The organism is Rhizobium sp. BK176, from assembly GCF_024808055.1.
In genome coordinates this window covers 1,672,040-1,716,230 of record NZ_JANUBV010000001.1, presented here as the reverse complement: position 1 = coordinate 1,716,230, position 44,191 = coordinate 1,672,040, and the positions used below count along the sequence as shown (strand labels likewise).

Genomic DNA, 44,191 nt, shown 5'->3' with positions numbered 1-44,191 from the left:
TGCTACCTTCTTCTTCCTGCTTCCGACCGGCACCCCGGTTCGATCCACAGGCCAGCACCGGAAGTCCTCCGGCTCGAGCCTTGCGGCCCAGATAGAGAATGTTCTGCGACGCGTTGTCGTCGGCGCAGGCGGCGTGGCCGCAGGAAAGGCACAGGAACGTGTCTCTGTCAGGACGGTTGTCCGCCTCGGTGTGACCGCATACCGAACACCTCTGCGAGGTATAGGCCGGGTTCACATAGTAGACGCCGCCGCCCGAGCGGCGCATCTTGTATTCGATCTGCACGCGCGTCTCGCCAGGAGACACGTCGAGCATGTTGCGGTTCGATCCCGCCTTCTGCGCGACGTTGACGCCCGGCTCCTCTACGGTCCCACGCGCCGACGCCGTCAGGTTCGCGACCTTTAGGTCTTCGAGGTAGATTATGTCGCAACGGCGCGAAACATCCGTCGTCATCTTGTGCCTGGCATCCTTGCGGCGGCGTACGATCCTTGCCTTGTAGGCCCGCAGCGCACGCAACGCCTTTGCCCTATTACGGGACCCTTTCTTGCGACGGGAAATGACCCGCTGGAGATTTTCCTCCTTGCGCTTTTCCTTCTCGGTCATGCGCGGCAGGTCGTAGACCGTGCCGTCCGACAGGACGAGGCCATGGACGACGCCAAGATCGCCGCCGACGTCGATCGTGTCTCTAACCGCCGGCTCGTCGATCTCCCGTTCGATCTGGATGGAGGCGTACCAGTGATTGCCGCTGAGGGAGACGGTCACGTTCTTCACCATCCCGACGATCTCGCGATGGGCGACGATTTTCACCCACCGCGCCTTCGGCAGGAAAATTTCACCGTCGCGGAACATGATGTGTTTGGAATCCGGATATCGGAAACTTTCGTTCTGATATTTTCGTCGAGGCTTTGGGAAAGCCGCACGACCTTCGAAGAAGTTGGTGAAAGCCTTGTGGAGGTCGATGACTGCCTGTTGAAGGCAATGGTGAGGTGCCTCCTTCATCCAAGGAAGTGCTTCCTTGAGGTCGCCGAGCTGCTTGTTTTGGTCGACGGCCGTCAGGCGACGAGGTTCGGATCGATGCCGCTCTAGTCTCTTCTGCTCGAGGCAGGTATTGTAGACGACACGGCAGCATCCGATCGTACGACGGAACAGTCGGGCTTGCGCCTCGTCCGGGTAGATGCGGAATTTGTATGCCATGCGTTCTCTCATCGTGGATGACCGTACCGGGTTCCCGTTATGTTCGCAAGGGGTCGCCTATCCCGGACCTGAAGGACCGGGTTTGCGGCGACAATGGATGATCAAGTCGCTCACGGACACCCGGAGGGTGAACACCATATTCGAGCAGGACGCATACCGACACAGGTCCACGGCGCTCGAAGCGGTCCTTTCGGCCTATGAAGCGGGAGACGCTCCGCCGGAAGATGTCCTGGACGCGATGGTGGAGCTCAAGAAGGTGCTTCGATACGCATCGAACGCCTTTTTCGACATGTACAAGATCAATCTGTCGACCTATGTTCCGCCCGACTATTTCGGGGACGTGGACAGCTTCGCGGTTGATCTCGACATCTTCGCGGCCCGCTCGATCTCGAAGAGCGGGCCGCGGTAAGGTCGGTTACTTCGCTTCCGTCTTGCGGCCGGTGTCCGGGAAGCATTGCATGCCGCCCGCCTCTCCGAACTTGAAGACGACGCAACGCTGGCCGGGAATCGTGATCGGGTTGAATTCGATCACCGTCCCCTGGATGCCGTCCTTGCGGAACGGGGTGACGACAAGATCGAGTCGGGTTTCTTCGGATGTCTCCTCGCGGCTGTTGTAGCCGGCCGTCGCCGGAACTGCGGCGGCGGCGAGCGTTCCAAGAGCAAGGAGAGAGGCAATCATCTTTTTCGAGGTCATGAATTATCTGTCCAATGTTTCAGTGTGTTGAATTGTTTGCGGGCAACGACAACGTGTCAATGCGCTTCGGCATCGGGCCGATTTCAGCCCCGCCCAACGGCGGCGGAGAAACGCAGCGTGATATCCGGCTTAACGGACGGGTTGCTGGAGGCGTGGCGATCCCTGACACCGGAAAGAGCCATGGTCGGACGCCCCATGATCTCATAGGTCTTCTGTTCCAACGAGATGTCGAGTTCCCTCTCGTTCGATGCCGCGACCGCGGGATGGAACCCGTAATGACGGACCAGAAGGTCGCGGATGTCGCGCGGGGTCAGGAATTGTTCGCCCGAAACTTCGATGGCGGTGAAGCAGCAATACATCGCGGCCTCGCGCAGTCGGGCCTCGTCGTCAAAATCGCAGGCCACATAGGCCTTGGGGGCCGTTTCGTTCAGATAGTCTTCGATGCGGATCGTTTGCATTCGTTTACCCTTGGAGTTAATCGTTGTCGTTGGGAAGGTTCAGAAGATGGCCGCAGGCCTTGCAATGGACGGCGTCTACGTCGTGCCGCTGGAGGCCGCACTCCGTGCACTGGAAGGCCACCTTGAAGGGCCTGACGACAGTGTGCGCGAGACGCACGAACAGCGTGATACCGATGATCATGGTGACGATCGAGGTGAGTTTGCCGAGCGGTCCCGGCAGCGTCAGATCGCCGTAGCCCGTCGTCGTCATCGTCGTCACGGTGTAGTACAGCGCGTTGACGAACCCGTGACCACCCTCCTGATGGTAGAAGAATGTCGTGTAGACGAAGCCGGTCACCATGAAGAGGAATACCGCGAAGTTGACCGCGGCCTTCACGAGGTCTTCGTAGCGTCCGCAGCCGTAGCGCTTCAGCAGGGCCTTGGCGAGAGGGCTTCTTGAGATAGTCCAGATGCGCATGACGCGCAGGAAGGCGAAGTTCGCGAGCGTCTGGGGGACGAGGAGCGTCGCGAGGATGGCGAGGTCTATCCAGGTCATCGGCTTCCTGAGGAACTCCCGCAGCGAACCCGCGGCCAGGCCGCGCGAGATCAGTTCCAGCGCGACCCATCCAGCGATGGCGTAGTCGAGGATCATGTAGGACGATCCAGCGCGCAGGTACGGGCCGAGCAGGAAGAAGGCGAGGATCGCCAGATCGACGATGGCAAGCCCGGCCTGCCACCGCATGGACCAGCCGTCCCTGCCCCTCTCGAGGCAGCCCATCACCCTGCGCGCGTGGCGGAGGATGTTAGACGTGCCGTGGTCATGAGCATGCGCGTTCGCCATTCAGTGGTTTCCTCGAAGTGTCGATATGGGGTGCGGAGCGCGGGTCTCAGCCTGCGTCACCGAGAAGATGGCCCTCGAAGCCGAGGGCACGGGCGATCTTCACCCGTTCCTCGTCGGGATAGGGATGGTAGGTATCGTAGTCGTGGCGCAGGTTCTCGAGGTTGGTGATCCAGCGGAATGCCGTCACCTCGTCGAGGTCCTCGCCGAACAGCGCCTTGCTTGTCATGACGGTCCCCATCCGCCAGTCGGAGACCGCGCGGTTGTTGCCGTACCACTCGCCGACCACCTTGCGCAGGACGGCACCTTCGCGGAGATAGTGTGACGTCGCGTTGGACTGGGCCTTGTCGTCGCCTGAAAGCTCGAGGGCGGCCGCCCTGCCCCGCATGAAGCCGTAATGGACCGCGAGCGTGACGCCTTGGCTGAGGATCGGGTCGATGAAGAGCGCCGCGTCGCCGGCAAGAGACCAGTTCGGGCCATGGAGCGTGTCGCAGGCGAAGGAATAGTCGGGATGGCCGTAGAACTTGTCGGTCGGCTTTCCTTCGAAGGTTCGTGGGCCGCGATAGCCGTTTTCGAAGCCGAAATGTTCGAGTTCGGGAAACGCATCGGTGCAGTTTTCGAGTGTCAGCTTCGACAGGGTGTCGGGTGTCGAGACGAAGCCGAGGCTCGTCAGGTTTCCGCCGGCCTCGCCGAGATGGATCGCCCAAATCCAGCCGTTGGGTGTCGAGACGATGTTCGTGCGGTGGATGTCGAATCCTTTGGCAGCGGCGAGGTCCCAGTCGATGTCGCGGGTGTAGGCGTAACGGGCGACACGGGCAGCGCCGATCGGAGAACGCTTGGTGACGTGGCGCGCCAGCGCCAAGGAATGGCCGGAGCAGTCGATATAGCGCTTGGCCCGCACGCGACGGCCGCTGTCCGTGGTCACGGAAAGGATGCCAGTTCCTGCCGCGCTCTCGCTTGTCGCTACCGTGCGAACCTTGTCGGCGATGATGGTCACGCCACGACGCTGGACCTCGCGGCGCAAAATGGGGTCGAAGACGTTGCGGGGAACGTGGATGCTGCGCCGATACCCGGTTTCGTCCTTGAACGCCGCCGGATAGCCGTCGTTCTCCGTCCTCGGGTAGTTGACATACCAGGGTTCGCGGGTCTCGCCCCAGACGTAGGTCGCGCCGATCTTGTGATGAAAGCCTGCGGCAGCGACCACGTCGTCGAGATCGGCGTCGGCAAGCGCCATTACCGTTCCCGTCAGAAGGGCCTCGCCGATGCGGTGATGATTGTCGGAATCGGGATCGATGATCGCCACCGAAAGAGACGGGTCCGTCTTGAGGGCAGCGGCCGCCGCCAGGCTGCCTGCCGGTCCGCCGCCGACGATGAGGATGTCGAAAAAGTCCATGAGGTCAGCCTCCCGCCCCGACCGTCGTCGGTGCGATTTTGTTCGGTGATGTCTTCGTGATGCCTTCCGCCTCCTGGAGGTGGAAGAAGGATTTGATACCCGCGCATTCGGTGGTGTCTCCCCCGACGTGCTTGGGCAGGAAGAGAGAGCCGCCTTCGCAGCGGTCGAAGTATTCGCAGGACGAACACTCCAACGCACGACGCTGCTCGCGCGAATATGCGCGGAAATAACGGTCGGAGGCGAGGCACTCGTCGAGCGTCATGCTGGCGATGTTGCCGAGGAAGGTGCTCGGGATTTCGGTGAAGACGGGGTTCGTTGTCACGAAACCATCGCTGGAAAGAGATATCACACGCCCCGATCCCTTGGTGAAGAAGAAGCGGTCGTCCGGCCGTTGGTCCGCGATATCGATCTGCGGAACGACGATTTTGAAAAGCCCGCGCGCGTCGCGTCTTCTCCTGAACTCGCTGACGAAGGCCGCATACTCTGCGTAACTGAGGTCGAGCGGGAAGAGCGGCATGCCGCTCCTCTTGTCGTGTGGCATGCCCTGCGACCGGAAGGTCACGAAGTCGATGCCGTGGTCGAATTTGACGAGCAGGCGGCCGCCTTCGGGGAGGTCGAACGACGCGAAATAATCGAGCGCCGCCTCGACCCCGTAGTCGAGCGACTGTCGGTTCATGACGAAATTGATGTCGATGTTCAGATCGGCACCGCGCCTCGCCAGCTCCTCGATGTAGTGGCGGAACGAGGCGAGAAAGACGTCGCGGTCGCGATTGAGGTTCTGGCGGCCGAAATCGAACGTCGTCTCGACGACGTCTGAGTGCTTGAGGTAGAGGTCGACGAAACGGGGCTTCGAATTGAAGAAGTTGCTGACCATCGAAAACGAACAGTCGGGCCACAGCGTCTTGATGTGGGAGACGAGGTCTTCGAGATACTCGGGATCGACGATCGATAGCTCTCCGCCGAGGATGCTGACGTAGAGGTCCTTGCATTGCGAGAAAACGGAGCTTTGCGCCAGCTTCGTCACCCACTCCTTCTTGAAAAGGCGGCGGTCGCGCAGGCGGTTCTCGTAGGCCAGGAAACAGTTCTCGCAAAAGACGTTGCAGGCCTTGGAGACCTCGATCGTCAAAGTCGTCTTGGAGAAATCGTAGTTCCTGGGAAGCATAGGCCGGACCGTGGGTTTGAAACCCGATTATGGGATGGGGTCTTCTATTACGCAAGGCGGACGGAACGTCAATAGGCATGCCAACCTGTTGACGAGTTCTTGATATAGGCTTTAATTTTGATCATCACGAGCTGAGCTGGAGTTTACGATGTGCAACTGCGACGTCCCGAGGAATGCGATGGGCTGGCCGACGGTCGGGCCTGAGTTCTTCAATGAGACCCAACTCCGTAAGGAAGCCGAGAAGTGGCGTGGAGGCGGCAAGATCATGCCGAGTATCACCGCCTACCAGGAATGGGAGCGTTACGCGACCGAACTGCATCGCCGCGGTTTCGTAGAGATCGTCGACCCGCGGGTGCCGTTGCTGGCCAGCGACGAAACCTATGCCCGCAATGAGGAAGAGCGGAAGGCCAATCCGCGTCGACCGTCTGTATGGGCGGTTTTCAGCCGGAAAGCCGCATGAAAGAGATCGTATGGCGGCTCGTACCCGTCAATCCGACCGAGGATATGATCGCGGCCGCCACGGGCACGAGGCCGGGGTGCGGAAGCTATGGCGACATTTCCTCAAGGTGCGTCCGCGACTGGAACGCGATGCTGAAGGCCGCTCCGCCATCGCCATCGGCGAGCGTTCGGCTGGCCGGTCGGGCAGTGACCGTCGAGGACCTCGCGCGGCACATGTTCGAGAACGACGATCCGAGCGCGCAGGATATGTCGTGGCCGGAGCATGAAGACGACGACGGCAATCGCGGCGACGGCGGATGGGTCAGCATCGCGTCGATCGTGGTGCTGGAAGAGTATCGAGAAAAGGCAGCCGACCTGCTGCGGTTTATGGGATGCGAGGTGTAACGCATGAAGATCACCGTTGAAGTCCCGATCATCGGGGAAGTAACGTCATCAAAAATGCACGGGGCGAAGTGGACCGTCGCCTGCGAGCGTCGCGACTACGAAATCCTGGAATACCCGTCGTCGGAAGCGATGAAGGTCCTCTCCTACCGGCTAAGAGCCAACGCCTCTCCCGTCGACTTTCACCTTGTCGACAAGCAGACCGTGCGCGACACCGCGCAAGTTATGACCTCCAGAGACAGCATTTACAGGCTCGAAGTTGGGCGGAACACGAAGGCCGTCCATCCGTTCTTCGAGCGCGCGTTCAAGACAATGACACCGAAGCTTGTTGAGCTTTGCAAACTCAACAAGGCGTCATTGAAGGAAGAGGCGATGCCGACCTCCTTCGTCGATGCCATCAGCGACGCAACCGCCCCGTTGCATGTCCCTGTGGCGCTGGAGCGCGGACGGTCGTGGTGGAACGAGAAGGTCATAGAACCGCAGCGGGCGGCGTTCGACGCATGGATGAGCCGTTTCCTGATCGTCGACGACCGCCTGATGGTCCGCGAAGAGGTGCCTATGTTGATGATCGGGGGAGACTCCGATTATCCGACGGTGGAGGTCGTCGCGGGCGACGACTGTAGCGATCCTGTGGCGATGAACAACAGCATCGGGTTCATGCCCAAGACGTTCGGCTACTTCGGCATGGAGGAATTCGAGGCGGCGCTAGACTACGCGGCAGCCGTGGGCGGCGGCTGGCTTGCCGATCAGGACCTGCAGGTCGACATGGTCTCGCCGCTGATCCCCAGTCGCGACTACGCCGACATGTCGGTCGTCGACATGGCCGAAGGAATGCGCAAGCGTTTCGTGCGCCGGATCGCGTCGATCAGTCACGATCCCGTGGAAAACTTCGCTGAAATGGAGCAGGCGCTTGCTTCGATCGACGTCGGCACGTTCGCGCTCTTCAAGGAACTCGTCGACGGCATAGCCGAATGGAACATCGGCAGGTCGTCCGCGCGCATCCTTCGCGTCGTTCCATCCATTCTCGCCGACGAGAACGCGCGAAAGGTCTTCTTCGTGACGGAACGGCTGGCTCAAATCGGAGACCTCACTCTGGAACGGTGGGATGCACAAACGCTGGACATCAACGCGCTGGCTGCCTGATTGCGGCATTGACATGAGGTCTTCTTTTTCGTAATCCGCTCCATCGAATTCTTTATTTTCGGAGCGGGCGATGAACGAGGACAATCCAAAGGTAGAAGCCGTCAAGCGCTGGCTCGACCGCGAGGCCTCCGGGAACCAGTTGGTCGCGGAACTGCTATGGCTCAGTGTCGGTCGCGTTCTCTTGTCCTCCGATGCGGCAAATTCGGCCGTCGTAGCCGAAACCCTCAATCTCGCGATGGAAATGCCGGGACACCAAGATGTCCAGCACATCGCCGACTGGCTCAAGGTGGCGGTGGCCGACAACGCTCCGTGGATCACGCGGGTCGACGACCTCGGTCGTCCCAAGAAACTGGTGAAATTGAACACCATGGAGGCTATCGTCGCCGAGGCCGACAAGCAGATGCGACGAAAGCAGACGGGTCTTGGGAAGTCGTCCGCAATGGTGTCCGGCGAGGAGGAATTGCACTTTGACGTCGGCGACGGGTGGTCGCTGGTGAAGCTCCTGTCGGAATCCGCATTGGACCGTGAATCGAGAGCTATGCGGCATTGCATCGGCCACGGGTCATATGACGGGCACCTGCATCGAAGCGACGCGCTCCTGCTTTCCCTTCGAGACCCTTCTGGAAAGCCGCATGCCACCATCGAGATCGTCGACGGCAAGCTGATCCAGTTCCGAGGGAAACAGAATCTCGCCCCTGTCGAGAAATATATCTCCAAGTGCCTGCCATACTTTTCGGCCCGGAAAATCCGGTGCCAGACCGGCTATCTCGTGACGGACGTCAACGGCATCGTTTTCAGCGCTTCGAACCTGCCGGAAATCCTGGAAGTGGCTGGCGACGCCCACCTCAGGAACGAACGCGATGGAACATCCCTACGGCTTCCAAGGGAAATCCGCTGCGGCGGTCGTTTGACGATCTCGGGATATCGGTTTTCCAATGTTCCCGAGTACGTCGAGTGCGCGTCGCTTCGCTTGGCCGGCGACCCGATGCCGAACCTTCCCCCTTCGATCATTGTTGCGGGCGAAATCGATCTCGGAAGTTCGAAGATTTCTGCTTTGCCGGAGGGTCTGCACGTCAGAGGACACCTCAAACTGGTTGGAACGCGGATAACCGAAATCCCGTCGGGCCTGCGGGTCGATGGCATCCTGAGCATCCCGGACACGTCACTCACCGAACTGCCTGCCGACCTTCGTACAGGCGGCATCGACATGCGCCGCACCTCGATTGCACGGGTCGATGCCGCATGGCTTGGAGGGGGCGATGGAATGCCCAAGGACCTCGTCGCCTCCGAATCCGGTCTCGAACATATCGTCGGTACGCCCGTATTCGGTATTCTCGACATTTCCGGGTCGAAGGTCGTCAATTTGCCAGATGGTTTGCAGGTCCGCGATTTGGATATTTCACGTACCGCCATCTCAACGGTTCCCGCAGACGCCTGTATCACAGGGAAACTTACCGTTTCCGATTGCCAGGATGTATCCATCGAGGTCGTGTCCGTTGGGGGAGACGTCGACTTGGGATATTCGCGGGTCAGCATGACAGACACGTTCGAGTGTGGTGGTAAGTTTGTGGTTGGATGGGGTATGAAGGGGCGGATGCCGACACGCCTGAAAGCCAAAACGGCGAGATTCGCCTCTCCTGTCGGGCTTCCTGATGTCGTAGAGGCGGACACCATCGACATCTTCAACGCGCAGATCAAGGCCATCCATGGCACGCTGAAGGCGCGCGAACTAAGGGTATCTCCCAAATTCGAGTTCTTCGGAGACGGCGTGGAGGTTGCGGAGGTGTCCGTTGGGGACGCGCTGTGGGGATCGACCGCCTTGACCCTCGACGAGGCGAAGTGCGCAATCGCGCTACACGGGAATCTGGAAAAAGATCACAACGGAGAGCCGACGACACAACCGTTTCATTCGTTCCTTACCGGTCTCCCAAGCGGCGGGAAGACTACGATCGTCTCGCGCTTGCTCGCCATGGAGGAAGTGCATCTTGGCGGACATCGGGAATTCATGCTCGATACGGAGACCACGCCGGAAGTACCGGCGTCTCTTCTGCCGAGGTATGGTGACTTCGATACTATCGAGCGTCGCCAGCGTAGGAATGCCGCAGCGGCTCATCAGGCGCAACGCGAGCTGCACGAGGTGACGGTTCGAAGGAACTACATCTACCCGTTTCCTCTCCTGCGGCCGATTGCGAGCCGAAACGACGGCCGTGTTCCGTCGACCGCTTTCGACAATCCGCCGGATTGGTGGACAGCAATTCGTGCCGATCTCGAGCGCAACATGCAGACCTGTGTCGCCCGTCCTCTGCTTGAAGGCCGCCCGGGGCAGGGAAAGCCATGAGTGCGAAAATGGAAGAGAGCGAACAGCGCATTGCGAGAATGAAGGACTACCTCTTGGGAGTGGTCAACGGCGACAAAGTGATCGCCGAGCTTCTTTTCTACTGCGTCGGTCGGGTCGAATTGAGGTCGGGTGCAGACCTCAAGACCAGGCAGATGACCGAAGCGCTCGACATGTTGAGCGAGGTCATCCATATCGCCGACTGGCTCCGTGTCTGCGTCAACGAGAACGCGACGTGGCTAAAGAACGTAGACGAGCAGGATCGGCCAAAGAAGCTGTTGAAGTTTGGCACAATGGCGTCGATCACCGCCGAAGCAGATCGGTTTTTCCGACGTAGGCGATCATCGAATCCAAACGAGATCAAGATTTCCAAGCGTGACGAAGAGCTGCACTTCGATCTCGGGGACGGTTGGTGGTTGGTCAAGTTGCTGACGGCGACCGCGCTCGACCGGGAATCTCAGCTGATGCAGCATTGCATCGGGCAAGGCGCGTACGACAAGCGCCTTGCCGACGAACACGCTTCGTTCTTGTCCTTGCGCGATCCATTCGGTATGCCCCACGCTACTTTGGAGATTTACAAAGATGCGGTCGTTCAATTCCAAGGTAAGCAAAACGCTTCCCCGATCCCGAAATATGTGGCCAGATGCCTGCCTTATTTCCAATCAGGACAGTTTGCCGGCCTTCCAAAAAACGTAATCAAGGACGTCGACGGAGTGGTCCACACGATCTACGACCTGCCTGAGGTCTTGCGCGTCGATGGGCGGATTCATATCGACGACACCGTCGAAAATCTGAGGTTGCCAAACGTCATTGAAGCGACCGGCTCTATCCAGCTCGGCGGCAGACCCTGCGAGAATACTCCGAAAAGCGTCAAGGCAGGTGGCAACCTGATTATCGAGGGCGTCGTCCTTGATCGGCTGCCCGACGAACTATCGGTTGCAGGGGATATTTCCCTTCGCGGCTCCATCATCTCGAAGCTCCCGGAAAACCTAACCGTATCGGGAGGTCTTTATCTCGACCGCTCGGCGATCACCCAGCTACCCAGAGGCTTGACGGTGCGTGGACTTCTGGGACTGGCGCAGACGTCAGTCGATCACTTGCCGGTCGATCTGCGGTGCAGCAGCATCGACATCTCGTTTACCTCCATCGATCGGTTCGATACGGCGGTTTTTCTCGCCGACGATGGCCAGCAGAATAGTCGTAGCTTGAAGGCTTGTTCATCCGCGTTGACGGAAATCGTAGGAGAGCCGCGCTTCTGGGATATCGATTTGGCTGGATCGCAATTCACCAGACTTCCAGACAACTTGAGGGTAAATAGCCAGCTCAACATCTCAAACACGGCAATTGCAGAAATACAGGGCACGATCGAAGTATTTTCCATCACCGGCAAAGATTGCGCCGGTTTGCACATTGGCCTGTCGGAGATCGCAGGCTCCCTGGACCTCACGAATTCCCATGTCTCGATGCCGGAGACATTTTCGTGTCTATCCGCCTTCCTGAGGGGAGTTACATTCGTGGCCGCGCCTCGTATCAATGCAATGGACCGGATTGTGTTCGCCGACGGTCCGATCCCCGACCTCAACGCGACGACGGTCGACTTCAGACCACGTCAAGACACGAGGATCGAGGGCAATATCTCAGCATATTACCTCGAAGTCGCGTCAGACGTGGATTTCTTAGGGGAAAACGTCAATGCCAAATCTGTGAAGGTTGGATGGGCCGCTCCTATTTCGCTCTCCGACACCAGGGAGTTGATACTCAAAGAGGGGTCGCTCAGGTCGGCCCTGTCAGGCTTTACCACTGGTCCAACTGGCATCCTTGGGTCTGGCACCCTGCAACGTGCTATCCAGTCGATGAGTCGAACAGGCCAGGAAGGGAGGAACATAGTCACCATCGAAGACCCGCCGGAGTATTTCGTTCCGTTTGTCGACGTGGCGGGACAAGCTGATCGGAGGCGTTGACGGCGTCTTGCAATAAGCCGACGTCATGTGTTTCCTCGTGGTGGCGTATGCGCGAAATACGTTGACGCGACGTCTTGAATATCCTATCAAACTCGGACGATAAGCGGGGCCACGCGCATGAAAATCATGGACATCGACGAAGTCGTCTACGGCGTATGCCGGGAATGGTACGACAGCGAGACGACGCCGCTCATGCATGCTGTGGCCTACCGCTCGACCGGAGACAAGTCACGAGACATCGCCGTCCCTGCCCTGCGCTCGGAAATCGGCGGGTGTTTGAAGGAATGCGTCGTTCCGGAGAATGGCGAGGCTCTCGCTAAGGCCTGCGAAATCCTTGATCGTCGCGTCGAGAGGGACGACGTGCTTTTGAAGCTCGTCGAACTCGTGCTGCGCGCCAAAGATGCAGGTGTCGATAAGGAAGAATTCTGTTTGACGGCTGTGCTCTCTTGGGAGGACGCCTGATGCCAGCCGCGGCCGTTGAGCAGGCTCGCTTCTATCTCGGCGCGCACAAGCGTCACGCGCGGCAGGGTGGAATATCGGCCTTCGCCGAGCTTGTCCGTGCGAGCGTGACGAAGTTTGCCCCAGTGAGAAGAGGTGCCAACGGTAGAACGATCATCTACGACGAGTTCCACAGGAGTGCGCGATGACCGAATTGTTTCCTGCGATGCGGGCCATGCGAATGCACATGGAGACTCCGGCCGAGTTCAACAATTGGCAGGGACAATGACGACAAAGGAAGGATTCGAAGACGCAGATCATCAGACGCGCATAGGATTGCTGATCGTCAGCGAAGGCGACGAGAAAATCTTTCATCTGCTCATGTGTTGCGTCGGCCGGATTCTTGCGAAGGAACGTAGGCGCGGGGGTCACCAGGTGGTGGAGCCGTCAGGACGCGCGATCCGTCACATCGTTGACTGGATGCGGGCGGCAATCGTCCGTGACGCGGCTTGGCTCTCCAACCTGGACGAAAAGGGACGTCCGAAAAAGCTCCTGAAATACCCGACGGTCGACGCGCTGGTCGCCGAAGTGGATCGCGACATGCTGCGCGAAGCCGGCCGAAACGAAGTGTCCGACAGCTCCGTGGGGACAGCGCCGTATATGGACCTGGGTGACGGATGGTCGATGGTACGCCTTCTGACTGCCGACGCGCTGGACTACGAATCAAAAATCATGCAGCACTGTATCGGCAACGGCGCATACGACGATCAGCTGACTGATCCCACCAAGCTCTTCCTGTCGATGCGCGATCCGGCAGGCAGACCGCATGTGACAATTGCTTTGTCCAGCGGGGTCTACGAGCAGATTTCCGGCAAACAAAATGCCTTCCCCGCCCCTCGATACGTTAAAAGGCTCGCATCATTCTTCCGCGCCGTCGGCGAACTGAGCTATCTCGATGGTACGCACGGGGTCGTAGCTGACATACACGGATGCGTCCACCCGCTCGCCGATCTTCCCGAAATGCTCGAGGTGAGCGGTTCGCTTTGGCTGGATGGCGAGATGCCAAAGGAGAAATTCCGCCTTCCAAAAGTGGTCAGGGCGGGTGGCTATGTGTCGATCAACGATGACGTTTTCGATGGGAAACTAGAACGTGTCGAGGCAAAGGGTCTGGAGATGTCCGGCACCAAGGTATGGGCGGGATGCGAGTTCAAGATCGAAAACACATTGAATCTCCGTGGCTCGGAAATCGAATGCATCCCGGACAATCTGGTACTCGGAGGTAACCTCGATCTGGCGGGCGCGAAGATAAGCGAGTTGCCGAGAGGCCTGAAGGTGGGCGGCTTGCTTGAACTCGAGGGGACGCGCATCAAGGAGCTTCCAGATGATCTCGAGGTCTCATCTCTGAAAATCACAGGCACCGAAATCCAGTCGCTTGGCGGCATCAGGAAGATCGATCAGCTGCTTGCCGCTGGCTCGAAGCTGAAGTCACTGCCGGCGGACCTTTCCGTTCAGACAGTCATCGATATCTCGGAGAGCGATGTCACCGTCATCCCAGAGGGCTTCAGGATCAAAGGCCAACTGACCGCCACCGGGTGCAAGCGTACGGTCAGACTTCCCCGCAGGCTGGAGACAGGTCATGCCGATTTCACGAGGTCATCGGTTTACATGCCGCGGGAATTCGAATCGGTAAACAGCGTGGTGTTTCGGGCTTCCAGAATGGGCCTTCGGGACCGGCGTATCACGTGCGGAGATAGGATCAGCCTCGCGGCCGCCCATTTTGACGTCTTGCCGGACGTCATACGTGCGAGAGAGGTCGACCTCGACCGTATGTTGGGCGAGCCGATAAGCGTCATTGATACCGACATCGATACCGACGTCCTGCGCGTCTCGGCCCACTTCGATGTGGTCATTCCGGAACATGTCAAAGTGCGGGACACGATCGAGATATCGGAATGCATCGGAGCAAAAGTGTGGGCTTTCCCAGTCGACGCGGCGCGGCGGTATCTGGCGGATCGTAGCGCATTCGAGAGCGTCTTTCAGGCTTGCAACCACTTTGGCGGTCACTTGGTGAACGGGCCATCATGATCTAAGCTTTCAAAAACAAAGGATCGGAATATTGAAAACACTTGGCATCGAACTGGACTCCAACCGTCTCTGCTACGTCCTCGCGTCGGGGTCCTCGTCCGATGACGCGACCGTCGTTGGCAGCGGCAAACTGCAACTCGGCGAGACCCGCGAGGCGGACGACGTCAGGAAGTTCGCGGCCGAGGTCGGCGATCTGGTGCTGTCGCTAGGTCCCGACAGGATCGCCATCAAGGCGAAGCCGGAAAACGGCCAGATGCGCGCCGGTGCCGCCGCCCTGAAAATGGAAGCGATCCTCATTGCGAAAACGTCCTGCGACGTTTATTTCCTGACACCGCAGCACCTCAAGAAGATCGAAGACAACGGGGAGCTGTACACCTACCTGCAGGGTGCGTGGAAGGCCGCCGTCGGCGGATTCGACCCACCGAAAAAGAAGACGGCCTCCAAGGGGAAGGCCAAAGCGAAGTAACGGAGATGGCCTGTTGCGTCTCGAATTCGAACTCCCGGTGATTGTCAGGGCGAAGTACGGCCGAGCCACCACCGAGAAGACGGTCATTGGCTTCGTTCCGCACGTGGCCGAACTGAGCGAGTACGGATCGAGCGAAGCGCCGCTTGCCCTCGCCTTCCGGCAGGTCAACGCCGAAAACCAGGCAACTGAGCGGGTAGAATACCGCGCCGTGGACGGCCGTCTGTGGGCCGATTCAAGAATCGAAGCCATCGGCCAGGCGTTTTCTATGGACCTCGGGTCGAACGACGTCGCCCCGTTTTTCGCCGGCCGGCGGGGCATTGCCGAGAAAATCGAGGCGGTCATAGACAAGATGTCAGACCACAAGCGCCAGCCGGCCAAACGGCTAGGGCCGAATTCTCTGGTGGTCCACGTCGTCGAGAAGGGTTCCGTTTACCGTTTCGAACCGCTGATGGGAATGCGGCTCGACGGAGAGTTGGGCGCGCAGGTCATTCCCCAAATCGAGGCATTCGACGCTCTCCTTGCGGATTTCGTCGTTATCGACGGCCGCATCCACCGACAAGAAAAGGAACCGCTGATAAGGCTCTATCCCGACGGCAACGGTCTGTGGGCCTGCGTGGAACGGCACGGATATGCAGGACGGTCGGTCAGGATACACAGCACCCTGCCCCGTTCGGTCGGCTGGTTCCGCATGGACGACAGGAGGGGCATGTCCGAGGAGGCGGAGGTCATTCTTTCGGCCATGGGGCTTCCAGGATCGCTCAACGACCTCATAGAAAACATCGAGGTATATGATCGATCCGTGTTGAAGGCCGCGCCCGAGGCGATCGCCATATTCGACGTGTCGGACGCCATGCGCAGGCATTTCCAGTCGGTGATGTCGCGGGACGGGGACGGTGAAGAACACGGAGCCGCCCTCACCCGATGGCTGTCGAAGGCCGCCGGTCGCGACGTCCGATTTTTCAAGGCGATATCCGGCAAGTTCCGAGGGGACGCGGCCGACGACGAACTTCCGCCGGACCTCGAGGAGGCGTTCATGGCCATGGCCGAGGACGAAACCGGAGATTACGAGAACTTCACAGGGTCGGACCGCCTCAAGATTTTCGCAAGGGAGGTAGCGCGCCGCTGGAAGGATCGGCCGGTCAGCCTCGATTTCGTCGGAAACGCGTCGGGGGCGCTTGGTTAGAGCCGTGGTCCAGCGGGTGCCACTGCGGGCTTCGCAGACCTGTATGCGGATAGCACGGCGCTGACTGCCTCGTCGTCGTCGGTCAGGTCGTTGCCGCTCGCAAGGTCGTAGCCCTGGCTCCACGCCTGAACGAAGGTGTCGAGCGCCTCGACCGCCTTCCCGTCGCCGATCGACACGCCGCTTTCGCGGATTTCATCCAGAACGGCGAATGCCTCGGTGGAGAGAACAGTGCCGGCGTCGTCGATGACATCGTGCTTGCTCACCGTTTCCTGGCCGTTGGAGAAGCATTCCAGAAGATAGTCGGCCACCTTGTCGAAGCGTTGAACGGCGTCCATGTCATCATCCCCATTGAAAATACAAGTCGACCGTATGGTGCGCCTGCGACTACGACAAGGAGGTTTGCTCCATGCTCTGTCGATTGATAGACATAGCCATCGGTCCGAGGATAACTGCATGCGCATAACCTTCAATTTTCCCGTCGTCGTAAACGGAACGCCAGGTCGCGCCCGGGAAAAACGGCGCGTGCTCTGCTATGTGCCTGTAGAGCGCGACATTCCCGTGCTGACGGATCATGATGCACCTTTGGCCTTGAGCTACGTCGTGAGCGACGTGAACGCCTTTAAGACAAAGGAAGAGTTCCGCGGCTACCAGGGAAGTATGTTCCGCGCGCTGCCGAACAGACCCTCCGCCGAGGTGGACTACGTTCTTCGCCATCGCCTCGAAGAAGACGATCTGTTTTCGGAGACGGACGAACGGGTCAAGGCGCTTCTGGAATGGACCAAAAACATAGGCAAGTCGTATGCGAAGGGCATCCTCGGTCCGGCGGGGTTCGCCGAATTCCTTGGAACATGGGGAGATGCGGAATATCGCCCTCAGTCGTTGGTCGATCTTCAAGTCAAGGACTACGACGAGAAAGAGCTTGTCGATACCGTCGAAGCGTTCAAGAAGAAGATCAAGGACCTCGTGATCATTGAAGACAGGTTTTATCTTCCCGAACCGGAACCCGTGTTCCAGATTACCGAGCATTACGGCGACGTATTCTGCCAGGTCGTGAGGGCGAAAGACCTTGAGTTCGGCGTTCCCAAAGGAACCGGGCGAGACCTCCCCTCGCTTGGGTTTTTCAGAATGGACCAGGAGGAGGAAATGCTGGAGGAAGGACGGACCCTTGCCACGAGCGGCACCGTCTACAGCAATGCCAAGGAGGTGTTGGTCTACAACCCGTCCCTGTTGACCGCGAATACCGAAGCGATGTCGCTGTGCGAGGTAGCCGCAGGATTTGCGCAGAGGTTCCTGACGCAACTGCTTCCGGATTCCGAGTCGAAGTACGAGGAGACCGTCGCCCGCTTGTCGAAGGCGATGACCGAGGTGCCAATCGCGCAGCTCGCCCTTTATCAGAGATTGCTCGGGGGCGTGGATACCTTTAAGCGTGTCGGCGATCCGTCGGGTGTCGAGGCGGCCGTGATGGCGGTGTTGGAAAGCGACGAGCGGGCTATAGAGCGGTTTTACTTCCTGTATCATGGCAATGCAGCGCGTTTCGCCGGAGAAATCGGCCGGCGATGGAACGACCGAGAGGTCTCGCTTGACCAGGAATTCCAGCTTTCGTCGCCAGCTCCAAGAGGTTAGGCAGATGCAGATTGTCTTCGAGGTTCCGGTCGTTCTTCAGGCGAAACCGGGACGGGCTGTCAACGAACGCATCGTGGTCGGTTATGAGGCTGTCGCGATAGAGATTCCCGTCATGTCGGAGCAGGAAGCTCCCGTTGCCCTTCGCTACAGGCGCACGGACGGGGTGGAAGCGGTCGAGGAATTCAGGAGCCATGACGGGCGGCTCTACCATGACATCGAGGCGCGGCCATACCCCCGGATCGAAGCGACGTACCGAAGGCATAGGTCACCGGACGGCCTTTTCGATAGGCAGATGGAGGCTATCGCGGTCGCGATCAAGCAAGCGGAAATGCAGAGTAACAGGACCGGTTTGCCTGCTTACAAGCAGATGCACCCCGCTTTGTTTGCGGACGCCGTGAAGCGGTGCGCTTCTCAATGCAAGCTCGAGCCTGTTTGCGACATGGAATTGAGGGGTAACGGCGTCGAGCAGGCCATCGCCAGGCAAGTCGACGATTTTAGAAGAAACATCCGGGGTATGATTGTCGTGGGCGACCGCTTCCACTTGCCGGAGGCCGAGCCGCTCATGGCTATGGTGCCGGTTTGGGCAGGGCACGTGGAATGCCGCGCCATTCGAGCGGGAACTCCGCCGGACAGTCTTGCCAACCAGGGGTACGAAGTGTCGTCGCTTGGTTATTTTCGCTTCGACGAATTCGAAAGAATGGAGGCAGAAGCTCCCGTCGTGGCGACCGGCGGCATGGTGGGCATCCGTGTCGCGGATGTCGAAGTCATCGATCCAACCGTTCTCGGCGCGGACACGGACATGTTGACCCTGGCAGGGCTTGCTCAGGCATTCACCCGGTATTTCGCATCGTCGCTCGTGGTCGACGAAAACCTCGAAAACGACGACGACAAGACCAACTGGATGGTCGACGCGCTGTCCAAGGTGTCGCCGGAACAGTTCGTGATCTACAAGCGTCTGCTGCGCGGTCTCGAGGTTGCCCATACATCCGGCGAGACCGACGAACTGGAGGCGGCAGTTTTCCATATCGTCGAATCGGCTCCCGGCAGCGCCGCTCGTAGCGCTTTCGTCTACGAAAAAGGCGTCGGACAACGAATTCGGGATATCGTCCGCCGTTGGAACGACCGCGAAGTCACGCTCGACCACGGCTTCACGCCATCATGGAAGCCGTGACCATTTGAGCCTTGCCTCGCCTGGAGTCACTGTTGGCAGACAACGGGAGTCGGGAAATGCGGGTGAATGTGGAAGTTCCGATCATCGGGTGGGGACAACTGAAATCGGGACACGTCGAGAAAAACGTCTTCGCTTCGGTGCCGAGCGTCTTCGAAATACCGGAATACGACCTGTCGGAGGTTCCGGTCGTTCTCGCCTATGGGCTGGCGCACGAAAACGGCACAAACAGCCGGGTCGAATACTTCGGGATCGGCGGAAAACTGTACACCGATCGAGTGGTCGCGCCCGACGAGGATGATGCTCGTGCCTTGAGTTACCCGCGCTACGGCGGGACTGTCCACCCCTATTTCACCTCCGTCGGCGAGAGAATTTCCAGTGTCGTTCACCGCCTGAGGAAGGAGGGAGACTCTCTTCTGCCGAAGAAGACCATACCTGCCGCCTTCGGCGAATTTATCTTGAACGGGAGGAGTGGAGACGGGTTCTTGTTCCCGACCATAAAAGAGCTGGGATTGAAGTCCTACATCGAGGAGCGCGTCGAAACGCAGCTGGCGGAATTCGCCAAGCGGATGGAACGCATGATCATCGTCGGCGGCAACCTTTTCGTCGAGGAACAGGAGCCGATGGTTCGAATCGAAGGAGACATCGGTTCCTACGCCATGGGGGTCAACGGATGGGTCCAGAACAGGCCGGAGCCGACCAGGCTCGTCGACATCGACGGTTGGTACGGTACTTCTCCGATCGGGTTCGTCTCGTTGGCCGACGTCGATACCCTGCCGTCGAGGATCGCGGCGATAGAAGAGCGGACTGAAAAGAACGTACGATTCGAAACCAGGCTCTTCGACGTCGAACTCGACGACGCCCGATATTTGAGGTCCTCGAGCGAAGGCACCACATTGACGGCCGTCGGCGATCTTTTGAGACGTGCCTTCGTTGAGCGGATGCGGCCTTACAGCGACGGCGATGACAGGGGAAAGACAATCCTCCAAGGAAACCTGATGAACCTCGATCCGAAACTTCTGGAGACGATGCAGAAGTTGGTGGGCGGTTTGCGCCAGGCAACCGAGGCCGATATCCCGGGAGAACTGGAAGAGGCTGTCGCGACCCTCGTTCGAAACCGGGACACCGAAATGTGTGCGATGTTCCGCGACAAGAAGCTTCTGGCCTACGCCGCCGACGTGCTTCAGCTCTGGAACGACCGCGAGGTCGAGTTCGAAATCGGTGTCCAGCCGCTTCGTCTCATCCGATAGACGGGCCGCCGGTGTATCCGACGACGGGACCCATCTCGATCGGACGGTCTACGAAACGCTGGAGCATGTTGTCCACCGACCCGATAGAGGGAGCCTCGTGAGACGTGAAGTCGATGTCGAGGCTCTGCTTGAAGGAACGCCAGGTGTCGATGGCGATCACCAGCGTTTCCTCCGTGCCTTCGGGAGCTGCGACATTTTTACCGTCATAGGCGTCGAGCGCCTCGCGAAGGTCCAGCCAAGCGTCGTAGACCCTTCTGGGGATTCTCGTCGATTTGTGACGCTCGCGCAGGGTGTCGATGCCGTCACCCATGGTGCGCTCGAACCTCCTTGCGAAGCGGTCGAAGTCGCGCTCCTCGGCCCGCCACCGGACAAAGTCGCTGTCGAGGACTTCGATGGACCCCCTATTCGGTCGGTGGCTACCGTGCTTTTCTGGATCGACCCAAGTTGCCGCCAATGCCAGCGCCGCCTGGGATTCGTCCGCGGAAGTAGCTGCGAACGTGAGTTCCTTGTGCGGACCGATACCATTGACTGTCATTTCGTCGAGGTAGCTCACGCCGAGATAGGCGCTGTACTCACTCGCGTGAAGTTCATAGATCGGCTCCCCGCATCGCTTGAAGACCGTGCCGTCGACGACGATGAACCGATCTATGAACTGCTGGGTGCGTTGACGCCAGGACGCGATATCGGCCGTCACCTCGTCGTCCATGGCGATCTGGTCGGTCAACTGTATGGCGGCTGTGACCAAATCGGAGTCGTCTTCAAGGTTCTTATAGGTGAGCGCGTTCGTGATCCCGGGTGGCTGGAAGTGTTCGCCCTCGGTGCGACGGATGATGGACCCGGCCGCTTCTACGATCTTGGATTTGAAGCCGTTCCGCGCCAACGGTCCTGTTGTGATGGCCTCAACCAGGGAGTCGAGCGTTTCGGGCCCGTCGGACTTCGAATGCGTGCTTTCTTTGCCGACCGTCCTGTAAAGACCGTCCCTAAAGGCGCGAACATCACGGACGAAAGCGCGGTCGGCGTAGTCTAAGGTGGTGACCTTCATGACGACAGGAGCATCGCGGCCGTCGAGGACGTTGAGGTGGAAGTCACCTTCCGGGAGGATGACCGAATGCCGCGCGACACGGCCGCCCTTGAGCTTTGCCTTAACGAGGGCGAGATGGCGGAAAGTCAGCTTCATTTTCGGCTCCGGTTTTTTCGAAGCTTATCCGCGCGCCTGGCAATCCACCACGCAGAACGTCGGAGTGGCTAGTAATCCGCCCGTGCTTTTCTAGCTAAGACATCCGCGAGCGTGAAGCGGTGGTCGGCATCGAACTGGTAACGCAGGATAGACGGCACGGCGTCTCCCCTTTCCTCGACGAGTTTGCGGATCGCGTCGTAGTCGCGACAGAGAATTCGCTCCCGTTGCCCGACCAATTCAGTTCCGATGGTTGCCGAAACCAAGACACTCCCCATGTCAGTCAGGCTCCACCATCCGTTTGAAAGCCTGACGTGACGATCCAACTGGTGCAGCTTCAGCATGAGGCCAGACGCGCCATTGAACGAAACGCGATGCGCCTTGCCGGCGGAACTCGTGAGTGGCATCACATCGTTGGGAAAGCCGTCCGTAGGCCCTTGGAAAGACCAGCCGATGGCCCGACCGACCACCGTCAATTCAGGCCGTGCGCCGCGTTGCAAGGTCAGAATGCCGAGAAGACAATCCCGGTGCCTGACGAAAGCGATGCTCATCCCGAATTGGTTGGGCAGCGGGAAATCGGCAAACTGCTCAAATCCAAGGACCTCGAGCACCTTGATGAAACCGACGGAATCTATGTCAGCGTGGGTGTCGCCGAACTCACGCAATAGTTCCGCCAGGGACTTGGGAGACTTTCTCGATAAACGCGCGAGATTGGAGGCTACCCCGTGCAACGAACCAGGATCATTACAATCCTCGCGCGCGAGCACAGAGAGGCGCGTGGCCAGCGCTTCCATCTTCTCGTGGTCGCAACGCGGAGGGACGTACGAATGCGTCACGGCATCAACGCCTTGAGCGCGGCTTCCATTTCGGGGACCTCGAAATAGTGGGACCGTTGACCGTCGAGGTCGAAGATGTCCCGCCATTTGCCGTGGATTGCCTGGTGCCGTGTCTCGAGAGGCCGGCCGTTGAACTGCATGTACTCGATTTCCGAGCGGGTGAAGAGGTTGTGGTGCCAGGACAAAGCCTGCTCTGCTCCGCTGCCGGACGACCACCATCTGTGGATCGGCTTCCGTCCGTTGTCGGCCTGTTCGAGCCTCAGAGCCAGTCCGATGTATTCCATGGAGCGAATGCTTTGCTGCGACATCCGTTCCATCCGACCCAGAAAATCACGGAACTTCTTGAGTTCGAACGTCACGCCTTCTCCATCCGCCGCATCGAGCCAGCCGTGTAACTCCACCTCGACGATGAAACCGCTATCTATCGAGGCGAGCATGATCCTCGCGTCGTCGGCGCGCGCAAGTATCAGCGTATGACCGCACACGGTCGAGTCGAAGACAGTGACCGTCTCGAAGTCGAAGCGGGCGGCCGCCTTGACGAAGTCGACGGTTGGCATTCGACCGTAAAAATCGCCACGCGCCTTGAGGTGGTCACGCGTGGTATCCCATCTGCCGTGTCTGGAATTGAAGTGTCCATCGAGGAGCCCGGCATAAGTCAGTAGCGTGCTTGTGCGCTCTGATGGCGAACCAATCTCGGCGGCGGCCGCGAGCGCGTTCAGCCTGGAGCTTACCGATGCTGTCATGCCGCGTGCTTCCGGATGACGGGGATGAAGTGATGGGCGTAGCTTGCGACCTTTGCCTCCCCGACGCCCTTGATGGTGAGCATCTCGGCACCCGTCAGCGGCATGACCTCGGCCATCTCGCGAAGGGCAGTGTCGTGGATGACGAAGTAGGGTTCCCGACCTTCCTCCTTTGCCAGCTGGTCACGCATGGCGCGCAGAGCTTCGAGCAAAGGCGAGCCGAGGTTACGGCTGCGACGAGAACGGCGCGCGGGCTTTGCGGTGTACTCCCCGTAAGAAGTCTTGGACGCGCGCGGCTTGCGCGGTGCGGACCGGCGCGCGGGCGTTGCCGACCGACCGCGCGCGCCCTTGGTGAACTTGGACGTGGTCAGCTCGACCTTCTTGACGACAAGGAAGGGCTGTTCGCCATTGTAGGTCTTGCCTTCGGCCGTGAGGTGCAGGCGGCCGCAATCGGAGTGGCGGACTTCGACGAGGCCGTTGACGATCATCTGGCGGACGATGCACGACCAGCGGGCGATCGTGTGGCGACGCTCGGCGAACCGCGCACGAACGACTTCCGTCAGGCTGTGGGTGTCATCGACGCCAGAATTATCGCGGAGATAGCCGACCACATCGAGCACCTCTCCACGAACGTCGAGGCCGACGGCTTCGCGGTCGCAGTTGTCGCAGTTGCCGCAGTCTCCGGCGTATTCCTTGCCGAAGTAGTTGATGATGGCGCGGCGACGGCAGTAGACGGTCTCGGCGAGACCGACCAGCGTATCGAGCTTGTTCTTGTCGGTGCGCTTGGAGGCGGCACCGGCGGAGGACTTCTTGATCATCCGCTGGCGGATGTTGATGTCCTTGTTGCCGATGAACATGAAGGCCTCGGCAGGCAGGCCGTCACGACCGGCGCGGCCTGTCTCCTGCTGGTAGGCCTCGATGCTCGACGGCATGTCGTTGTGGATGACATAGCGAACGTCGGGCTTGTCGACGCCCATGCCGAAGGCGACGGTGCAGACGAGGATGTCGACTTCGTCGCGCAGGAACGCTTCCTGATTGTTTTCGCGGGTCGTGGTCGAATGGCCTGCATGGTAAGGAAGCGCCGAGACGCCTTCCGAGACGAGCCATGCGGCGACGTTGTCGACCGTGTTCTTGCCGACGCAGTAGACGAGACCGGACTCGCCAGGGCGCGAGCGGATGATCTCGAGCATCTTGGCCTGCTGCTGCTTCTGCGAGTCGCGCTTTTCGATGTTCAGGCTGATGTTGGTGCGGTCGAGGCTGGTCTCGAGAACGAGGGCGTCCTGAAGGTTCAGCATTTCCTTGATGTCGGCGAGCGTCTGCGGATCGGCCGTCGCGGTCACGGCGATGCGCGGCACGCCCGGGAAATGATGAGTGAGCAGACCGAGGACCTGGTAGTCCGGGCGGAAGTCGTGGCCGTAGGCGCTGGCGGCGTGGGCCTCGTCAATGCCGAAGCAGGCGATCTTCACTTCCTTGAGGAAGGCCATGAACTTGGGCTGCGCGAGCAGCTCTGGCGTCACATAGAGAAGGTCGATCTCCCCTTTGCGGATGGCGTTCATGACGTTCAGGCGGTCGTAGCCCGTCACGTCCGAGTTGATGGTATCGGCGGCGACGCCCAGAAACTGGAGCGTGTCGATCTGGTCCTTCATCAGGGCTTTGAGCGGGGAGATGACGATGCCGACACCGTCGCGGATCATCGCGGGAATCTGATAGCACACGGACTTGCCGCCACCGGTCGACGCGAGAAGGATGACATCGCGACCCGAAACGACCGCCTCGATCGCCTCTTCCTGCTTGCCGCGGAAGGCGTCGTGGCCGAAAACGTCGTTCAGGATTTCAAGCGCTTTCGACATGTGACGACCTCGTTCCAATTCGTTGAGGTCTTGTATTTTCTCCGGCCGGAATTGTCAACACTGCAAGCCATCCTTGGACGACGGAACCGCCGATTTTTTCGGGACACCGGCCCGCTATTTAATTCAAGACCTCATTGACAGGCGGCGCGACGGCCGATACAGCACGGAAAATGAAATCTTGGAGAGACCGAATGAACAAAATTCAAATCGGACGCAGCCTTTCGGGTGCTTTTGCGGCCCACTCCGTTTGGTCCGCGCTCGCAGGTGGTGCGGTTCTCTCCGCCACTCTGTGCGCGGTCGTCTTGTTTTTCGCTGTCGTGTCCCATTTCGGGTTGAGGCCGCCCAGCGCTGAACCGGCATCCTATGCATTCGTCGCCGCATCCATTCTGTGCTTTGTCGCAACTTACGGATTGGCGGCTCTTGGGTTCCGCCAGAGCGAGCAGATCGAAAAGGCAATCAGGGAAGCCTGGCTCGTCCTGTTCAAAGGGACCGAGTGGCGGACCCCCGGCGGAGAGAGCGGTGTCGTCAGCGACGTGAATATCGACGCGAACAAACTCGGGGTCACGTTCTCAGACCGCAAGACGCATTTCTTTCCGTTCCACTACCTGAAACCCGCAAACGCCCACGGGGTCGAGGCCGATTTTTCGGGCTTGGATAAGAATGGCAGCATTGCGTGGCGCTACTACTCAAGTCGCACATCGACCGTCCTGTGGACCGGGCTGGCCTGGGCGCTGACGGCGTCGTTCGGCTGGAGCATTCTCAATGCGGACATCCCTTCATGGTCCATGCTTCCTGCGGCCATTTCGCTGGTCTTCGGTGCGGCCATCCCTCTTTGGCTTTTCGCTGCCTCCGCACCGTTCTCCTCGACCGAGAACTTCGACTACCCCGTGCTGGTGTCAAAGACGACGTGGAAGGCACTCGACGGACGTGTTGGCATCGTACGGTGGGCAAAGCGCAAGTACGAGGGAGACAACGTGTATTCCGAGACGATCCTTCTGGCGTTCACCGAAGGCGACGAAGAGTGGTTCCGTCGCGGTGACCTCAAGCCGACGGCGTTCGAATGCTGAGGGCGAGTCGGAAAACGACCTCAACGTCCTGTCGCAAATCACCATCGTCTAAGTAGGAAGGAAAACTGTTATGCGGCTCTCGGAACTGAAAGAAGCCATCAACAAGATCGAGGCCGAAAATCCAGGCGTCGATCCCGAAGTTCTTATGGCCTCCCCACTTAACCTCATGCCGATGCAGGTTACCCAAGCGCAGGAATGGACCGTAAACGACAGCACCTACTTCCTCCTGCATAACAACCAAGCTGACTAGATCGCGTGCGGCGGCGACTTCCGCCGTGCAAGCTGCATCGGCGGTGACCGTCGAACGCCGTATGCCTCACTAGGCCAAGGAGTCCCAGATGACCATCGAGTATCAAGTATGTAAGCGGATATCACCGACGTCGACATCCCTTCGGCCAACAAAGTCAAAAGGCTTGAAAACGAAGGGTACGAATGCACCCTTTGCCGCCTTGGCGTTCCAGTGAGGAAGTCATAGATGACGGCAAAAACCGAAAAGCCGAAACTCAACTGGCGACACCCCGACTTCCTCAAGACATCGACCGAGTGCGATGTCTGCAAACAAGGATGGAGCGACAAGCATCCTTTGCGCTGGTGGGGACGCACCAGCTCGGTGGTCTGCTCGCGCAAGCAGTGCGTGGAGATCATGCAGGGCTGGTGGGAGGAAACCTGCCGAAGCGTCGACGAGCGGCTTAGCCGCGAACGCGAAGAAGCAGAAGACGAGACCGAATAGTTCTCTTCGCTGGTGCCTCGAATTGATCGGGCGGTTGCCTGAAACTCCGGAAGGAACGCCGTCATGGAAATCTCCGAAATCGAAGACCGTCTCAATTTGGCTCGCGCGTCCGACGACGATCTGAACGAAATGCTGTTCGCACGGGCCTTCGGCTGGACCTATCCGCTGACGGGTGCGGGATATCACCATTTCCACGGGCTGCGTCGCGAACACGGAAAGACAGATTTCACGGGCAATGCGCAGGCCGCCTTCACGCTAGCGAAGCGCGTCCTCGAAAAGGCTCAGTTCGACATCTCCATTGACGAAAGCGGGTATTCGCAGGTCAAAATGTCCGGACAGCACTACGATAGCCGCCTCTGCGGCTACTACGAGGTCGCTAAAACCGGGTCATCGCTGGCTCTAGCGGTATCTCGTTGCGCGCTCGAAGTCTTGAAACAGATGGCGGAAAAGGCAGAAACGGTGAGGATGGCAGGATGATGGATATCGTAGAACAGATCGAGGCGATCCTCGACCGAGCAACGCAGGATTACGACGGGCGCGACGAAATCATGCGGCGCGCGGCCGACGAGATCAAGGCGCTACGTGCCGCGGCTTCCGCTGGCTGGCTCTTTGACAACGAGGACACAGGCCGCGAGTTTTCCGAACAGCATCCGGTAGAGAGCGGCGAAGTGCCTGACGCGACCAACGTCGTCGCTGCGAGTGCCTCGGTCCTGCTTGCCGAACTTACGACAGCATGGAAGGAACTCGAGCAGGCGCGTGTCCGCGAGCGCGATTGCTCCGTCCACCTCGGCGAACCCGTCGGCTACCTAAAGCCGATCTCCGACTGGGCGGTGCCGCCTTTCTACATTCCGGCAAAGGAACGCACCGAGAATTGGGCGAAAAACGTCTTCACCGATCCGGTATACGCACCGTCGTCGATCCGTGGTGTCCGCTTGTGGCCGTTGCGGTTTGCCATGGCGAAGGGGCAGACCAGGGAAGAAATGCGCGCAAACATCCACAACGAGCCGCTGTACGCCATCGGCGACGCGGTTCTCATCTGGGTCAACGAGGGCGACCTGATCGAACATCGGATCGCTGGGTCCGCCAAGGAGGTTTCAGGTGGATCGACCTGACCGCGCCGACATCGTCAAAATGTCGGGCTTCCTCGACGGCACCTGCAAGTCGATCGTCGAGGCGTGCGAAGCTCTCGGGCTGGACGAAGGGTTCGATTGGGACGACGCTCTTCTCGATGTCAATGTCGAGCGGTGTTCTGGATGCGATTGGTGGCATGAGTCGTGCATGTTGACCGACGTTCCGGAGAAGAACGGATTCTTCTGCGACCAGTGTTTGGCCGATCTCGGGGTCGAAAGAGACTGAAATTGCGCGTTGTTGTGGCGTTTAGCGCTATGGAGACCCTCGCAAGAGGGGAATGAAATCCGGAAATAGCATTTTTCTGGATGCTTTTCGAATAACCTTTTGGAAGACCTGGGCGTCGACATCGAGGTCTTCAAATGTTGACACGGAATGATTGCCGTGTGATAACCCGCCTCCAACGTGAGACGGAGTAACGGCGATGATCTTCGATGACGCGCTTGCGACGAGAGATGCGAGGCAGGCTCTCACTCCGTTGATGTACAAGCACCTCAACGCCATCCGTTACAAGGTGAAACGCTACGTCTTCGACGACGACGCTTCGGCGAAGGCCGGGCGCTTCTCGACCGAATGCGCCGACCTCGTCTGCGAGCATGCCGAATTCGCGATCCCGCCTTTCACCAACACCTATATCGAAATCGACCAGCATGCGTCCCTGCGTGCGTCTTCGCGTCAGGAAATCCAGCCGGATACCGCCTCGAGGGTCGGATATCTCTTCCTCGAGAACGGTGACGTCCTCGTTTGCGCAGGCGACGAGGACAACGCCACGTTCCTTCCGTTCGTCTACCAGCGTCGCGATGGCGCTGCGGTCGTCGGAGAGGCGCAGGTCGAGCTCCGCAACTTCCTGATGGGCGAAGTATCAACGGACCTGCGTGCAGCCGTCGAGACGTTCTCTCATCGTCTCACCGACATCTGGGAATACAGGCCGCTTTTCAAAATGCCGGCCGATCTGGAGCGCTTCATGGAAGCCGAGTGCCGCGGCGACCTCAAGCGGGCGATCGCGGCGGTTCTGTTGTTGAACCAGAAACACGGGCTGTCGAGCCGCGAGGTCGGACCCAGGCGTGCAATCCGGAGCGGCCGGTCGAAGACCTATCTGGCGCACTCGGTCGTCACGATCGATCTTTCGCCGCACGGCATCCGCGGCCTGTTCACCATCGGCAACCGCGCCTCCCCTCGCCGACACCAGGTCGAAGGCCACTTTGTCCACTACAACATCGCGGACGGATGCTCGCACCAATGGTCGGCCTTCAGCACGCCGGAACTCGAGGAGCGCGACATGGAGCGCCTCGGCCGCCATGTGAAGCGCTGGCGTTGCTCGGGGTGCATGGGCCTGCGCGTCTGGCGGGAGGAATTCCATCGCGGCGACGCGCAGAAGGGCTTCGTCACCAAGGAATACAAGGTCACCGACAGCCGTCGTTAGCGACCGAGGCTCCGCGTCATGGGGATATCCAGGCTGACCTCGGCTTGGTCCGCGCGGATGACGAATTGTTCCAATTGGCTGGTGATGTCCCAAGAGGCGTCGTCCCGGGTTTCCCCCGGAACACTCAGGAACGTGTTAAAAAAATGGACACCTTGGCGCTTTCGCTGAGCAGAACACTCCCGGGCGCACGCCAGAGCGTGTTCGGTCATTGTAACGAGCTCGGCACGGATGCCGTCCACGTCGCCCTTCTGGTCCTGCCATGACAAAACAGCGTCCTTGAGAGCCTGCCCACGGGCCGTCAGTTCGGTAAGCATGGGGCCAACGAGCGTCTGGGGTTGTTCTCGCAAGTAGCTGTTGACATGGTACTGGTTCTGACCGCACTTCATGGTCGCCAACAGCAGATGCGCGTGCCGGACCGTCTCGAGGCTGTCGAAATCGTCGATTACGGCAGCCTCGTTCCTGATGCGGATGTCCGGCTTCTGGTCAGGAAGAAGACGCCATCCGATCGACTTCGCGAAAGCTTCCGCACCTTCGAAGTCGGAGGCGGCGAAGTAATGGGTATGGCGCTGCCGCGATCCGTTTCCGAGGATTTCCAAACCGTCCGCGTCCCTTTCGACAACGTGGACCTGCTTTGCGAACACTCTCTTTGAGCCGACCTTTATCTGCGGCGCGCCGTAGGCCGTGGTCAAGGAGTAGCAGGGTTCGAAGGCGCGGAGGCACGGCAACCCCTTAATCAGAACGATGTTGCCGATCTTTTCGGCGGCGATGGATCGCCAGTGTTCGATATCCTGGTCGGCATTGGGCGAGAGCCAGCTCCATTTGCGCAGCATAGGCGCGTTCAGGCAGGCCTTCGTGACCTCGTGCATCCTGATTTTGGCCTCGCGTTTCAGGAGTTGACGCCTGACGTCGACCTTGATGGCAAGCCCGCTATCGTCCTCCATCCGCGCGGCCGCCCGATGGACGGTCTCGAAAAACGGTTCGAAGTGGATGTGATGGGCGTTGCCGTTGTGAAGGCCATACGACAGTGGGCCTTCGGCCGAGAACGCACCGTAGTCGTCGCCTACGGGGAACGCCATGTAGAGTTTGCCGTCGTGAAGATGGTAATAATCGGAAAACCTCGATTTTCCGGGGGCGATAAGCGCGACAGGCGCTTCGTCCAATGTGTATTCGGGGATTTCGAATTCGCTCTCGACTCGGCAGAGTTCGGCCTTGGGACTGCCATCCCGGTCGTGTCCGCGGACGATGGTGGGGTGGGTGAACTTGATGCGCATGGTTTCCCTCGGAGCTTCGAGTGGATCATGGATGTAGGAACTCACGTAAAATGTCCCGAAGTCACGATATGTCCCAAGTCCTGAATGGGACAATGTTCCTATATAAGAACCATCGTAGCTACTCCGACGACGGTCTGGAGAGAAAACCCGAGTTGCGCAAATTAGATAGCAAACCTTGGAGTATTGGTCGATCGGAATCTGACATCTACTTGAGGCCCCAGGGAAAGATATTCGTTCTTCCAGGACTGTCGTGCTTTTGGGTACGGTGATGATCAACACGACACACATACGGCCCGCTTCCTGATATCGAAGCCGGCATTGTGAAATAGGATCGAGATCGGCGCTTTTCTTTCGCGCGCGCCAACACGATCCTAGTAGGAACGAACGATGCGGGCCTACGCCCCTGGGTGACGCGAAAAGCAAAAACCCAGACGTCACGCATCACGGTGCAGAAAGACGGCTAGATGAGACTGAACATCACGGTGGGGTACGCCCTGATAGTCTCCGAGTGGGACTACCACGTTACGCGCTTCCGAACTAATCCGTCCGGAAATATCCGCTTCGACTCGGTCGACGACGATGGCGATTATTGGTCTTTCGAGCATTACCACTCGGAGTACGATGTCTACTATTGGCATGACGGTGTCGACTTGGTCTCCTCCGTACATGTGATCGCTTGCGGCCCTTCAATTGAGGACGTGGCTTCCATCGAACTGCCGCACCCGACTTTTCCATTCGCCGGCGGCCAATTGATGGGCGTTCCCGACGTGCTGTTGGCGGAGTTGGCGGAACTGGTGGAGCGACCCGACAAACATCCTGAGTTCGCTCGCAAGCGCGAGGTCCTCTGCAGCGGTCCAATCCTGTACAGGGCATTCGTTGCGACCAAGTCTGTATCGGCCGCCCAAGAATTGATGTTGTCCGCAATGGACAAGTAGATGCACGCCTCTAAGTCAACACCGTGTCGACGTCGACCTTCTCCTATCAAACGGTCCCCGTCCACCATGCTTCGTCGTTTGCAAAACTCTGCTCGATAGTGACCGTGTCCTTGGAGAAATTCGATGCTTTCGGTCCCTCACCCCATCCGCGTAAAGTCTCAACCTCATTTCAGGTTTGACCCCGCGGGTGACATGTCCGTTGAAGATTTTCGTCGGTGGTCGGGTCGCGCTGGAATGCTTCGGAAGATTGGCGACAACCTGGGACCCGCAGATATCCTGGATTGCTCTGATTTTGCTTTCCTCGCGCTGTCTGACACGCTCGATGAAGATGAATGGCTAGAGGCGTCATTTCCCTACAATCGTACCGTTTACATCGATTTTGGCTATCAGCAGCAGCTTCTTATCGATCCTGAACTCAATGTCGCGTTCGAAGGCGTATATGTGACGCCGCACTTTCACCTCAAGAAGCGTTTCACGCTCCACTTGGTCTGCGATGATCCACATTTCGGGTCGGGGATTTTTCCGAACTTCGACAGTTCACTTTGGCGCATGGGAAACGCCGTACAGGTGCCAGTTGGGCGCGGCTGGTCTGTCGACAATTGCCTAGACGACATTGAGAAGTGGCAGATCAATTGGGCTGACCCTGCCCTACTGAAAAACCATGACGCTATCCGGACCGCAGTGGAACTTACTGCTAAGGCGATAGTGTTGATCTCGACGCATGCTCCCTATGTCACAGTCGGCAGGTACGGGACAAGGGTGGAGAGCCGCGGTCCTGACCTTTCCTCCTTATTGAGCGACGAAGAGTTGAAGAAGCTTGGGTCGGCGCTTGCTAGCCGCAGCCGCTTTTAGTGTGATCGTGTGGGTAATGGAGCAGGATGGACTTTGGGGGAAGACCTTCGTACCCAACGCAGATAGTCGCCCACACAGCTCAACGTTTTCTTCCGGACGATCATTTGAAGCAATGATATAGGTTGCCATCGTTACAGTTTCCGTGTTCGACGAGTCGGTTATGTAGATGAAGCTAACATTCCCCTTCACCTTCGAGTGCGAAATCGTTCCGGGAGAGCATTGGACAGCGACCGTGCTTGATTTCGGTTACTCGGACGTACGCCGAATATCGCCAGCAGAAGTCACCCATGTCGCCAGCTGGCTTCCCAGTCACGTATGGATGGACCCGCGTCCTTTTCAGCTCGTTTGGCATGACGGGCGTCTGTATGTTTCCTGTAAATCATCGGGAGGCCTCGAGCTTGCATCGGTTGACGAATTCCCGACAGATTCAGACCTGAGCTTCGGTATGGGTCTTTTCAGCGAGTTGTACTACGGGCTCAAAATATTGACTTGGCGGGCTGACGCGGTAGACAGGCATTTTAAAGACCCGCGTCGATGGCAGAGATCGAAACCAGGCTCTGTTCGATCTGTCGGCGACCGACACGCAGCCGTGGGTCAATTGGGGCTTGCAGTCGCCGACATCTTGGTTGTCGATGAGCTTGTCTATCGAGCGGTGGAGAACGTCCATCTGCACTTGGTGGAGGGGCCGATGTCCGTGGAAGGGCCAACACATGAAATTGACATCGGCTACGCGACGACTGGAGCCAGACTGGCAACCTTGAGCCTCAGTAGCTCGTTTGAGGTGCAACGGAGTACAGCGCTCAGATTTACGCTGACGGACTGGTCTCTCGCGAAGACCGCGCCGCTTTCGAACGTTCACTCCTTGGTGCGAAATTTGGAGGTCCACAGGCCCGATTTGATCCCATTCAGCGGACGAGATGACTTCTCGGCTCGGCTCTCGGACCGATGGGTTCGATCGACGGAAAAGTCTGTCGGCTCCATGTCCTCGATTCAAATTGAGGCCTGGCTGGATGTCAGAGATGCGGTGGATCGCTATTTCGCTATTCCCGAAAACGGCTACGATCTGGTCGATCGAGTACGAGGGCTGCCAAGAGATTGGCTATCCCATGTTGCCAGTGAGAAGTTTGCGGCGGAACTGGAATTTCTTGCTATCTACGAGCAAAACACACGCCCGTAGCACTTTCGTGCGCTCCGTGGCGGCGATGGTCACAAGGTCATCCTCTCCGGCTGTCGCCTTTGTCTCTAACCGCTAGTTAAGGCCGCGCAAAAATTGCCGGACATCGTGAGGTTGGTGTGCCTATCATCAGCTCTCATCGTGTCGACTAAAGCCCCTTCTGATCAAGGGCGAGTAAAGTCACCGAGATCGAATACTTGCAGAAAAAGGGGGCGAGAATGGAAATCAAGGATAGGGTCGAAAATGGAATCGCGGCGTATTTGGCCGGCTTCGAGAGATCACCGTTTGTAAAGAAGTCTAGCGGACTCGTGAGTGTCGAAGGCAAGTCCAAGCTTATCGGGTCCTGGAGGCCGGCCCGATAAGCTCCTTTTCGCGAATTTTGAGGTGCATCTGACAAATTAACTGGGGTTCGAACACGAAGTATTTGTACCCCGCTTCCGCGAGGACATTTTACAGCGACTTTTGGGACATCATAGGAAGACTTTCCTGTGGTTAAGTCGTTGTTTTCCCTGACTCAGTTGGGACATTTTGCGTTGTGTCCTACAATGGACCATCGGTTTGCAAGCCTGAAGGTCGCAGGTCCGAATCGTCAGGCCTACGGCCACGAAATCTCAATGGTCACGCGCAAGGAGTCGCCCCGGCGACCGGGGCGACGACGACAGGTGCCATGTCCTCGCGCACGCCGAAGGATTCCATCTGCTCCGTGATGCCGAAGGCAGGTTTCCCGAACTGACTGTCTGTCAAATGAAGAACGTGATCGAGGAGGTCTTCGAAGGGTGCTGCGAGATGGTCCGTGCCATTGCGCTCGGACTGCCACCTGAGGATTGCCACACGCAGAGCTTCCAATTGCGCGAGCATCCTATGCGTGTCGACTTGCTGCCCGTAATAGACCTCGACGCCGTCGTCGCGCTTGACGGAATTCTTCAGCATCCGTCCTGCGTGGTCATGGAGAATCCGAGCATGCCTGACGGTTTCCATCTCCAGATAGTCTATGCCGACGGCATCTGTATCATGGGTGACGATGTCGTACCGCGGGCTGTCATCCGATCCCCAGCCTGCGTCTACGCAGAACCTGCGTAGGTCCTGGAATTCCAGAGGCGAGAAGTTGTGCGCACCGATCATAAGCGCGTTCTTGCCTAGAATTTCGAACCCCGTCTTTGGATCGACAAGCGTACGGTCGACTTCCTTCGCGTAGAAACGGGCGTTTTCCACCGAGACAAGCACCCCGCTACCTGAGCCAAGCTGAGTACGGCTGACCTGATAGCATGGCTCGAACGTCCGCACATGGGGAATGCCGTCAACGAATGCGATATTGGCGAGCATCGCCGATATTCTTTCCCGCCACGTCGCGACCTCGGACTCCGTGTCCGGACCAAGCCACTGCCAGTTTTTGAGAATCGGTGCCTTCATTCCGGAGACGGCCAACGAGCTGAGGCCGGCTTGGGCCTCGCGTTTGAGAGGTTTGCGATCGGTGTTTTCGATGCCTCGGTAGGCGTCGATCGTCTTCACCCGTGTTACTTCGCTGTCCAGCATCGCCTCGATGCCCGCGAAATCGAGTTCCTTGCCGTTGTAGAGAGACTGGATCAACTGGGATTCCGGCCCGAAAGCGGCGTGAGGTTCGTCCCATCGCCAACGCTTGTAGTGGCGGCCGCCTACGGTCCTGATCCTGACGTTCTGGTCCTGCCACCGATCATGGACGTCGAATGTGCGCGGAGCTTCGGCGTCGCTGTACTCGACGATCTCGAACTCGGCGGCCACGCGCACCAGTTCGCGGCGAATATTGCCGTTTTCCCAGGTACCCGTGACCACGGCCGGATGATTGAAATTGAAGCGCATGAGATGTCTCCCCGTTGCCCAGACTATGGCCGCCCAGGGCGGCAAGGGTCAACAGTAAGACAGGCGTCATGCGGGTCTGCTAGGGTAGGCAAATTGGCGGTCGAGCGGGTATCAGACCTTGGGCTCTGCATCCTTGCAGAAGACCGTCTCGCCGTTGAAGTTGCAATCATAGGATTTTGCGGCGTGCACGAGTGTGCCGTCCCAGCACTTGAGCTTGGCGTCACCGCTGAGGGTACAGTCGCTCCTTTCGCCTTGCGCGACCGGAATAGACGTGTCCTGAACCGGGTTCAGTCCCATAGGAGCGGCGACCAGTGCGAGGGCTGCCAAGGCAACGACCGAGGAGTAATGTTTGTTCGACATGGGCATCTCCTTTGAATATGGGCATCGAATATCGGCGACGTCTTTCATTGTCAACACTTGCACGGACGAAGACTTCAGGATATGAGGTCTTTGATTAACGGAGACGAGACCCATGGATGTTCGTTCGCATACTCAAATCGAGGTGGAGCTCACGCGACTTGGAGAGAGGCTTGCCAGCACCCACGACGCCGAGGAACATCGCCGTCTGGTTTCGGACATTCACGCGAACCGAAAGCTACTCGGAGGAATTCTGCTCGAGCGCGACAAGAAACTGCGCCCGGAGGTCTACGGACTGGCCATGTCCCATGACGAGGCAGAAGACAGAGCCGTGGCCATGCCGTCCGTTCTCAAGCCGTTCGGCAAGCGCGTGACGGCGGAACTGGCGCGCCTCGCGGAGGAGCCTGTGAATATCGAGGCACTGGAAGCGGATATCGACGCCCTCGCCCGTCGTCTCGGTCGCACGAACGATGCAGGCGAACACGACCGGATCGTCAGAGAACTCGCCGCGAAGCGCAAGAAACTTGGCGGATTGTTGCTGGCCCGCGACAAACGCAGCAGGCCAGCCATGTATCGGAACCGAAGCGCACGGCGATGATCAATCAGCGACCAGTTCGTCGACAAGCTCGTTGGTGAGGTCGCCGAATTCCCATTCGCGGCGGACACCATGGCGTAGGGCTGCCTTTCTCATGATGCCGTAGTAGGAACGGAGCCACCGCTCGCTGGATTCCGCGTATTCCGGACCGATCAGATCGTTTGCGCGGTCGAACCAACGGAGCCGCATGTCGGGATCGAACAGTCGATGGGGGAGGATGTCGAGCAGTCTCGCGCCCGCATCCGCGAGAACGATGGCGTTTGAATCGCGGCGAACAAGTCCCAAATTGAGGAGCGCCAGCAGCATACGCTTGAACGTCTCCTCGTAATCGAGCGGTGGATATTTGCCAGTGCCGACGATGTAGTTGGCATGGATGAAGTCTCCAAGCGACACAGAAGAGATTTCGGCATCGATGAACTGCACGAGCGAAGCTGCCTCGTCGTCATCAGCCAAAGCGATGGCCTTGAGCAGGTTGAAAGGGGTACTGCCAGCGAGGTCGAGCAAAGGTGCGCTCCGATGCTCGGGAGATGTCGGAAGGTAGACCATGAATTCAGGTCCCGAACTTCCGCCCCATGTGACCCTTACTTCGCATTCTTCTCCTATGGCAGCTTCGAGAAGAGGCGCGAGATAGCGCTCGGAGTTGACCAGGATGGAATAGACAAACCGATATGTCGGCAGCGTTGGCGCTAGAAGTTCCTGACAGGAGGAGGCCCGGAAATGCTCTTCGCCAATCAGCCTGACGAGGAGAAGAGTGTTAGGGGCTATAGACTGGACCCGGGTCCCGATTTCGCCGCGTTTAGCGAGACGGAACTCTTCGGAAAGCCCGAGTCCATGTTCGTCGTAAATAAGGAACGGGGCGTTGACGATGTCCCTGCGACTGACATCCCATTGCAATACACAGTCGCCGACGAATGGCTCGAGTTCGACTTCGTCCTCACAGCTGCCGAAGAAGTCGGACTCTCTCGCCAACGTTTTAAAGAACGACGACTTGAAGGGCGCGTGGACGATCGTTCCGATATACCGCAGAGACTCGGGTATGCTGCCGCCACGAGGAGAAATGTTGACGGGAACACCCTCTTTGGCGGAAGGTCGGTGTTGCCGCGCCGGGCCAAACGCCGCATCCCACGCCGGACTTCTGTAATGCGACGACGGGAAGTCGATCGGCGAGTATTGGTGTGGTGGAATCTTGTTGCCTGGCATCTGGGTATCCGTACTGTTCCAAATACCATGGTGCCCTGGCCTCGGAGGCTGTCAACCGCCGAGGCCAGAAGTCGATCGTTGTCGTCAGCGCTTCTTTTTGAAGAAGCCGCGAACCTTAACCGCGCCGACGATCAGCGCGATGACGATGGCGATCCAAAAGAGCTTGTAGGCGGCAGACCAGACCATCCATGCGACGAACAGCACCAGCAGGGCCAGAATGACTTTGATGCCCTTGGACGAGAAGAGAGCGGAGAGGATTTTCATGGATGCTACTACGAGAAGAAATAGACCGCTACGGCGGCGATAATGACGATGGCGACGGCGGATGCGAAGAAGATGCGGCATCCGCGTCCGGTGCGGCTGTCGCTGGTCGCCGCGACAGCGCCGATTTCGACAACGGCTTCGGCGACGGTGCCGATTACTTCACCCGCAAGCTCTATGATTTCCTCGGACATCCATACCTCGACGTCTTGAATTAGACGTAGGGTGCCACATCGTGCCTGCGTGTCAACGATTTTTTTCGTGGAGTCATGATTTAACTTTGGAAGAGGTGGATACCGTGGCGCAGTCGCTGCATCCGTCCGGTGACCACGATGTCAGTCGGACTTTGCCGCGGCTGTTGCGATCTTCGGGAAGAGGATGACCTGTGTCGGGTCTCCCAGCCTCGCGCGCTCCACGACATCCAGAATGCGTGACGCCGTCGCTGGAAGAAGCGGTTGCAGGCAATCCGCGATTTCCGTGAACGCATCAAAGAGTTCGGACAGCGTCGCGTCGACGGCTTCGACCGCGCCCGGATTGCCCGTCTGCTTCAGCAACGTCCACGGGGCGGCTTGCACGATGAAGCGGTTCGCCTCCGATACGTAGGCGTAGATCGCCTCCGCGGCCTCGTGGATGGCGAAAGCCCCGATCGCCTGGTCGACCTTCAAACGCAGACGTTGTCCCTCATGCCAAAACGCGCTGCGCTCGCCGGGGCGTTCAGAGAACGGACCGCCGCGCTTGCGCAGGACCGCCAGCGTGCGGCTGACGAGATTGCCGAGCTGGTCGGCGAGTTCGCCGTCGTGAGCCGTCACCAGCCTTTCCTCGGAGAAATCGGCGTCCTCGGTCGACCTGACGTGGCGCAGCAGATACCAGCGGAGCGCATCAGTCCCATAGCGGTCGACGAGATCGAATGGATCGACGCCATTGCCTTGGGACTTGCCGATCTTGCGACCATCCACGGTGAGATATCCATGGACGAGGATGCTGGTCGGCGGCGCGAGACCCGCCGACTTGAGGATGGCCGGCCAGTAGACCGCATGGAAACGGGTGATGCCCTTACCGATCACGTGGGTACGCTCGGAGGCATCGGACCAGTTGCCGCCGAACAGATCGTCGTCGCTCCCGTATCCGGCTCCCGTGATGTAGTTGGCGAGCGCGTCGAACCAGACATAGACGACTTCGCCGTTGTCGCCGGGAACGGGAATGCCCCATCCTCTCGCCCGCTCGGCGCTGCGCGACACGCAGATGTCCTCGAGGCCGGACTTGATGAACGAGAGGACCTCGTTGCGGCGGCTGGCGGGAACGATACGGATTATGTCGGTCTCGATGCTCTCGCGCAGGTAGTCGCCGTAGCGCGACAGCCTGAAGAACCAGTTCTCCTCGCGGACGGTTTCAGGTGCGACCCCGTGTTCCGGGCAGCAACCGCCGACGAGTTCGCTCTCCGTGTAGTACTGTTCGCATCCGACGCAGTAGAGGCCCTCATAGGGCTTCTTGTAGAGGTCGCCTGCGGCGGAACAGGCCAGCCAGAGCTTTTCCACGGTGTTCTTGTGTCGATCATCGCTTCCCGTCGAAACGAACTCGTCGAAGGTGACGTCGAGCGAGGCCGCCAGTTGTCGGAACCGATCTGCGTTGGCAAGGACCAGGTCCTTGACGGGAACGCCGGCGACTTCGGCGGCGCGCACGTTCTTGAGGCTGTTGTCGTCGGTTCCTCCCTGAAAGAGGACATGCTTCCCGGCATGTCTCGCGTGACGCGCGACGGCATCGGCCAGCACCAGTTCAAGGGCGAAGCCTACGTGGGGACTGGAGTTGACGTACGGGATCGACGTGGAGAGGTAGAGGGTCTGTTGGGTCATGGCGGATTCCTTTCTCGGGGTTGCGGCCGAGGCGGAAGCCGATCAAAGAAAAACCGCCTCTCGGGCGGTCGGGGTGAAAAATGAACACACGACGACGCCCCGCTAGCTGCGCGGCATCATCATCACGAAAGTGGTTGCGTTCGTCTTTTTCATGCAGACAGAGATAGCATCAGAGGATGCGGCTGACAAGCCGACCTCCAAAAGAAGCAGATGGTTCATCCCTGGAGAATTGTGAAGTGCAATGGTGAGGGCTACGGTTCCCACACAACAACGGAGCTAAAATTCATGAAAACGGACGCGGAGAAGCTCATCGCGGGAATGGCGAAATTCATCGCTGAAGACCGCATTCCAGTTCGCCTGGAGCTCGAGGCAGACTCAGGTTTTGAGATAGCGATACGCAGGCTGGCAACCTATCCTAACTACCTCCGTGAAGGTTATGCTTCCGAAGTCATGGCGCACCTTGTCAAGATGGCTGATCGGCTCTCCGTCGTCGTTGAATTGGAAGCAATTCCTGAAGAACAGGATGACCCCGACGACGAGATAGACCTTCCAAACCTGGTGGCTTTCTATGAAAAATTTGGATTTTCGGGAACTATTGCGGAGGATGGTGAATCTGCTTGGATGTTCAGGCGACCGGGGATGGTCAACGACAAAGACATGAAGCAGAATCCAGCGCCAAAATTGTAGGTGGCAGGCGATTTCCCTGCCGTCGCCTGCGATAAGGAGTTCCGAACCGCAGGCGGGAATGTTGGCTATGCTTCGATCTCGTTGACCTTGGTCTTCATTTTGCTGAAGAAGCGCATGATCCAATCGTCGCAGGATTGCGCTACTCCTTCCCGGAAAAGTCCGTCCTCGCCAGTCCAGCGCAGCATGACATCCGGGTCTTCGCAGTCGGGATGCAACAGATCGAGGAAACGATAGCCCTTGTCGGTTAGGGAAATTGCCTTGGATTGTGGGTCGTAGCCCACGAGTCCCTTTTCGATGAAAACCAGTGGAACGCGGGGCAATTCGCTGGGTATCTCGACATGAGAATGCTTGCCCGTTCCTGACCAGACCGTTGGGGCGTCGTGGTCCAGCGAAAAAAATAGATTGCTGTCCCCTGCGGTGATATGGCGGAGTTCCTGGACAACCCGAGCGGTTGTTTCGATGGTGTCGAAGGTTATTCCACTGCGTCGCAGGTAGTTGCGAAGCTCAGCGAGGCGGACATCGTCTCCGTGACCGCATTCTATCACCAGAGTTTGGTTTCCACGTTCGTGCTTGAGTATGGCCGCCTCGTCAAACATCCTGGGGTACGAACCAATTTCATCATACCCCGCGAGGAAACCCGGTCGTTGACGGCCGGGAGGGAAGCGGCCTGGTCGGCTTGAACCGGAGGCCGCCGAGAACTATGTTGTGTACAGAGCAGCTTAGGGCGACGCATTGGCATACGGCAGGGGCAGAAACAAGGACCTCATGAAACGGATGGCCGACCTCGGATCGTTTCCGATGTCTACTGACCTTTCCGATCTGAGGTCCAAGATTGTCGCCACGTTGGACAAGATGGCGAATGCCATTTGGCCCGCCGACAACTTCGAACCCGTTCCGTCTGGAAAAGACCTAGACACCATTCTTTTGAAGGTCCAGTCGGAAGCGTCCAAGAACGGCCTCAACAACGTCTGGGCCGAAAAGGCAAGGTTGATCGCCAAGGCAGCCGTGGTCGAGCAATGGAAGCGTGGCCAGAATAATCTCTTCGGTCGTTTCAGGAATATCGCCACCGTCGGAGACGTCCCGATGGACGACGGCACGCAACGCCTCGTCAATCTGTCGGAAGAAATCTCGAGAACGCTGTCTATCGCCGATGCTGAAGCGCTTCAGCACATCGCCGCCACACTCGACTTTGCGGCGACGCTGAAGCTGTTCCGCGATCTCGCCGACGGCGACTGCGGATACTCAGCCCATCACGCAATTGCCTTGCGCTCCATGGCAGAGGCCGTGAAAGCCCGCTTTCAGCGACCGGTATGGAAGCACGACGCAGTTATCCAGCTCCATATCGACTATCGATGCCTGCGCGGGGGTAAGCAGGTGTTGGAGGCAACTCTCAATGACTTGGACACTGCGGTCAAGGCTGGATGCGTAAGTGCTTCCTCTTTACCACTGACCTCCGTAGCACCTCGTGGCCACGGAATTTCTGTGCCATTGCGCCTCTCGCGTTCGGTCGCCGCCAAGGTTGGCAACGATCAGGACCTGCGCGTCGCCGCCCTTGTCGTTGAGCTTGGTCCGCTCAAGGCTCAAGCAAAGATGGTCGTCACCCAGCTCCCGAAGGTTGGTTCAGCGGCGGGCCTAACCGCCGTCGTTGCCAAAGACTTCGGCTTCCGCAACACCTCAAGCATCGCCGTGGTGAGGAGTGCGACGCCGATCGGCGAGGAAGCGCTTTCCCGCATCTCTGGCCACAACGGCGGTGACGGGACGAAGCTGTCGAAGACAGCGGCTAAGAAGTTCCTAGAGAATCACGTTTCTGGAGACGAGGTCGAACTCCTCGAGCTGGTGCAGTTCGACGGCAAGGACTTCCTCGACCGCATCGCGGCGCAGGCGAAGAAAGTCGACGGGCTTCGGTCCGAGATCGACCGCCTATATAATCGCCTCAACCGCATCCGCATCGAGATCAACAAGGTTGCGGCAGCCGCATTGGGAACCTTGGTTCCAGAGGCGGCGGAGGTACAAGACAATCCGCGCTACATGGCGATGCATGGCCGCTTCTTCCGGCTGCTCGCCGCTGTCGGACGCCTGAAGGACGCGCGCCGCGCCGTCTACCGCGCGGTGGCTGGACTGAAGAAGTCGTGGTTTGGCCACGTGGCACAGCGCAAGGCCGATCTGGCGGAGAAATACGGTGCGGCGGTGGTCAGTGAGGACTTGGACATCGTTGCGGTCGAGACAGATGATCCCGCTTACAAGGGCAGGACGTTCAACAAGATGATCAACAACGGATCGAAGGGGCAGTACAACCTGCGATCCGAGAATACCCTGAAATGGAGAGGCATTGCCTCTTTGAAGGTGCCGAGCTTCTACACCAGCAGTACGGACTGGAGAACTGGAACCGTAGGCAAGGCCCAGCGGCGCGGGGAAGTGTTCAAGGCGGCCTGTGACGGTCGCAAGTGGGACGCCGACCTGCATGCCGCCGAGATGATCGGGCGCTACCTGTTCCTGAGACCGAAAGAAGGAAATCGAGCGGAAGCCCTCAAGGCTGTCGCTTAGTGACAAACAATTTCCCCCTACCGACGGCCGTGGCCATCGGTGGACGGCAAGCCCAGTCCTTCAGGGCCGGGAGGGGTCACGTCGTAGGGCGTCAGCAGCTTGAACCGACTGGCAGTGGCGGTAAGGGATGAGACGAATTCTGCGTGTTCCGTTGCATGAGACACGTCGAACGATCCTAGTGTCCTCAGTCGATAGAGCCACTGGAGAGCAAGAGGGTGCTTTGCTACCTCACCCCGATTAGACAACCAAACTCCAGAAAAATCGCCCAGACGGACGCCCTCGAATGCGGAGTAGTCTCCCGGGCGGGTTGGGCGATCTGCTCCGACTCCCCGGATTGCCTTCATCGCGATTGCCGTGAAATTCACCAGGTACGAATAACGGAAACGCAGTTCGGTGCGCATGGTGTCCTTGAAACGAGTGACCGGAGCAGGCGTGAACTGGCCATTGCCTTCGTCCATGAGGACGTTGCGATTGGCCTGTCCGAATTTTTCGAGGACGTATGACATTTCGTAGGCGCGGATGGCTCCCGCGCGGTCGTCGAGCTTGTCGGCGAAAACCATGACGTCGGCCCTCGCGAGAAGATCGGCCTGGGACACGGGGTCGCCGTCGATCTTGAGATCGGGAACGCTGTGGCCGCCGAAAGCGCCGAGCGAAATCCTGTAGAACGGGTCAGAGACCACCGGGAAATTGTGTCAGGGAATGCCGCGGGGGAACTCTTCCACAAGGAGCGGCTTCGGAAAGAAGCTCTCAACGGGATTTTCCAAGTGCTTGGATAGATCGTACCCGTCCAAGTCCTTGGGCGATGAGGAAGAGAAGACCAGGGCGACTTGCTTGCGCTTGGTCGGAGTGATGATTTCGGGGGCGAAAAACTGCGAAATGTCGAACGCCTTCAGGGCGCGACTGTGCATTGACCGGTCATATCCGTACTCCAAATTGTTGGGGAGAAAATTGGGAGGTGTAGTCAGGAACGGATAATCCCGCTTGAGATGATCGTCGCCCGGGAAAACGGGGTCGTCAATTATGCCGAAAAAGAAAACCCCGGCTCAAGGCCGGGGCGGTGCTGGCGGGAGTTTGCCACGAATCGCATGCCCGAGGGCAAGTTGGTATTCGCGGCCGTCCCTATAGGCCAGCCGAAGTCATTGTGGCCGCGCTATCGGTTCGCCGTCAAGGCGTAGGGTCGGCCTGGTTGGTGATGAGCGATATCGGTGCGTTCTCCAGGTTTTCGTAGCCGCGGGCGAGAAGGAGATCGCCGACTTGCTTGCGTTGCCCGTTGATCCGGAACTGGTACGACGGACGGCGGCATTTCTTCCAAAGCGTCGCCGTCATGTCGAACCAACCGGTGAGGTCCTCGTACTTTCCCGCGACGAAGTCCGCGCGCATCGCCAGTTCGAAGACCCGGGCCTGCTCCTCCCTCAGCGAGTCGGTCATGAACTTGGCGAGGAACTCGGGATCGGTGACCCTGATGGAGCGCTC

49 protein-coding genes (1 of these 49 only partly in view) are annotated in these 44,191 nt (G+C 58.8%); 27 read left to right on the top strand and 22 right to left on the bottom strand.

Annotated features, from left to right (window positions below; translation table 11 throughout):
- Positions 1-1,192, bottom strand: a 1,192-nt coding sequence (locus FHT76_RS09255; protein WP_259185548.1) for a transposase, incomplete at its 3' end; no start/stop codon positions are given.
- A gap of 97 nt (positions 1,193-1,289) precedes the next feature.
- Between FHT76_RS09255 and FHT76_RS09250 the strand changes: the two genes are divergently transcribed.
- The gene (locus FHT76_RS09250; protein ID WP_259185547.1) at positions 1,290-1,601 is read left to right on the top strand and encodes a hypothetical protein; all 312 of its coding nucleotides are present in this window, start codon (positions 1,290-1,292) and stop codon (positions 1,599-1,601) included.
- 6 nt (positions 1,602-1,607) lie between these two features.
- Here the strand turns inward: FHT76_RS09250 and FHT76_RS09245 are convergent, their stop codons facing one another.
- The 5 genes from FHT76_RS09245 to FHT76_RS09225 all read right to left on the bottom strand — a co-directional run bounded on the left by FHT76_RS09245 (position 1,608) and on the right by FHT76_RS09225 (position 5,716).
- A complete protein-coding gene (locus FHT76_RS09245) occupies positions 1,608-1,886 on the bottom strand; it encodes a hypothetical protein (protein ID WP_259185546.1) in 279 nt (92 codons plus the stop codon).
- Positions 1,887-1,969: 83 nt separating this feature from the next.
- Complete coding sequence (locus FHT76_RS09240; RefSeq protein WP_259185545.1) at positions 1,970-2,344, bottom strand: hypothetical protein; 375 nt, start codon at positions 2,342-2,344, stop codon at positions 1,970-1,972.
- 16 nt (positions 2,345-2,360) lie between these two features.
- Positions 2,361-3,164 carry an ion channel gene (locus FHT76_RS09235; RefSeq protein WP_405049498.1) on the bottom strand — a complete coding sequence of 268 codons (804 nt, stop codon included), beginning with the start codon at positions 3,162-3,164 and terminating at the stop codon, positions 2,361-2,363.
- Between the two features lie 46 nt (positions 3,165-3,210).
- Positions 3,211-4,554: an NAD(P)/FAD-dependent oxidoreductase gene (locus FHT76_RS09230; protein WP_259185544.1), complete on the bottom strand. Its 1,344-nt coding sequence runs from the start codon at positions 4,552-4,554 to the stop codon at positions 3,211-3,213.
- Between the two features lie 4 nt (positions 4,555-4,558).
- Complete coding sequence (locus FHT76_RS09225; RefSeq protein ID WP_259185543.1) at positions 4,559-5,716, bottom strand: hypothetical protein; 1,158 nt, start codon at positions 5,714-5,716, stop codon at positions 4,559-4,561.
- Between the two features lie 148 nt (positions 5,717-5,864).
- On the opposite strand from FHT76_RS09225, the gene FHT76_RS09220 reads away from it, so the two are divergent.
- The 10 genes from FHT76_RS09220 (at position 5,865) to FHT76_RS09175 (ending at position 16,167) form a co-directional block, all read left to right on the top strand.
- Positions 5,865-6,176 (top strand): hypothetical protein, encoded by a 312-nt coding sequence (locus tag FHT76_RS09220; protein ID WP_259185541.1) that lies wholly within the window; start codon positions 5,865-5,867, stop codon positions 6,174-6,176.
- A complete protein-coding gene (locus FHT76_RS09215; protein WP_259185540.1) occupies positions 6,173-6,559 on the top strand; it encodes a hypothetical protein in 387 nt (128 codons plus the stop codon). The genes FHT76_RS09220 and FHT76_RS09215 overlap by 4 nt, the downstream gene beginning before the upstream one ends.
- A 3-nt stretch (positions 6,560-6,562) precedes the next feature.
- Positions 6,563-7,699 (top strand): hypothetical protein, encoded by a 1,137-nt coding sequence (locus tag FHT76_RS09210; RefSeq protein ID WP_259185539.1) that lies wholly within the window; start codon positions 6,563-6,565, stop codon positions 7,697-7,699.
- Between the two features lie 70 nt (positions 7,700-7,769).
- Positions 7,770-10,037 (top strand): PcfJ domain-containing protein, encoded by a 2,268-nt coding sequence (locus FHT76_RS09205; protein WP_259185538.1) that lies wholly within the window; start codon positions 7,770-7,772, stop codon positions 10,035-10,037.
- Positions 10,034-11,995, top strand: a complete 1,962-nt coding sequence (locus tag FHT76_RS09200; protein WP_259185537.1) for a PcfJ domain-containing protein — start codon at positions 10,034-10,036, stop codon at positions 11,993-11,995. Before FHT76_RS09205 ends, FHT76_RS09200 begins: the two co-directional genes overlap by 4 nt.
- 117 nt (positions 11,996-12,112) lie before the next feature.
- Complete coding sequence (locus FHT76_RS09195) at positions 12,113-12,457, top strand: hypothetical protein (protein ID WP_259185536.1); 345 nt, start codon at positions 12,113-12,115, stop codon at positions 12,455-12,457.
- Positions 12,457-12,642 carry a hypothetical protein gene (locus tag FHT76_RS09190; protein WP_259185534.1) on the top strand — a complete coding sequence of 62 codons (186 nt, stop codon included), beginning with the start codon at positions 12,457-12,459 and terminating at the stop codon, positions 12,640-12,642. Before FHT76_RS09195 ends, FHT76_RS09190 begins: the two co-directional genes overlap by 1 nt.
- A gap of 76 nt (positions 12,643-12,718) precedes the next feature.
- The gene (locus FHT76_RS09185; RefSeq protein WP_259185532.1) at positions 12,719-14,518 is read left to right on the top strand and encodes a PcfJ domain-containing protein; all 1,800 of its coding nucleotides are present in this window, start codon (positions 12,719-12,721) and stop codon (positions 14,516-14,518) included.
- Between the two features lie 31 nt (positions 14,519-14,549).
- Positions 14,550-14,984 carry a DUF3010 family protein gene (locus FHT76_RS09180; RefSeq protein ID WP_259185531.1) on the top strand — a complete coding sequence of 145 codons (435 nt, stop codon included), beginning with the start codon at positions 14,550-14,552 and terminating at the stop codon, positions 14,982-14,984.
- A gap of 13 nt (positions 14,985-14,997) precedes the next feature.
- On the top strand, positions 14,998-16,167 hold the full coding sequence (locus tag FHT76_RS09175) for a hypothetical protein (RefSeq protein WP_259185530.1): 1,170 nt from the start codon (positions 14,998-15,000) through the stop codon (positions 16,165-16,167).
- Here FHT76_RS09175 and FHT76_RS09170 read toward each other — a convergent pair.
- The gene (locus FHT76_RS09170) at positions 16,164-16,502 is read right to left on the bottom strand and encodes a hypothetical protein (RefSeq protein WP_259185529.1); all 339 of its coding nucleotides are present in this window, start codon (positions 16,500-16,502) and stop codon (positions 16,164-16,166) included. The two genes, FHT76_RS09175 and FHT76_RS09170, sit on opposite strands and share 4 nt — an antisense overlap.
- Before the next feature lie 118 nt (positions 16,503-16,620).
- Here FHT76_RS09170 and FHT76_RS09165 point away from each other — a divergent pair, with 118 nt between their 5' ends.
- From FHT76_RS09165 to FHT76_RS09155, 3 genes are read left to right on the top strand one after another with little or no spacing between them, the layout of a single operon-like run.
- On the top strand, positions 16,621-17,790 hold the full coding sequence (locus FHT76_RS09165) for a hypothetical protein (RefSeq protein WP_259185528.1): 1,170 nt from the start codon (positions 16,621-16,623) through the stop codon (positions 17,788-17,790).
- A 4-nt stretch (positions 17,791-17,794) separates the two neighbouring features.
- On the top strand, positions 17,795-18,961 hold the full coding sequence (locus FHT76_RS09160; RefSeq protein WP_259185527.1) for a hypothetical protein: 1,167 nt from the start codon (positions 17,795-17,797) through the stop codon (positions 18,959-18,961).
- A 32-nt stretch (positions 18,962-18,993) separates the two neighbouring features.
- Positions 18,994-20,208 carry a hypothetical protein gene (locus tag FHT76_RS09155; protein ID WP_259185526.1) on the top strand — a complete coding sequence of 405 codons (1,215 nt, stop codon included), beginning with the start codon at positions 18,994-18,996 and terminating at the stop codon, positions 20,206-20,208.
- Here the strand turns inward: FHT76_RS09155 and FHT76_RS09150 are convergent.
- The 4 genes from FHT76_RS09150 to FHT76_RS09135 form a co-directional block, all read right to left on the bottom strand.
- Positions 20,198-21,385 carry a hypothetical protein gene (locus FHT76_RS09150; RefSeq protein ID WP_259185525.1) on the bottom strand — a complete coding sequence of 396 codons (1,188 nt, stop codon included), beginning with the start codon at positions 21,383-21,385 and terminating at the stop codon, positions 20,198-20,200. The genes FHT76_RS09155 and FHT76_RS09150 overlap by 11 nt on opposite strands.
- Positions 21,386-21,453: 68 nt before the next feature.
- A complete protein-coding gene (locus FHT76_RS09145) occupies positions 21,454-22,176 on the bottom strand; it encodes a hypothetical protein (protein ID WP_259185524.1) in 723 nt (240 codons plus the stop codon).
- 38 nt (positions 22,177-22,214) lie between these two features.
- Positions 22,215-22,961 (bottom strand): hypothetical protein, encoded by a 747-nt coding sequence (locus tag FHT76_RS09140; protein WP_259185523.1) that lies wholly within the window; start codon positions 22,959-22,961, stop codon positions 22,215-22,217.
- Positions 22,958-24,808, bottom strand: coding sequence for an ATP-dependent DNA helicase RecQ (locus tag FHT76_RS09135; RefSeq protein ID WP_259185522.1), 1,851 nt, complete (start codon positions 24,806-24,808; stop codon positions 22,958-22,960). The genes FHT76_RS09140 and FHT76_RS09135 overlap by 4 nt, the downstream gene beginning before the upstream one ends.
- 191 nt (positions 24,809-24,999) lie before the next feature.
- Between FHT76_RS09135 and FHT76_RS09130 the strand changes: the two genes are divergently transcribed.
- From FHT76_RS09130 to FHT76_RS09100, 7 genes are all read left to right on the top strand, one after another.
- The gene (locus FHT76_RS09130) at positions 25,000-25,875 is read left to right on the top strand and encodes a hypothetical protein (protein WP_259185521.1); all 876 of its coding nucleotides are present in this window, start codon (positions 25,000-25,002) and stop codon (positions 25,873-25,875) included.
- A gap of 70 nt (positions 25,876-25,945) precedes the next feature.
- Positions 25,946-26,125 carry a hypothetical protein gene (locus FHT76_RS09125; RefSeq protein ID WP_259185520.1) on the top strand — a complete coding sequence of 60 codons (180 nt, stop codon included), beginning with the start codon at positions 25,946-25,948 and terminating at the stop codon, positions 26,123-26,125.
- A gap of 225 nt (positions 26,126-26,350) precedes the next feature.
- Positions 26,351-26,605 (top strand): hypothetical protein, encoded by a 255-nt coding sequence (locus FHT76_RS09120; RefSeq protein WP_259185519.1) that lies wholly within the window; start codon positions 26,351-26,353, stop codon positions 26,603-26,605.
- Positions 26,606-26,668: 63 nt separating this feature from the next.
- A complete protein-coding gene (locus FHT76_RS09115; protein ID WP_259185518.1) occupies positions 26,669-27,082 on the top strand; it encodes a hypothetical protein in 414 nt (137 codons plus the stop codon).
- Positions 27,079-27,717: a hypothetical protein gene (locus tag FHT76_RS09110; protein WP_259185517.1), complete on the top strand. Its 639-nt coding sequence runs from the start codon at positions 27,079-27,081 to the stop codon at positions 27,715-27,717. The genes FHT76_RS09115 and FHT76_RS09110 overlap by 4 nt, the downstream gene beginning before the upstream one ends.
- On the top strand, positions 27,704-27,961 hold the full coding sequence (locus tag FHT76_RS09105) for a hypothetical protein (RefSeq protein ID WP_259185516.1): 258 nt from the start codon (positions 27,704-27,706) through the stop codon (positions 27,959-27,961). The genes FHT76_RS09110 and FHT76_RS09105 overlap by 14 nt, the downstream gene beginning before the upstream one ends.
- Positions 27,962-28,157: 196 nt before the next feature.
- Positions 28,158-29,156 (top strand): hypothetical protein, encoded by a 999-nt coding sequence (locus tag FHT76_RS09100; RefSeq protein WP_259185514.1) that lies wholly within the window; start codon positions 28,158-28,160, stop codon positions 29,154-29,156.
- Here FHT76_RS09100 and FHT76_RS09095 read toward each other — a convergent pair.
- Complete coding sequence (locus FHT76_RS09095) at positions 29,153-30,472, bottom strand: hypothetical protein (protein ID WP_259185513.1); 1,320 nt, start codon at positions 30,470-30,472, stop codon at positions 29,153-29,155. The genes FHT76_RS09100 and FHT76_RS09095 overlap by 4 nt on opposite strands.
- Before the next feature lie 419 nt (positions 30,473-30,891).
- Here FHT76_RS09095 and FHT76_RS09090 point away from each other — a divergent pair, with 419 nt between their 5' ends.
- The 3 genes from FHT76_RS09090 (at position 30,892) to FHT76_RS09080 (ending at position 33,391) form a co-directional block, all read left to right on the top strand.
- Complete coding sequence (locus FHT76_RS09090; RefSeq protein WP_259185512.1) at positions 30,892-31,362, top strand: hypothetical protein; 471 nt, start codon at positions 30,892-30,894, stop codon at positions 31,360-31,362.
- Between the two features lie 192 nt (positions 31,363-31,554).
- Positions 31,555-32,214 (top strand): hypothetical protein, encoded by a 660-nt coding sequence (locus FHT76_RS09085; protein ID WP_259185511.1) that lies wholly within the window; start codon positions 31,555-31,557, stop codon positions 32,212-32,214.
- A gap of 166 nt (positions 32,215-32,380) precedes the next feature.
- Entirely contained in the window at positions 32,381-33,391 is a 1,011-nt protein-coding gene (locus FHT76_RS09080) for a hypothetical protein (protein ID WP_259185510.1), read from the top strand.
- Positions 33,392-34,006: 615 nt separating this feature from the next.
- On the opposite strand, the gene FHT76_RS09075 is transcribed toward FHT76_RS09080, so the two are convergent.
- Together FHT76_RS09075 and FHT76_RS09070 are read right to left on the bottom strand one after the other, a co-directional pair.
- The gene (locus FHT76_RS09075) at positions 34,007-35,224 is read right to left on the bottom strand and encodes a hypothetical protein (protein WP_259185509.1); all 1,218 of its coding nucleotides are present in this window, start codon (positions 35,222-35,224) and stop codon (positions 34,007-34,009) included.
- A 111-nt stretch (positions 35,225-35,335) separates the two neighbouring features.
- Positions 35,336-35,584, bottom strand: coding sequence for a hypothetical protein (locus tag FHT76_RS09070; protein WP_259185508.1), 249 nt, complete (start codon positions 35,582-35,584; stop codon positions 35,336-35,338).
- 112 nt (positions 35,585-35,696) lie between these two features.
- On the opposite strand from FHT76_RS09070, the gene FHT76_RS09065 reads away from it, so the two are divergent.
- Positions 35,697-36,179, top strand: a complete 483-nt coding sequence (locus FHT76_RS09065; RefSeq protein ID WP_259185507.1) for a hypothetical protein — start codon at positions 35,697-35,699, stop codon at positions 36,177-36,179.
- Here FHT76_RS09065 and FHT76_RS09060 read toward each other — a convergent pair whose 3' ends face one another.
- The 4 genes from FHT76_RS09060 to FHT76_RS09045 all read right to left on the bottom strand — a co-directional run bounded on the left by FHT76_RS09060 (position 36,180) and on the right by FHT76_RS09045 (position 39,487).
- Positions 36,180-37,376: a hypothetical protein gene (locus FHT76_RS09060; RefSeq protein ID WP_259185506.1), complete on the bottom strand. Its 1,197-nt coding sequence runs from the start codon at positions 37,374-37,376 to the stop codon at positions 36,180-36,182.
- Between the two features lie 84 nt (positions 37,377-37,460).
- The gene (locus FHT76_RS09055) at positions 37,461-37,640 is read right to left on the bottom strand and encodes a hypothetical protein (RefSeq protein WP_259185505.1); all 180 of its coding nucleotides are present in this window, start codon (positions 37,638-37,640) and stop codon (positions 37,461-37,463) included.
- An 8-nt stretch (positions 37,641-37,648) separates the two neighbouring features.
- Entirely contained in the window at positions 37,649-37,831 is a 183-nt protein-coding gene (locus tag FHT76_RS09050; protein WP_259185504.1) for a hypothetical protein, read from the bottom strand.
- A 141-nt stretch (positions 37,832-37,972) separates the two neighbouring features.
- A complete protein-coding gene (locus tag FHT76_RS09045) occupies positions 37,973-39,487 on the bottom strand; it encodes a methionine--tRNA ligase (protein ID WP_259185503.1) in 1,515 nt (504 codons plus the stop codon).
- Between the two features lie 285 nt (positions 39,488-39,772).
- Between FHT76_RS09045 and FHT76_RS09040 the strand changes: the two genes are divergently transcribed.
- Entirely contained in the window at positions 39,773-40,174 is a 402-nt protein-coding gene (locus FHT76_RS09040) for a GNAT family N-acetyltransferase (protein ID WP_259185502.1), read from the top strand.
- A gap of 65 nt (positions 40,175-40,239) precedes the next feature.
- Here the strand turns inward: FHT76_RS09040 and FHT76_RS09035 are convergent, their stop codons facing one another.
- On the bottom strand, positions 40,240-40,719 hold the full coding sequence (locus FHT76_RS09035) for a hypothetical protein (protein WP_259185501.1): 480 nt from the start codon (positions 40,717-40,719) through the stop codon (positions 40,240-40,242).
- A gap of 253 nt (positions 40,720-40,972) precedes the next feature.
- Between FHT76_RS09035 and FHT76_RS09030 the strand changes: the two genes are divergently transcribed.
- Positions 40,973-42,718, top strand: a complete 1,746-nt coding sequence (locus FHT76_RS09030) for a transposase (protein ID WP_259185500.1) — start codon at positions 40,973-40,975, stop codon at positions 42,716-42,718.
- A gap of 17 nt (positions 42,719-42,735) precedes the next feature.
- Here the strand turns inward: FHT76_RS09030 and FHT76_RS09025 are convergent, their stop codons facing one another.
- The 3 genes from FHT76_RS09025 to FHT76_RS09015 all read right to left on the bottom strand — a co-directional run.
- Entirely contained in the window at positions 42,736-43,398 is a 663-nt protein-coding gene (locus FHT76_RS09025; protein ID WP_259185499.1) for a hypothetical protein, read from the bottom strand.
- A gap of 12 nt (positions 43,399-43,410) precedes the next feature.
- A complete protein-coding gene (locus FHT76_RS09020) occupies positions 43,411-43,626 on the bottom strand; it encodes a hypothetical protein (RefSeq protein WP_259185498.1) in 216 nt (71 codons plus the stop codon).
- A 256-nt stretch (positions 43,627-43,882) separates the two neighbouring features.
- On the bottom strand, positions 43,883-44,191 hold the 3' portion of the coding sequence (locus FHT76_RS09015; protein WP_259185497.1) for a hypothetical protein. 939 nt of this gene lie beyond the right edge of the window; the window shows 309 of its 1,248 coding nt (coding positions 940-1,248); its start codon lies beyond the right edge, outside the window — the gene reads right to left on this strand; the stop codon is at positions 43,883-43,885.

What these genes read in the sequence shown, in the direction of transcription:
- FHT76_RS09220 (WP_259185541.1), top strand. Translation starts at nt 5,865, where the DNA reads ATGTGCAACTGCGACGTCCCGAGGAATGCGATGGGCTGGCCGACGGTC.
- FHT76_RS09120 (WP_259185519.1), top strand. Translation starts at nt 26,351, where the DNA reads ATGACGGCAAAAACCGAAAAGCCGAAACTCAACTGGCGACACCCCGAC.
- FHT76_RS09170 (WP_259185529.1), bottom strand. Translation starts at nt 16,502, where the DNA reads ATGGACGCCGTTCAACGCTTCGACAAGGTGGCCGACTATCTTCTGGAA.
- FHT76_RS09125 (WP_259185520.1), top strand. Translation starts at nt 25,946, where the DNA reads ATGCGGCTCTCGGAACTGAAAGAAGCCATCAACAAGATCGAGGCCGAA.
- FHT76_RS09160 (WP_259185527.1), top strand. Translation starts at nt 17,795, where the DNA reads ATGCAGATTGTCTTCGAGGTTCCGGTCGTTCTTCAGGCGAAACCGGGA.
- FHT76_RS09030 (WP_259185500.1), top strand. Translation starts at nt 40,973, where the DNA reads ATGTCTACTGACCTTTCCGATCTGAGGTCCAAGATTGTCGCCACGTTG.
- FHT76_RS09195 (WP_259185536.1), top strand. Translation starts at nt 12,113, where the DNA reads ATGAAAATCATGGACATCGACGAAGTCGTCTACGGCGTATGCCGGGAA.
- FHT76_RS09205 (WP_259185538.1), top strand. Translation starts at nt 7,770, where the DNA reads ATGAACGAGGACAATCCAAAGGTAGAAGCCGTCAAGCGCTGGCTCGAC.
- FHT76_RS09080 (WP_259185510.1), top strand. Translation starts at nt 32,381, where the DNA reads ATGAAGCTAACATTCCCCTTCACCTTCGAGTGCGAAATCGTTCCGGGA.
- FHT76_RS09135 (WP_259185522.1), bottom strand. Translation starts at nt 24,808, where the DNA reads ATGTCGAAAGCGCTTGAAATCCTGAACGACGTTTTCGGCCACGACGCC.
- FHT76_RS09235 (WP_405049498.1), bottom strand. Translation starts at nt 3,164, where the DNA reads ATGGCGAACGCGCATGCTCATGACCACGGCACGTCTAACATCCTCCGC.
- FHT76_RS09145 (WP_259185524.1), bottom strand. Translation starts at nt 22,176, where the DNA reads ATGGAAGCGCTGGCCACGCGCCTCTCTGTGCTCGCGCGCGAGGATTGT.
- FHT76_RS09150 (WP_259185525.1), bottom strand. Translation starts at nt 21,385, where the DNA reads ATGAAGCTGACTTTCCGCCATCTCGCCCTCGTTAAGGCAAAGCTCAAG.
- FHT76_RS09090 (WP_259185512.1), top strand. Translation starts at nt 30,892, where the DNA reads ATGAGACTGAACATCACGGTGGGGTACGCCCTGATAGTCTCCGAGTGG.
- FHT76_RS09085 (WP_259185511.1), top strand. Translation starts at nt 31,555, where the DNA reads ATGTCCGTTGAAGATTTTCGTCGGTGGTCGGGTCGCGCTGGAATGCTT.
- FHT76_RS09110 (WP_259185517.1), top strand. Translation starts at nt 27,079, where the DNA reads ATGATGGATATCGTAGAACAGATCGAGGCGATCCTCGACCGAGCAACG.
- FHT76_RS09045 (WP_259185503.1), bottom strand. Translation starts at nt 39,487, where the DNA reads ATGACCCAACAGACCCTCTACCTCTCCACGTCGATCCCGTACGTCAAC.
- FHT76_RS09200 (WP_259185537.1), top strand. Translation starts at nt 10,034, where the DNA reads ATGAGTGCGAAAATGGAAGAGAGCGAACAGCGCATTGCGAGAATGAAG.
- FHT76_RS09230 (WP_259185544.1), bottom strand. Translation starts at nt 4,554, where the DNA reads ATGGACTTTTTCGACATCCTCATCGTCGGCGGCGGACCGGCAGGCAGC.
- FHT76_RS09165 (WP_259185528.1), top strand. Translation starts at nt 16,621, where the DNA reads ATGCGCATAACCTTCAATTTTCCCGTCGTCGTAAACGGAACGCCAGGT.
- FHT76_RS09070 (WP_259185508.1), bottom strand. Translation starts at nt 35,584, where the DNA reads ATGTCGAACAAACATTACTCCTCGGTCGTTGCCTTGGCAGCCCTCGCA.
- FHT76_RS09140 (WP_259185523.1), bottom strand. Translation starts at nt 22,961, where the DNA reads ATGACAGCATCGGTAAGCTCCAGGCTGAACGCGCTCGCGGCCGCCGCC.
- FHT76_RS09040 (WP_259185502.1), top strand. Translation starts at nt 39,773, where the DNA reads ATGAAAACGGACGCGGAGAAGCTCATCGCGGGAATGGCGAAATTCATC.
- FHT76_RS09060 (WP_259185506.1), bottom strand. Translation starts at nt 37,376, where the DNA reads ATGCCAGGCAACAAGATTCCACCACACCAATACTCGCCGATCGACTTC.
- FHT76_RS09190 (WP_259185534.1), top strand. Translation starts at nt 12,457, where the DNA reads ATGCCAGCCGCGGCCGTTGAGCAGGCTCGCTTCTATCTCGGCGCGCAC.
- FHT76_RS09250 (WP_259185547.1), top strand. Translation starts at nt 1,290, where the DNA reads ATGATCAAGTCGCTCACGGACACCCGGAGGGTGAACACCATATTCGAG.
- FHT76_RS09130 (WP_259185521.1), top strand. Translation starts at nt 25,000, where the DNA reads ATGAACAAAATTCAAATCGGACGCAGCCTTTCGGGTGCTTTTGCGGCC.
- FHT76_RS09050 (WP_259185504.1), bottom strand. Translation starts at nt 37,831, where the DNA reads ATGTCCGAGGAAATCATAGAGCTTGCGGGTGAAGTAATCGGCACCGTC.
- FHT76_RS09215 (WP_259185540.1), top strand. Translation starts at nt 6,173, where the DNA reads ATGAAAGAGATCGTATGGCGGCTCGTACCCGTCAATCCGACCGAGGAT.
- FHT76_RS09225 (WP_259185543.1), bottom strand. Translation starts at nt 5,716, where the DNA reads ATGCTTCCCAGGAACTACGATTTCTCCAAGACGACTTTGACGATCGAG.
- FHT76_RS09245 (WP_259185546.1), bottom strand. Translation starts at nt 1,886, where the DNA reads ATGACCTCGAAAAAGATGATTGCCTCTCTCCTTGCTCTTGGAACGCTC.
- FHT76_RS09185 (WP_259185532.1), top strand. Translation starts at nt 12,719, where the DNA reads ATGACGACAAAGGAAGGATTCGAAGACGCAGATCATCAGACGCGCATA.
- FHT76_RS09065 (WP_259185507.1), top strand. Translation starts at nt 35,697, where the DNA reads ATGGATGTTCGTTCGCATACTCAAATCGAGGTGGAGCTCACGCGACTT.
- FHT76_RS09075 (WP_259185509.1), bottom strand. Translation starts at nt 35,224, where the DNA reads ATGCGCTTCAATTTCAATCATCCGGCCGTGGTCACGGGTACCTGGGAA.
- FHT76_RS09055 (WP_259185505.1), bottom strand. Translation starts at nt 37,640, where the DNA reads ATGAAAATCCTCTCCGCTCTCTTCTCGTCCAAGGGCATCAAAGTCATT.
- FHT76_RS09210 (WP_259185539.1), top strand. Translation starts at nt 6,563, where the DNA reads ATGAAGATCACCGTTGAAGTCCCGATCATCGGGGAAGTAACGTCATCA.
- FHT76_RS09020 (WP_259185498.1), bottom strand. Translation starts at nt 43,626, where the DNA reads ATGCACAGTCGCGCCCTGAAGGCGTTCGACATTTCGCAGTTTTTCGCC.
- FHT76_RS09240 (WP_259185545.1), bottom strand. Translation starts at nt 2,344, where the DNA reads ATGCAAACGATCCGCATCGAAGACTATCTGAACGAAACGGCCCCCAAG.
- FHT76_RS09115 (WP_259185518.1), top strand. Translation starts at nt 26,669, where the DNA reads ATGGAAATCTCCGAAATCGAAGACCGTCTCAATTTGGCTCGCGCGTCC.
- FHT76_RS09100 (WP_259185514.1), top strand. Translation starts at nt 28,158, where the DNA reads ATGATCTTCGATGACGCGCTTGCGACGAGAGATGCGAGGCAGGCTCTC.